Annotated in this window: 40 protein-coding genes and 3 pseudogenes; 24 read left to right on the top strand and 19 right to left on the bottom strand. The window is 69.5% G+C overall.

The genetic code is table 11. From position 1 onward, the window contains the following. The 4 genes from ABD352_RS42805 to ABD352_RS42790 form a co-directional block, all read right to left on the bottom strand. Nucleotides 1-220: helix-turn-helix domain-containing protein (locus ABD352_RS42805; RefSeq protein ID WP_344618318.1), on the bottom strand; the 220-nt coding region annotated here is incomplete at its 3' end. 148 nt (nucleotides 221-368) lie between these two features. Continuing rightward, nucleotides 369-1,817: a non-reducing end alpha-L-arabinofuranosidase family hydrolase gene (locus ABD352_RS42800; protein ID WP_344618352.1), complete on the bottom strand. Its 1,449-nt coding sequence runs from the start codon at nucleotides 1,815-1,817 to the stop codon at nucleotides 369-371. A 62-nt stretch (nucleotides 1,818-1,879) separates the two neighbouring features. Further along, nucleotides 1,880-3,946 carry a family 43 glycosylhydrolase gene (locus ABD352_RS42795; protein ID WP_344618317.1) on the bottom strand — a complete coding sequence of 689 codons (2,067 nt, stop codon included), beginning with the start codon at nucleotides 3,944-3,946 and terminating at the stop codon, nucleotides 1,880-1,882. A gap of 28 nt (nucleotides 3,947-3,974) precedes the next feature. Next, entirely contained in the window at nucleotides 3,975-5,642 is a 1,668-nt protein-coding gene (locus ABD352_RS42790; protein WP_425553900.1) for a glycoside hydrolase family 27 protein, read from the bottom strand. Nucleotides 5,643-6,347: 705 nt separating this feature from the next. Between ABD352_RS42790 and ABD352_RS42785 the strand changes: the two genes are divergently transcribed. Beyond that, nucleotides 6,348-8,162, top strand: coding sequence for a family 43 glycosylhydrolase (locus tag ABD352_RS42785; RefSeq protein ID WP_425553903.1), 1,815 nt, complete (start codon nucleotides 6,348-6,350; stop codon nucleotides 8,160-8,162). Nucleotides 8,163-8,217: 55 nt separating this feature from the next. On the opposite strand, the gene ABD352_RS42780 is transcribed toward ABD352_RS42785, so the two are convergent. Further along, nucleotides 8,218-9,546 (bottom strand): extracellular catalytic domain type 1 short-chain-length polyhydroxyalkanoate depolymerase, encoded by a 1,329-nt coding sequence (locus ABD352_RS42780; RefSeq protein ID WP_344618316.1) that lies wholly within the window; start codon nucleotides 9,544-9,546, stop codon nucleotides 8,218-8,220. Between the two features lie 130 nt (nucleotides 9,547-9,676). Between ABD352_RS42780 and ABD352_RS42775 the strand changes: the two genes are divergently transcribed. The 5 genes and pseudogenes from ABD352_RS42775 to xylB all read left to right on the top strand — a co-directional run bounded on the left by ABD352_RS42775 (nucleotide 9,677) and on the right by xylB (nucleotide 16,414). Next, nucleotides 9,677-10,636: a PaaX family transcriptional regulator gene (locus ABD352_RS42775; RefSeq protein WP_344618315.1), complete on the top strand. Its 960-nt coding sequence runs from the start codon at nucleotides 9,677-9,679 to the stop codon at nucleotides 10,634-10,636. Nucleotides 10,637-11,177: 541 nt separating this feature from the next. Beyond that, nucleotides 11,178-12,641, top strand: coding sequence for an endo-1,4-beta-xylanase (locus ABD352_RS42770; RefSeq protein WP_425553899.1), 1,464 nt, complete (start codon nucleotides 11,178-11,180; stop codon nucleotides 12,639-12,641). A 468-nt stretch (nucleotides 12,642-13,109) separates the two neighbouring features. Further along, nucleotides 13,110-14,302, top strand: a pseudogene (locus tag ABD352_RS42765) (non-reducing end alpha-L-arabinofuranosidase family hydrolase); the annotation flags it as partial. Nucleotides 14,303-14,849: 547 nt separating this feature from the next. Beyond that, on the top strand, nucleotides 14,850-15,032 hold the full coding sequence (locus tag ABD352_RS42760; RefSeq protein ID WP_344618353.1) for a hypothetical protein: 183 nt from the start codon (nucleotides 14,850-14,852) through the stop codon (nucleotides 15,030-15,032). Continuing rightward, nucleotides 15,029-16,414: a xylulokinase gene (xylB, locus tag ABD352_RS42755; protein WP_344618314.1), complete on the top strand. Its 1,386-nt coding sequence runs from the start codon at nucleotides 15,029-15,031 to the stop codon at nucleotides 16,412-16,414. Before ABD352_RS42760 ends, xylB begins: the two co-directional genes overlap by 4 nt. A 107-nt stretch (nucleotides 16,415-16,521) precedes the next feature. On the opposite strand, the pseudogene ABD352_RS57865 reads toward xylB, so the two are convergent. The 3 genes and pseudogenes from ABD352_RS57865 to ABD352_RS42745 all read right to left on the bottom strand — a co-directional run. Next, a pseudogene (locus tag ABD352_RS57865) lies at nucleotides 16,522-16,638 on the bottom strand (DUF4235 domain-containing protein); the annotation flags it as partial. 118 nt (nucleotides 16,639-16,756) lie between these two features. After that, nucleotides 16,757-17,002: a hypothetical protein gene (locus ABD352_RS42750; RefSeq protein ID WP_344618313.1), complete on the bottom strand. Its 246-nt coding sequence runs from the start codon at nucleotides 17,000-17,002 to the stop codon at nucleotides 16,757-16,759. Nucleotides 17,003-17,008: 6 nt separating this feature from the next. After that, nucleotides 17,009-17,578, bottom strand: coding sequence for a hypothetical protein (locus ABD352_RS42745; RefSeq protein ID WP_344618312.1), 570 nt, complete (start codon nucleotides 17,576-17,578; stop codon nucleotides 17,009-17,011). A 37-nt stretch (nucleotides 17,579-17,615) separates the two neighbouring features. Here ABD352_RS42745 and ABD352_RS42740 point away from each other — a divergent pair, with 37 nt between their 5' ends. From ABD352_RS42740 to ABD352_RS42720, 5 genes are all read left to right on the top strand, one after another. Then, nucleotides 17,616-18,629 carry a DUF1707 domain-containing protein gene (locus ABD352_RS42740; RefSeq protein ID WP_344618348.1) on the top strand — a complete coding sequence of 338 codons (1,014 nt, stop codon included), beginning with the start codon at nucleotides 17,616-17,618 and terminating at the stop codon, nucleotides 18,627-18,629. Nucleotides 18,630-18,731: 102 nt separating this feature from the next. After that, complete coding sequence (locus ABD352_RS42735) at nucleotides 18,732-19,256, top strand: HAD domain-containing protein (protein WP_344618311.1); 525 nt, start codon at nucleotides 18,732-18,734, stop codon at nucleotides 19,254-19,256. Between the two features lie 99 nt (nucleotides 19,257-19,355). Then, complete coding sequence (locus ABD352_RS42730; RefSeq protein ID WP_344618310.1) at nucleotides 19,356-20,849, top strand: hypothetical protein; 1,494 nt, start codon at nucleotides 19,356-19,358, stop codon at nucleotides 20,847-20,849. Nucleotides 20,850-20,917: 68 nt separating this feature from the next. Then, nucleotides 20,918-21,346, top strand: coding sequence for a VOC family protein (locus tag ABD352_RS42725; protein WP_344618309.1), 429 nt, complete (start codon nucleotides 20,918-20,920; stop codon nucleotides 21,344-21,346). A 301-nt stretch (nucleotides 21,347-21,647) separates the two neighbouring features. After that, a complete protein-coding gene (locus ABD352_RS42720; RefSeq protein WP_344618308.1) occupies nucleotides 21,648-22,391 on the top strand; it encodes a phosphotransferase enzyme family protein in 744 nt (247 codons plus the stop codon). Between the two features lie 54 nt (nucleotides 22,392-22,445). Here the strand turns inward: ABD352_RS42720 and ABD352_RS42715 are convergent, their stop codons facing one another. Beyond that, nucleotides 22,446-22,841 carry a hypothetical protein gene (locus tag ABD352_RS42715; protein WP_344618307.1) on the bottom strand — a complete coding sequence of 132 codons (396 nt, stop codon included), beginning with the start codon at nucleotides 22,839-22,841 and terminating at the stop codon, nucleotides 22,446-22,448. Between the two features lie 296 nt (nucleotides 22,842-23,137). Here ABD352_RS42715 and ABD352_RS42710 point away from each other — a divergent pair, with 296 nt between their 5' ends. Next, entirely contained in the window at nucleotides 23,138-23,530 is a 393-nt protein-coding gene (locus ABD352_RS42710; protein ID WP_344618306.1) for a hypothetical protein, read from the top strand. A gap of 5 nt (nucleotides 23,531-23,535) precedes the next feature. Here the strand turns inward: ABD352_RS42710 and ABD352_RS42705 are convergent, their stop codons facing one another. Further along, nucleotides 23,536-23,625: a hypothetical protein gene (locus ABD352_RS42705; RefSeq protein ID WP_344618347.1), complete on the bottom strand. Its 90-nt coding sequence runs from the start codon at nucleotides 23,623-23,625 to the stop codon at nucleotides 23,536-23,538. A gap of 52 nt (nucleotides 23,626-23,677) precedes the next feature. Here ABD352_RS42705 and ABD352_RS42700 point away from each other — a divergent pair, with 52 nt between their 5' ends. After that, nucleotides 23,678-24,295, top strand: coding sequence for a hypothetical protein (locus tag ABD352_RS42700; RefSeq protein ID WP_344618305.1), 618 nt, complete (start codon nucleotides 23,678-23,680; stop codon nucleotides 24,293-24,295). Between the two features lie 590 nt (nucleotides 24,296-24,885). Then, a complete protein-coding gene (locus tag ABD352_RS42695; protein WP_344618304.1) occupies nucleotides 24,886-25,116 on the top strand; it encodes a hypothetical protein in 231 nt (76 codons plus the stop codon). Nucleotides 25,117-25,177: 61 nt separating this feature from the next. On the opposite strand, the gene ABD352_RS42690 is transcribed toward ABD352_RS42695, so the two are convergent. Both ABD352_RS42690 and ABD352_RS42685 read right to left on the bottom strand, forming a co-directional pair. Beyond that, nucleotides 25,178-26,350 carry a hypothetical protein gene (locus ABD352_RS42690; RefSeq protein WP_344618303.1) on the bottom strand — a complete coding sequence of 391 codons (1,173 nt, stop codon included), beginning with the start codon at nucleotides 26,348-26,350 and terminating at the stop codon, nucleotides 25,178-25,180. A 305-nt stretch (nucleotides 26,351-26,655) separates the two neighbouring features. Beyond that, complete coding sequence (locus ABD352_RS42685; protein ID WP_344618302.1) at nucleotides 26,656-27,204, bottom strand: SMI1/KNR4 family protein; 549 nt, start codon at nucleotides 27,202-27,204, stop codon at nucleotides 26,656-26,658. 374 nt (nucleotides 27,205-27,578) lie between these two features. On the opposite strand from ABD352_RS42685, the gene ABD352_RS42680 reads away from it, so the two are divergent. Next, nucleotides 27,579-28,079, top strand: coding sequence for a SigE family RNA polymerase sigma factor (locus ABD352_RS42680; RefSeq protein WP_344618301.1), 501 nt, complete (start codon nucleotides 27,579-27,581; stop codon nucleotides 28,077-28,079). Nucleotides 28,080-28,157: 78 nt separating this feature from the next. Next, a complete protein-coding gene (locus tag ABD352_RS42675) occupies nucleotides 28,158-28,988 on the top strand; it encodes a hypothetical protein (protein ID WP_344618300.1) in 831 nt (276 codons plus the stop codon). Nucleotides 28,989-29,100: 112 nt separating this feature from the next. On the opposite strand, the gene ABD352_RS42670 is transcribed toward ABD352_RS42675, so the two are convergent. From ABD352_RS42670 to ABD352_RS42660, 3 genes are all read right to left on the bottom strand, one after another. Further along, entirely contained in the window at nucleotides 29,101-29,406 is a 306-nt protein-coding gene (locus ABD352_RS42670) for a hypothetical protein (protein WP_344618299.1), read from the bottom strand. A gap of 617 nt (nucleotides 29,407-30,023) precedes the next feature. Beyond that, nucleotides 30,024-30,788, bottom strand: coding sequence for a hypothetical protein (locus ABD352_RS42665; protein WP_344618298.1), 765 nt, complete (start codon nucleotides 30,786-30,788; stop codon nucleotides 30,024-30,026). Nucleotides 30,789-30,811: 23 nt separating this feature from the next. Then, entirely contained in the window at nucleotides 30,812-31,294 is a 483-nt protein-coding gene (locus ABD352_RS42660) for a SigE family RNA polymerase sigma factor (protein WP_344618297.1), read from the bottom strand. 238 nt (nucleotides 31,295-31,532) lie between these two features. Between ABD352_RS42660 and ABD352_RS42655 the strand changes: the two genes are divergently transcribed. Then, entirely contained in the window at nucleotides 31,533-31,853 is a 321-nt protein-coding gene (locus ABD352_RS42655; protein ID WP_344618296.1) for a hypothetical protein, read from the top strand. 228 nt (nucleotides 31,854-32,081) lie between these two features. Here the strand turns inward: ABD352_RS42655 and ABD352_RS42650 are convergent, their stop codons facing one another. Beyond that, entirely contained in the window at nucleotides 32,082-34,709 is a 2,628-nt protein-coding gene (locus tag ABD352_RS42650) for a DUF6493 family protein (RefSeq protein WP_344618295.1), read from the bottom strand. Between the two features lie 294 nt (nucleotides 34,710-35,003). Here ABD352_RS42650 and ABD352_RS42645 point away from each other — a divergent pair, with 294 nt between their 5' ends. Together ABD352_RS42645 and ABD352_RS42640 are read left to right on the top strand one after the other, a co-directional pair. Then, nucleotides 35,004-35,600, top strand: coding sequence for a hypothetical protein (locus ABD352_RS42645; protein ID WP_344618294.1), 597 nt, complete (start codon nucleotides 35,004-35,006; stop codon nucleotides 35,598-35,600). A gap of 76 nt (nucleotides 35,601-35,676) precedes the next feature. Then, nucleotides 35,677-36,042: pseudogene (locus tag ABD352_RS42640) on the top strand (tyrosine-type recombinase/integrase); the annotation flags it as partial. 35 nt (nucleotides 36,043-36,077) lie between these two features. On the opposite strand, the gene ABD352_RS42635 reads toward ABD352_RS42640, so the two are convergent. Then, nucleotides 36,078-37,022: a helix-turn-helix transcriptional regulator gene (locus tag ABD352_RS42635; protein ID WP_344618293.1), complete on the bottom strand. Its 945-nt coding sequence runs from the start codon at nucleotides 37,020-37,022 to the stop codon at nucleotides 36,078-36,080. On the opposite strand from ABD352_RS42635, the gene ABD352_RS42630 reads away from it, so the two are divergent. Together ABD352_RS42630 and ABD352_RS42625 are read left to right on the top strand one after the other, a co-directional pair. Next, entirely contained in the window at nucleotides 36,996-38,042 is a 1,047-nt protein-coding gene (locus ABD352_RS42630; RefSeq protein WP_344618292.1) for an alpha/beta fold hydrolase, read from the top strand. The genes ABD352_RS42635 and ABD352_RS42630 overlap by 27 nt on opposite strands. A gap of 95 nt (nucleotides 38,043-38,137) precedes the next feature. Next, nucleotides 38,138-38,407, top strand: coding sequence for a hypothetical protein (locus tag ABD352_RS42625; RefSeq protein WP_344618291.1), 270 nt, complete (start codon nucleotides 38,138-38,140; stop codon nucleotides 38,405-38,407). A 467-nt stretch (nucleotides 38,408-38,874) separates the two neighbouring features. On the opposite strand, the gene ABD352_RS42620 is transcribed toward ABD352_RS42625, so the two are convergent. Further along, nucleotides 38,875-39,825, bottom strand: coding sequence for an NAD(P)-dependent oxidoreductase (locus ABD352_RS42620; RefSeq protein ID WP_344618290.1), 951 nt, complete (start codon nucleotides 39,823-39,825; stop codon nucleotides 38,875-38,877). A gap of 59 nt (nucleotides 39,826-39,884) precedes the next feature. On the opposite strand from ABD352_RS42620, the gene ABD352_RS42615 reads away from it, so the two are divergent. The 3 genes from ABD352_RS42615 (at nucleotide 39,885) to ABD352_RS42605 (ending at nucleotide 42,188) form a co-directional block, all read left to right on the top strand. Next, nucleotides 39,885-40,244: a MerR family transcriptional regulator gene (locus ABD352_RS42615; protein ID WP_344618289.1), complete on the top strand. Its 360-nt coding sequence runs from the start codon at nucleotides 39,885-39,887 to the stop codon at nucleotides 40,242-40,244. A 397-nt stretch (nucleotides 40,245-40,641) separates the two neighbouring features. Further along, a complete protein-coding gene (locus tag ABD352_RS42610; RefSeq protein ID WP_344618288.1) occupies nucleotides 40,642-41,142 on the top strand; it encodes a SigE family RNA polymerase sigma factor in 501 nt (166 codons plus the stop codon). Further along, nucleotides 41,139-42,188, top strand: a complete 1,050-nt coding sequence (locus ABD352_RS42605; RefSeq protein ID WP_344618287.1) for a hypothetical protein — start codon at nucleotides 41,139-41,141, stop codon at nucleotides 42,186-42,188. Before ABD352_RS42610 ends, ABD352_RS42605 begins: the two co-directional genes overlap by 4 nt. 113 nt (nucleotides 42,189-42,301) lie before the next feature. Here the strand turns inward: ABD352_RS42605 and ABD352_RS42600 are convergent. After that, nucleotides 42,302-42,837 (bottom strand): HIT family protein (locus tag ABD352_RS42600; protein ID WP_344618286.1); only part of this gene is annotated, 536 nt, incomplete at its 5' end.

Below are 42,837 nucleotides of genomic sequence, written 5' to 3'. Positions count from 1 at the left end.
GGGTGGAGTCGCTGACGCCGGCGCGGCCGTTGAGCACCTTTGACACCGTGGGCTGAGAGACGCCGGCGAGCTGCGCGATCTGCGCCACGGACAGGTCGCCACGCCAGCGCACGCGCGTAGCCGGCGGATGCCTGTCGATCACATCGGGAGTGTACGGGACCTCGCAAAAACCGTTATGTGCGTGCCGCCGCCGAGGTCGCCTCGCGCCGCCGATGGACATCCGGAAGGTGAACGCTGACACTCCCGCTGCGGCCGCGCCTGGTACTCCAGGGTGCGCAGTACCACGTCATACGTCCAGCACGAAAGCATGAGCCCTTGGTGGGCGGTCGTAGGCATCGCCTGATCGCCTACGACCACCCACCGCCCGATCAGCGCTGCAAGGTCAGCACGCCGGGGCGGTACGGCAGGAGGCCGTAGTCGCCGCCGGAGCTCGGAGAACGACCCTGGTACAGCAGCTGCAGGTTGCAGGGGTCGACGGTCTTGGTCTGGTCGGGATTCGTGCGCACCAGGTCGCCGTGGCTGATGTCGTTGGTCCACGTCGCACCGCTGTTGGCCTTGCCGGCGAACGGGCTGCTCTCGCTGGCCGCCTGCGGGGTCCACGAACCACTCAGGCTCGAGGACGTGAAGGAGCGGAAGTACCGGCCGTTGGCGCCGATCGCCTCGACGAGCATGAGGTACTGGTTCTGGCCCTGGACCTTGTAGACCTCGACGCCCTCGAACAGGTTGTTCGTCGAGTCGCTCATGATCTGCGTGTAGCTGGAGCCGAAGCTGCCCGGGAAGTTGCCGATGGGCATGCTCGCCCGGTAGATCTTGCCATTGTCGCCGGCGAAGAACAGGTACATGTTGCTGCTGTCACCGATGATGGTCTGGTCGATCGGGCCGGTGCCGGAGCCGGAGATGCTGCCGGTGAACAGGGTCTGCGCCGACGACCACCCGTTCGGGTTCGACGGGTCGCTCGACGTGCGGTAATTGAACGCCGCCCCGCCCCACTGGTACGTCAGGACCCAGATGTTCTTCGGCGCGAAGTAGAACAGCGTCGGCGCCACGGCCCCGAACGACATGCCGTTCTGGCTCGCCGAGCCCATGTCCGACCAGTTCGTGAACAGGCCGAAGTTCATCGACCCCCACGTCGAGCCGGTGTCGTGCGTCGTGGCGTACACCAGGTGCTTGCCGTTGTACACCACATTGGTGAAGTCCTTCAACGACACCCATCCCGACCGCGGGCTCGCCAGCGCACCGGTCGACGACCAGCGGTAGGACGACGGCAGCGTGCAGCTCCCGCCGGTGTTGCCCGGCGTGGTCGGGGTGGTGCCGTCGCCGCGGACGAGCTGCCACTGCTGGTTGGTGCCGCCCCAGTCGCTGTACTGCACGACCGCTCCCCCGTCGGCGGTGGACGCACCCTGGACCTCGACGGCCTTACCGGAGTTGCGGTTGATGAGCCGGACGTAGCCGCTGTCGGAGTCGGCCAGCCGGAACTGCTGGTTGGTCCCGTTGCCGTCGGTCCACTGCACGACCTTGGCCGAGTCCGCGGTGGAGAAGTTGTAGACGTCGAGGACCTTCCCGGAGTGCCGGGTCCTGAGCCGGTAGTAGCCGCCGCCGGAGTCGACGAACTGCCACTGCTGGTTCTGCCCGCCGGAACGGCTGTACTGCTGGATGCAGGCACCGTCCTCAGTGGACGCGCCGCACACGTCCAGGGCCTTGCCGGAATTGCGATTGACGAGGGTGTACCACGCTGAGGTGTCGACGGTCGCCGCCGAGGCGGAGGTCGCATTGACGGCGACCACCATCCCGGCCACCACGACGGTCGCCGCCAGCATGGCGCCGAGCGCTTTCCTGTGCACAGAAAACTCCTAACCGGATCGGTGTGTTGCAGTGCGCCTCACGGCGTGGTCTGAGTGAAGGAGCGCACGGTCACCGCGCCCCCGAGCGAGCTGGTTGCGTAGTTGAAGACGGCGTAGCGGTAGCCCATGAAGAACTGCCAGGCGTTGTTGAGCGTGAACGCCGGGCCCAGCGCGGTGAAGTTGACGCCGTCGGTGCTGTAGGAGAACCGGGCCTGCCGCCCCGACCCGGGCCGGATGTCGGCGGTTGCCCGCAGCCAGAGCCGGCCCCCGGAGACGGTGGCCGCGGCCGCCACGGAGCCGGTGCCGGTCGTGTTCCAGCTGCCGTCCATCGTCAGGCCGTTCACCATGGTGACGCGGGTGGCGCCATTGTCGCGCTGCAGGCCGATCCAGGCCGAGGAGTCGCGGAGCATGGCCAGGCCCGAGCGGTCCCCGTCGGCCATCGCCGAGTAGTCCAGTTCCACGGTCGCCGTCGACGACGGGCCCTGGATGCGCTGGGTCAGCGTGTTGCGGGCCGAGTAGAGGTCGTTCGTCACGGTCGCGGTCTGCAGGCGAAGACCGCTGCCCGCCGACCACTTTGTGTTGTCGGGGTTGTGGTTCCACTCCCACTGCGGGCCGAGCGCGGCGGTGGTGAACGTGTCGGTGCCGATCATCGGCTTGACCGTCTTCGTGGTGGTGATGTTCGGCTTCGGGTAGTTCACGCCCCAGGCGCCGTTGACCGTCTGCAGGACCGGCCAGTCGCCGCTCCACGTGATCGGCGCGAGCGTCGGCACCCGGCCGCCCGGGTAGGCGTCGGTGAACGCCATGTAGTACCAGTCGCCGTTCTGGGTCTGCACCAGTCCGCCCTGGTGCGGCACACCGCCGCCGGAGATCGGGCCGGGCAGATTCAGCAGTACCTGACGCATCTCGTACGGGCCCCACGGACTGGTCGAGCGCAGCACGTACTGCCCGTTGGCCGGCCGGGTGACCCAGATGTAGTAGTAGCCGCCCCGCTTGTAGAACCGGGAGCCCTCGAGGGTGATCCCGGACGGGGCCGTGAACACCTGCTGCGAGCGGACCTGGCTCGACCCGTCGGCCGACAGCTGGGCGACGCTGAGCGTGCTGTTGCCGTACGCCACGTACATCGTGTCGTTGTCGTCGATGAGCAGACCGGCGTCGTAGTAGCAGGTGTTGATCCGGGCCTTCTTCGACCAGGTGCCGTCGACGGCGGAGGCGGTGTAGACGTAGGTGCGGTTGAACTCGACGCAGCCGAGCCAGTAGTAGGTGCCGGTGCTGGCCCGGTAGTTCAGCGCCGAGGCCCAGATGCCCTTGACGTAGGCCCGGCCGCCGCTGAGGTTGTAGGCGTTCGAGTCGAAGTCGAGGCTTGGCACGGAGTGCCCGGCGTACTCCCAGTTGACGAGATCGTAGGAGCGCAGGATCGGCGCACCCGGCGAGTAGTGCATGGTTGAGGCCGAGTAGTAGTAGGCGTCGCCGACCCGGATGATGTCGCCGTCGGCGAAGTCCTGCCAGACCACCGGGTTCGTGAACTGCCCGGCCGGTGACGTCGTGGTCGGCGTCGGGCTGCTGCCACCGCCGTCGGCGCGTACGAGCTGCCACTGCTGGTTGGCGCCGCCCCAGTCGCTGTACTGCACGATGTTGCCGCCGTCGGCCGTGGACGCGTTCTGCACCTCGACGGCCTTGCCGCTGTTGCGGTTGAGCAGCCGCACGTAGCCGCTGTCGGAGTCGGCCAGGCGGAACTGCTGGTTGACGCCGTTGCCGTCGGCCCACTGCACAATGCTCGCGCCGTCGGCGGTGGAGAAGTTGTAGACGTCGAGCACCTTGCCCGACGATCGGGACTTCAGCCGGTAGTAGCCGCCGCCCGAGTCGACGAACTGCCACTGCTGGTTCGCGCCGTTGTTGCGCGTCCACTGCGTGACGCGGGCGCCGTCGTTGGTGGCCGAGTTGTACACGTCGATCGCTCTGCCGCTGTTGCGGTTGACGAGGACGTACCACACGCTCGTGTCGACCGTGGCGGCCGCGGCCGGCGCGATGTGCAGCACGACAGCGGCGCTCGCGGCCAGCGCCAGAGCGGTGGCGAAGACCGTCGCGGCCCTGCGCCTGGTGGTCATGGGTAGGGTCCCTTCGTGTGGCGGGCGCTCAGGCCCGGGTCCAGCGCTGGTTCGCGGCGGCGGTACACGTCCAGAGGATGACCGTGGTGCCGTTGGCGGTGGCGTTGCCGTTCACGTCGAGGCACAGGCCCGCCGCGGCGCCGGCGACGGTACCGTCGGTGTTGAGCGTCCAGCGCTGGTTGCTTCCGCCGTTGCAGTCCCAGAGCTGGACCTTGCTGCCGGCGGTGGCGTTGAGCGGGGCGTCGAGGCACTTGCCGAGGGCCTGCAGGGTCTGGTTGTTGAAGGCCCAGCGCTGGTTCGTCCCGCCGTTGCAGTCCCAGATGATCGGCTGGGTGCCGTTGGCGGTGCTGCCGTTGGGCACGTCGAGACAGCGGCCGGAGGCGGCGCTGACCAGCGTCGTGGTACTCGACGGCGGTGTGGTGGTGCCGCCGGTGGTACCGCCGCTGACCCGGTACACGACCGTGCCGTGGGCGGGGACCGTGGCCGCGATCGCGCCGGAGGAGTTGGTGACCGCGCCGGTCCACGCGTCGAGGAGCGTGAACGCGGTGCCGGCCTTGCCGACGGCCGCCGCGGTGGTCAAGACGGTGGTCGTGGAGCCGCCCTGGTTGAACAGGGCCACCGCCACGTCACCGTTCGCCAGCCGCTTGGCCAGCACGCGGCGGGTGCCGTCGTTGGAGGCCTGGACCGCCTGCAGCCCCAGCGGGTCCTGGTTGATGGCGACGAGCGTGCGGTTGCCGAGGATCGCCTGCGTCGCGGCGTTCATCGAGCGGATGTCGTTGCCGGCCAGCAGCGGCGCGGCGAGGATCGACCACAGCGCGAAGTGGCTGCGCATCTCAGTGTCGGTCATGCCGCCCCGGCCGACCTCGAGCATGTCGGGATCGTTGAAGTGCCCGGGGCCCGCGTATCCGCTCAGCGGGACGGTGACGTTGACGATGTTCTGGATGCCCATCGGGTAGCCGTTGGTCTGGCCGGTGTCCCAGGCGTTGGTGATGTCCTCGGTGGTGCGCCACAGGTTGGCGACGTCGCCCCAGTTTCGCTGCGGCCCCGTCTTCGCGTGGATGCTGTTGGGGTTGATGCTGTACACGATCGGCCGCCCGGATGCGGCGAGCGCGTCGCGCATCCTGGCGAAGGTGTTCACCTGGTCGGTGATCGATCCGGTGGGCGAGCACCAGTCGTACTTGAGGTAGTCGACGCCCCAGGCGGCGAACTGACGGGCGTCCTGGGACTCGTGGCCCTGGCTGCCGGTGGCTCCCGGGTAGGAGCCGAAGTACTGGGCGCAGGTCTTGTCCAGCGGGACCTCGTACAGCCCGAACTTCAGGCCGAGGCCGTGCAGGTAGTCGCCGAGCGACTGCATACCGCTGGGGAACCGGGACGGGTCGCCCTGCAGGTTGCCGGAGGAGTCCCGGTTGGGGTTGAACCAGCAGTCGTCGACGACGACGTACTGGTAGCCCAGGTCCCGCAGCCCGCTGCTGACGATGGCGTCGGCCATCTGCCGGATCAGGGCTTCGTTGATGTTGCAACCGAAGGTGTTCCAGCTATTCCAGCCCATCGGCGGGGTACGGGCGACGCCGTTCTCCAGGGCCTGGGCACTTGGCGGGCGCAGCACGGCGGTGGCGGTCGCGACGAGGATCAACGCGACGGCGGCGACGGTGGCCCAGCGCCGGGACAAGCGGCGCCGACCGGAGGCGGAGAGCATGAGTCAGTCCTTCTGGCGGTAGGGACTTCACTGTTTGTTAGCGCTAACAGGCGGGCGCACGAACGAGAACGTCAGCTATCGAGGTCGATGACACTGCCAGACGATGCCTGCTGAATCAAGTCGAAGCGGCAGTTCACGCAAGCGTGCGACGTAATTTTCCATGATTGCCGCGCGGCGACCAGGGGTGCCTGCATGTCATAACGGTTTCCGCGCGAGAAATGTGTCTCCGATATTTCTGTTATGCCGATCCGCCGGCCAGAGTCGCACTGGCGGCCCACGGCGCGAGGCCGATTGACGGCATCTCGCTCCGCGGCAGGTTCTGGTCGAGAGCCGCCCAGCGAGGCTGCCGTTGGCGGCGCCGGCCCGGTCGACGTCGAGGCACAGCCCGGACTGCACGTCCGGTCCGGCCCGCAGGCTCGGCGTCCGGCGCGGGGGTGTGGACGCATCGACTGATATGAGCATCCTCGGCGTGCGGACGACGGTGCCGGAGGAATGCACATCATTCACGTGAAGACGGTGTCGAAAAGTGGTTATGCGACCTACCCACGGATGGTCGCAGCGATCCTCTGTGAACGATTCACTTGAATGCGCAGACCGATTCTGGCAACGTTCGCCTGACATCCCACTGCCGACCGCCCGGCGTGCCCGCCACGCGCGTTGTGAGCGGTAACAAGCGCACCTCAGGAGCGTCCCGTGAAAGTTTCCATCCGGCGCGCGCTCGTCGCCGCCGCCGGCCTGCTGTGCCTGGCCGGATTCACGCCGGCCGCCGCGGCCCGGGCCGACAACCCGATCGTACAGACGATCTACACCGCCGACCCCGCCCCGCTGGTCTACAACGGCCGGGTCTACCTCTACACCGGCCACGACGAGGACAACTCGACCTACTTCACCATGCGCGACTGGCGGGTCTGGTCCTCCGCAGACATGGTGAACTGGACCGACCACGGATCGCCGATGAGCCTGTCCACGTTCAGCTGGGCCAGCTCGGATGCATGGGCCGGGCAGACGGTGTACCGCAACGGCAAGTTCTACTGGTACGTGCCGGTGCGCATGGCCAACGGCAGCAACGCGATCGGGGTCGGCGTCGCCGACAGCCCCACCGGCCCGTTCCACGACGCCCTGGGCCGGCCGCTGATCCAGGGCTCCGAGATCGACCCGACGGTCTTCATCGACGACGACGGGCAGGCGTACCTGTACTACGGCAACCCGCACCTGTGGTACGTGAAGCTCAATGCCGACATGATCTCGACCGCCGGCAGCCCGGCGCAGATCCCGCTCACCACCGCCGGCTTCGGCACCCGCTCCGGCAACACGAGCCGCCCGACCCTGTTCGAGGAGGGCCCCTGGGTCTACAAGCGCAACGGCCTGTACTACAACGTCTTCGCCGCGAAGTGCTGCTCGGAGTACATCGCCTACTCGACGGCCACCGGCCCCACCGGGCCGTGGACCTTCCGCGGCACCGTCATGCCGACCCAGGGCGCAAGTTTCACGAACCACCCCGGCATCGTCGACTTCAACGGCGGGTCGTACTTCTTCTACCACAACGGGGCGCTGCCCGGCGGCAGCGGCTACACCCGCTCGGTGGCGGTGGAGAAGTTCAGCTACAACAGTGACGGGACCATCCCGACGATCAACATGACCACGACGGGTGCGCCGCAGGTGGGCACGCTGAACCCGTACGTGCGTCAGGAGGCCGAGACCATCGCCTGGGAGAACGGCGTGGAGACCGAGCCGTCCAGCGAGGGCGGCATGAACGTGGGCTTCATTGAGAACGGGGACAACATCAAGGTCAAGGGCGTCGCCTTCGGCAACGGCGCGACGTCGTTCAGCGCGCGGGGCGCCTCGGCGACCAGCGGCGGGCGCATCGAGCTGCATCTGGACAGCCTCAACGGCACCCTCGTCGGCACGTGCACCGTGGCCGGGACCGGCGGCTGGCAGACCTGGACGACGGTGACGTGCCCGGTGAGCGGCGCGACCGGCACCCACGACCTGTACTTCAAGTACACCGGAGGATCCGGCAACCTCTTCAACGTCAACTGGTGGCAGTTCACCGGCAACGGCGGCGGTGACAATGGCGGTGGCGGCACGCTGCTCGCCAACGGCACCATGGAGAGCGGCACCAGCGGCTGGTCGGTCTTTGGTGCCGGCACGCTGGCGTCGAGCTCGGTGGTGCACGGCGGCAGCCAGTCGCTGCTGCTGACCGGCCGCACGGCGTCGTGGAACGGCGCCGCCCAGGACGTGACATCGAAGCTGACCAATGGCAAGAGCTACACCACGAGCGTGTGGGTCCGTTCGCAGAGCGGCACGCCGAGCGCGAAGGTGACCCTCGCGCTGACCGCGAACGGCACGACGAACTATGTCCAGCTGACGCCGGCCGCCACGGTGAACACCGGCGGCTGGACCCAGCTGACCGGCACCGCCACCGCGTCCTGGACGGGCACGCTGACCGGCGCGACCTTCTACGTCGAGACGGCCGCCGGTACCGACGGGCTGTACCTCGACGACGCGTCCCTGCAGTAGCAGGCCCTTCCGTTCCGGCCGCGGCGGCGGATCGCCGCGGCCGGAACGTCCGGTGTCACCCGAGCGTGCAGGCGGCACCGTTGAGGGCGAACGCCGCCGGGCGGGCGGTGTTGCCGGTGTGTGTGGCCTGGAAGCCGATCGTCGTCGACGCGCCCTGTGCGAGCGCGCCGTTGTAGCTCACGTCGCGTGCGGTCACAGCCCCGGAGGCCGGGCTGTACTGGGCGTTCCAGCCCGAGGTGATGGTCTGGCCGGACGGCAGCGTGAAGGTCAGCGCCCAGCCGTTGACGGCGCTGCTACCGGTGTTCGTGATCGTGATGCTCGCGGTCAGCCCGGTGTTCCAGGCGCTGATCGTGTCCGTGACGCGGCAGGCGGCTCCACCCGGCGGTGGGCTCGAGACCGGCGGGTTGGACACGGGCGGGCTGGACACCGGCGGGCCGCTGGTGCCGCCGGTGCCGGTGAGGCCGAAGAACGCGACGGCGTACGCGGCCATGCCGGCCGAGGGCAGGCTGTGGCCGGCGCCCTGGATGCTGTACGCCTCGACCTGCACCGTGCCGGTCGAATCCGCGTAGCGGCGGCGGTTCCAGCCGGACTGTGGTGTGTCGGTGGACGTCGGCGACTGACTCAGGCCGAACACGTTCGTCCACTGCTCGATCTCCTCCTGCAGCAGCGAGTACGGCACGAGCGTGTCGCTGGTGCCGTGCCACAACTGCATCCGCGGCCGCGGCCCGGAGTACCCCGGATACGCCTGCCGGACCGCATCGCCCCACTGCTGCGGGGTGCGGTCCATGCTGCCGCCGGTGCACCGGCTGGTGCCCGGCGGATAGTCTGCGGCGTTGGCGAAGCAGGTGAACGGCACGCCCATGAACGCCGCACCGGCCTTGAACACGTCCGGATACAGGGCCAGCATCTCATTCGTCATCATGCCGCCGGATGAGCTGCCGGTCGCGAACACCCGGTTCGGGTCACCGCCGTACTGCTGCTCCGCGTACGTCACCATCGACACGATCGACACCGGGTCGCTCCCGCCGCCGCGCCGCTTGGCCGCGTCGGACCAGGTGTCGAAGCAGTTGCCGAAGCCGGCCTGCTGCGTCGCGGTCGGGTAGATGACGATGTAGCCGTACCGGTCGGCCAGGCTCGCGAACTCGCTGCCCGAGTAGAAGCCCGGGCCGGAGCCGCCGCAGCCGTGCATGGCGACCACGATCGCCGGGTGGGCCGGTCGCGCATCCGGGACGTACACATGCATACGCATGCCGCCCGGGTTCGCGCCGAAGTTGGTGACCTCGGTCAGCGTGGCCGCGTATGCGGGCCGCAACGCCACGAGGGTCAGCCCGGCGAAGGCCAGCAGCGCCACCGGGCCGAGCAGGAGTTTCCGTCTGAAGCGCATGCGCCTACTCCTCGTCTGGTCGGACGGATCACGGCGCGGCTCCCAAGCCATCGTGCGGCATTTAGTGTGTACCCGGAACATATAAGTGTCAATCGATGTGGAGATCACCCGGGGCGCTACAGTCGGAGCCGTGGCCGACCCGTTCGACATAGAGGAGATCTTTCCGGACGACGACGCCGCGTCGGTGCGGCTCCCCCGGCGGCAGTCCGGACCGGCGCCGCAGGGCCTGGCCGTGACGCTGATGGCGGACTACACGCTGCGGACCCGGGCGTGGTTGCCGTCGGCCGCCATCGTTGCGCTGTTGATCGAGTCCGGGGTGAGCGAGGCGGGCGCCCGCACCGCGATCAGCCGGCTGGCCCGCCGCGGTGTGCTGCAGGGCCGGCGGGAGGGCCGTCACAGCTCCTACCGCCTGGCTGCCGCCGCGGCCGGCCAGCTCTCGGCAGGCGGTCAGTGGCTCGTGTCGTCGGCGGCCGGGGCGGAGCCGTGGGACGAGTGGTGGACGCTGGTCGCGTTCTCGCTGCCGCAGCAGGAGCGCGCTCGCCGCCGGGAGCTGCGCAACCGGCTGCGCTGGCTGGGGTACGCGCCGCTGTACGACGGGCTGTGGATCTCGCCGCACGCGCTTACGGAGCCGGTCTCGGTCCAGCTCGCCCAGGTGGCCCCCGAGGCGATCACGGTGTTCCGGGCCCGGCACGTCGAGTTCGGCGTGGTGACCCGGCGCGATCCGTTGCGGGCATGGGACATCGCGGCGATCGCCGCACACTACGACGCGTTCATCCGGCGGTGGCGGCCCCTGCTCCGCCGGATTTCCGCCGGCCGGGTCGGCGGCGCGGAGGCGGTACGCGCCCGCACCGAGGTGATGGACACGTACCGCCGCTTCGCCGTGCTCGATCCCCGCCTGCCCGTCCGGTTGCTGCCGCCGGACTGGCCCCGGCCGGCGGCCCGGGACGTCTTCGCCGCGGTCTACGACGAGCTGGCCCGGACTGCCGAGGAGCATGTGCGCGCGGTCGCGACCCGGCATGCCGACGGGTCGATACCCGCCGTCAGCGCGCACACCGTCGCCGAGATTCTCGCGGGTGTCGGGGCGCCATAGGCTGACGATGCGCTGCTGCACCGTCCACTGGGTGCGGCACAGCCCGCGGTTGGCGCCGACGAATCAACGAGGACAGCGCGGCTCCGGCCCCTGTTCGTCAGTCAGCGACGGCTACCCGTCCGACGCGACCGAGAACGTGGTGCAGGCGAATATCCTGGCCGCCGGCTAGCGCTGACGCGCAGCGACACCCTCGTCATTCCGACATTTTCAGGTCGAAACTTCGAAACTTGCGGCTCTCTCCACGTCGATCCGCCTGGCCTCGAAGACGACTGACACGCAGTAGGAGCTGCGAAAAGCGCCCCGGAGCGGCACCGACAGGCAGTTCGACTCCGGGGCGCTCGCCCGACCGGGTTTACGAAAGTATTCCGGAAAGTGTTGCTCGCCGCAGGCGGCCATGCCAGCATGGCTTCGCATTGATGCCCACCGTTTCTCCGGTCCGGGTACCGCCGTTCACCGACACCCCTGCCACGCGCGTCGGCTCCCACTCGCCCTGCGTGCGATGGACGGCGCCCCGTACCGGAGAACCCAGAAGGAGGCCACAGTGGCAGCACGACCCCGTATCCGCGCGTTGATCGGTGGCGCCCTCGCCGCCGGCGTCGCGGTGATCGGCGCGGTGGCGATGATCCCGGACGCGAACGCAGCGGCGAGCACGCTGGGCGCGGCGGCGGCGCAGTCGGGCCGGTACTTCGGCACCGCGATCGCCGCGAGCCGGCTCGGCGACTCGACGTACGCCACGATCGCCGGGCGTGAGTTCAACATGATCACCGCCGAGAACGAAATGAAGCCCGATGCCACCGAACCGCAGCGGGGCCAGTTCAACTTCAGCTCCGGTGACCAGATCTACAACTGGGCCACCCAGCGCGGCATGAAGGTCCGTGGCCACACCCTGGCCTGGCACTCGCAGCAGCCGAGCTGGTGGGGCGGGATCAGCGGCAGCACCCTGCGGCAGGCGATGATCGATCACATCAACGGCGTCATGGCCCACTACAAGGGCAAGCTCGCGTACTGGGACGTGGTCAACGAGGCCTTCAACGAGGACGGCAGCCGACGCCAGTCCAACCTGCAGGCCACCGGCAACGACTGGATCGAGGTCGCCTTCCGCACCGCCCGCAACGCCGACCCGTCCGTCAAGCTCTGCTACAACGACTACAACATCGAGAACTGGTCCTACGGCAAGACGCAAGGCGTCTACAACATGATCCGGGACTTCAAATCACGCGGCGTCCCGATCGACTGCGTGGGCCTGCAGACCCACTTCACCGGCGGCAGCTCCCTGCCGTCCAACTTCCAGACCACCCTCGCGAACTTCGCCTCCCTCGGCGTCGACGTCGCACTCACCGAGGTCGACGTCACCAACGCCTCCACCTCGCAGTACGCCGGACTCACCCAGGCCTGCATCAACGTGCCCCGCTGCGTCGGCATCACCGTGTGGGGCGTGCGGGACAGCGACTCCTGGCGCTCCAGCGAAAGCCCGCTGCTGTTCGACGGCAGCGGCAACAAGAAGGCCGCCTACACCTCCGTCCTCAACGCCCTCAACGCCGCCAGCCCGACCACCTCACCGACGGCGACCACCTCGCCGACCGGCGGCGGCACCCAGTCCCCATCGCCCACGCCGACGACGGGGAGCGGCGGCGGGGGCCGGATCCTCGGCGCCCAGTCGGGCCGTTGCGTCGACGTACCGAACGCGTCGCACAACAACGGCACCCGGGTCCAGCTCTACGACTGCAACGGCCAGACCAACCAGCAGTGGACGTACACATCCAGCAAGCAGCTACAGGTGTACGGCAACATGTGCCTCGACGCCGCCGGATCCGGCAACGGTGCGGCGATCCAGATTTACAGCTGCAACGGCCAGACCAACCAGCAGTGGAACATCAACAGCAACGGCACCATCTCGGGCGTGCAGTCCGGGCGCTGCCTGGACGTCTGGGGCACCGGCAACGGCCAGCAGGTCCAGCTGTACGACTGCTGGGGCGGGGCGAACCAGCGCTTCAGCCTGAGCTGACCAGCCCGCACTGACGGCGGTGTGGCGGCGGATCTCCGCGGCCACACCGCCTTCGTCTCAACTCAGCGGCGGACGGACGCGGAACGTGCTGTCGGTGCGGAACGCCGCGACGTGGCAGTCCCGGCGATCCTGGAGCCGTGCTACGACGTCGGCGGTGACGCGTTCGACTATGCGGCCAACGGCACGGTCATCCTTGTGGCGATCTTCGACGCGGTCGGGCACGGGATCGGGGCGATCGCGCAGACGTCGCTGTCGATCAGCGCGTGCCGCAACGCCCGGCGGTGCGGCCTGGGCGCCGGAGTGGACCGGCTCGTCGATTTCGTCACCCGGGCCCTGGCGATGAGCTGTCGGCGCCGGAGACGATGCGACGGCTGGTTCGATAAGTGCTGGCGCACCCGCAGCACGAGCCGCTGCCGGACGACGCGACCGCGATGCCGCTGCACTGACGGCCCGGCGGCGCCGGGTTCGGGCTCCAAGTGCCTGGACGCCAACGGCAAGGGCACCGCCAACGGCACGGCCATCATCATCTACGACTGCAACGGCCAGCCCAACCAGCAGTGGAACGTCAACGCCAACGGCACGATCACCGGCGTGGAGTCCGGACGGTGCCTGGACGTGTGGGGCACCGCCAACGGGCAGCAGGTCCAGCTGTACGACTGCTGGGGCGGGGCCAACCAGCAGTTCAAGTTGGTCTCGCTCGGAGGACCTACCTCGCCGCCCCGTCCTCGCCGCCGTCGTCGTCGCCGGGTGGGTCGTGCTCGCTTCCGTCGTCGTACCGCTGGTCCTCGACGGGGCCGCTGGCGAACCCGCAGAACGGGTGGGTGTCGCTTAAGGACTTCACCAACGTCATCTACAACGGCAAGCACCTGGTCTACGGCTCGAACGTCTCGAGCGGAGGCTCATATGGCTCGATGGCGTTCAGCACCTTCACGAACTGGTCCGACATGGCCTCGGCCGGCCAGACCGGGATGAGCCAGGCCACGGTGGCGCCCACGCTGTTCTACTTCGCACCGAAGAACATCTGGGTGCTGGCCTACCAGTGGGGTCCGAACGCGTTCAACTACAAGACCTCCAGCGATCCGACCAACGCCAACGGCTGGTCCTCGCCGCAGGCGCTGTTCACCGGGAGCATCTCCAACTCCAGCACGGGCGTGATCGACCAGACCCTCATCGGTGACGGCCAGAACATGTACCTGTTCTTCGCCGGTGACAACGGCAACATCTACCGGGCCAGCATGCCGATCGGCAACTTCCCGGGCAGCTTCGGCTCGAGCTACACGACGGTCATGAGCGACTCGCAGTACAGCCTGTTCGAGGCCGTCGAGGTCTACAAGGTCCAGGGCCAGAACCAGTACCTGATGATCGTCGAGGCGATCGGGAGCCAGGGGCGCTACTTCCGCTCGTTCACGTCCAGCAGCCTGAGCGGCTCGTGGACCCCGCAGGCCGCCAGTGAGAGCAACCCCTTCGCCGGCAAGGCCAACAGCGGCGCGAGCTGGACCAACGACATCAGCCACGGTGACCTGGTCCGCAGCAATCCCGACCAGACCAAGACCATCGATCCGTGCAACCTGCAGTTCCTCTACCAGGGCAAGAACCCCAGCGCGGGAGGCGACTACAACCTGCTGCCGTGGCAGCCGGGCGTGCTGACGCTGCAGCGCTGACGACGGAGGCCGATCGCTCGGGCGCGTCCGGTGCCGGCAACACGGGACGCGCCCGAGCCCCATTCGAGGAAAAGGAAGGTGCTCGATGCCGAAGCGCAGATTCTTGACGAGGGGCGAGCGCCACGACAACGTTCGGGTTCGTCACGACCGGCAGCAGCGCCACGCCGCCGGGCAACGTCACCTGCGCCAGCCCCTGACCGAGATACACCGCCTCGCAGGCCGCCCACAGGGGCGGTCCGCGAGGCGCATCACCCGCGCCGCGAAGCGGGATGGGCACACCGCTGCAGGCGTGCCGGCCCGCCGGGTCCGCCGCGGCGGACGAGCCAGGAGCCGGTGAGGTGCGTGAACATCGCCTCGGCGGCGCCCTCGGGCCGTGGGCGGCGATGCGTTTGGAGACGCGCCGGTGGTCTCGGTTGGACGCGACGCGCAGCGCCCGTTCGGTGCGCGTCGTTCGGATCGGAGCGTCCGCACAGGTTTGGAAGGGCATTGAACTAACCGGTTGATGTGCGTAAAGTCGGCCTCAACCGCGAACTACGGAGGCACCGTCATGAGTCGCTTCACGCCTACGCCGCAGGACAAACTCTCGCTTGGATTGTGGACGGCCTGCTGGACCGCCCGCGACGACTTCGGTGACGCCACCCGCGCCCCCCTCGACCCGGTCGAAGCCGCCGGCATGGCGTTCGAGCGTCTCGATCAACTGGCCATGGAACACCTGTTGGGCGTGCGATGACACTGGTTGCCGGGGTCGACACGTCGACCCAGTCGACCAAGGTCGTGGTGTGCGACGCGGACACCGGCGAGGTGCTCCGCGAGGGCCGCGCGCCACACCCCGACGGTACCGAGGTCGATCCGCGGTTGTGGTGGGCCGCGTACGAGCAGGCCAGCGCCGGACTGCTGGACGGTGTCGCCGCGATCGGTGTCGGCGGGCAGCAGCAGGGCATGGTCTGCCTCGACGAGACCGGCGAGGTGGTGCGCCCCGCCGTGCTGTGGAACGACACCCGCTCGGCGCGTGCCGCGGTCGACCTCACCGCCGAGTTCGGCGGCCCGCAGGCGTGGGCCGACGCGGTCGGCCTGGTGCCGGTGGCCAGCTTCACGGTCACCAAGCTGCGCTGGTTCGCCCGCGCCGAGCCGGAACTCGCGGCCCGGACGACCACGGTGCTGCTGCCGCACGACTGGCTCACCCACCGGCTGCGCGCGGACGGGGGCGAGCCGACGACCGACCGCGGCGAGGCCTCCGGCACCGGGTACTGGTCGGCGGCGACCGGGGAGTACCGCCGGGACCTGGTGAAGCTCGCCTTCGGCCGGGACCTGGTGGTGCCCCGGGTCGCCGGGCCCGCGGAGACGGTCGGCGAGACCGCGTCCGGCGCGGTGCTCGCAGCTGGCACCGGTGACACCATGGGCGCGGCGCTCGGCGTCGGCCTGCGGCCCGGCGACGCGGTGGTGTCGCTGGGCACCTCGGGGTGCGCGTTCGGGGTAAGCGAGGCTCCGACCGCCGACGCGAGCGGGCTGGTGGCCGGCTACGCCGACGCGACCGGCCGGTTCCTGCCGCTGGTGTGCACGCTCAACTCGGCCCGGGTGCTGAGCACGGTCGCCGGCCTGCTCGGCCGGTCGCTGGCCGAGTTCGACGAGTTGGCGCTCTCGGCGCCGCCGGGCGCGGGAGGGTTGACGCTCCTGCCGTACCTGGACGGGGAACGTACCCCCAACCTGCCCGGCGCGCGCGGCCTGCTCGCCGGGCTGACCCGGGCGAACGCGTCTGCGGCGAACCTGGCGCGGGCCGCGGTGGAGGGCATGCTCGGCGGTCTCGCCGACGCCCTCGACGCGCTCCGCGCTCAGGGCACCCCGGTCAACCGGGTGCTGCTGATCGGCGGCGCGGCCAAATCCCGCGCGGTACGGGCGGTCGCGCCGGCGCTGTTCGACGCGCCGGTGAGCGTGCCGAGCCCCGGCGAGTACGTTGCGCGCGGCGCGGCGCGTCAGGCAGCCTGGGCGCTGTCCGGCGGTGCCGAGCCGCCGCAGTGGCCGGTCGCGGCCGAGGAGGTCGCCGCCGCCGGCACCCCGGAGGTGCACGAGCGCTACGTCGAGGTCCGCCAACGGGCGCTACGGCTGCTGACGTAAACGGGACGGAGCGCGTCGGGTCGAACGCGGCGGCGCCGGGTCACACCCAGGACCCGGCGCCGCGCCCCGCATCACCACCCGCGTAAAGAGCTTCTTCGTCCCAGCCGCTAGGCCGGCCAGTCTCCGTTCAGCCGTCGCGCACCTTCCGCGCCGCCGATGTCGATGGCCGCGCGCACGACGCCAACGACGGCGCCCTGCAACGCGGCCGCGACCGTGCAAGGACCCTTGTTGGACGCGATGATCGAGCTTGACCCGAGCATCCCGTGGGAGCCACCGGCGGCATCGCCCCGCCACGGATTCGGGCATGACGGCGGTGGATCGCACTCGTTGCGGTGCCACTGCTCACTGCGGGATGCTGGCGGCGGCGGCGCCGCGCGTCGGCATCAAGCCGGTCTTCACCTTTGCGTCGGCCAGTCCGGCGGGCGAATCGTCGCCGAGGACGTGGTCGGCACGACCCGGTGCGGCGGCGACGTTCGTCCCGCAAATCCGCGGCCACCCGCGCCATCCGCCACTCTCGTCTTCGAAGGTCCGCTCCCCCACGGCGTCACGCTGCTCGGCGAACCGGCGCGACCGGCGGCAGGCGTTCAAGGCGTCCTACTTCCGCAATCTTGAGGTGTGATCCACAATTCGCACTTGCGGGGCAAACTGGTCGATCGCGTCGGCAAGTCGGCGTTTGTCCAGCCGCCAGAAGGTGATGGGACGGCTGTCGGCGATCACGTCGTCCGGCACGATGGCCGGCACCACGGCCCTGTTGAGCCGTCGCATTGCCGGGCTCGTCGTCGACCCGGGCAGGGGCGGTGCGCCCGTGCGCCGCTGGAGGCCGACGAAGTCGACGGTGGTGCGCCCGGCCGGTTGCCGCCAGAGGATGACCGCTTCAATGTCCGTCCACGGCACGAACGCGGTTCCGCTGACCGGCCGTGGCGGAAGCTGGCCGAGAACGATCCCATCTGCTGTAACGGCGAAGGCAGCCCGGCGACTCAGCACAGCAAGGATCCACAGCACGACGTACGCCAAGCTCAGCAGGGTCGTCAACACACCCCAGACTGGATGGCCGCCTGCAGTCGCCAGAGCAATTCCGGCCACGACGAAAAGAACGCACGCCGGCAACAACAGTAAGTCCCGCCTCGTCCAGCCGAACCGGGCGACGTAGCTCTGATCGCGCACACGCCAAGGTTCTCACGCGACGCCACATACAGGACATCTGCGGATCCGCGGCGACGACCGCGAGCGCGCTGGTCGATCGCTCGCCGATGCTCACCTTGCCGGTCGGCTGACCGACCGGGAGTACGAGCAGCGCTGCCTCGCCCTCGTCGAGGTTGGCTCCTACTCCGAGCTTGACCAGGTACTGGACGGGCTCCCCGAGCAGCGCGGCATCCACGTCGAGGACCTGCTTGTCACGACCCGTGAGCGGCAGGCCGCGGTCGAGTGGCTGGACACCAGGCTCGCGGAAGGCCGGCTGACGGTCGAGGATCACGAGCGGCTGATGCCGCGGGTCCGGGCGACGCAGCGTCGCGGACCGCTGGTGCAACTGGTACGAGCGATCGACGGGCTGGTCGATCCGCTCGAGCGCGCAACGGCCACCGACCGGCTCACCGCGGCGTTGGCCGACGGTCGGCTCACCGCGGCCGAGTTCGCTGACCGATCCGAGAAGTTGGCGGACTGCTACACCGACGCGGCCGTCGAGGAACTCCTGGCAGACCTCGACAGCACACCGCTTGTCGTGACCCCCGACAACCTGCGGTCGCTGCCGTCACAACAGCGGCGGCTCTGCGACGACGACCGCCAACAGGCGCTCGTGCTGCTCAAGGGGGCGCTGGACAAGGGCCGGCTCGGGCTGACCGAGTACGACCTTCGGGTCCGACACTCGCTGGCCGCGGCGACGGTCGGCGACCTGGGCCAGATTCTCGACGATCTGGGAACTCCGGCCCAGATCTACCGTCGACCCCGCGGCCGGATCCGTCGAGCGGTCGCGTTGTTGTGCTTCACGGCCGTCAGTACGCTCATGGGCTACCTCGTGATCGCGACGTACCGGAACCCGGGCGCGTTCTGTGCGGCGTCGTTCGTCGCGGTGGTGAATCTCATCGCAATGCTCTCGATCCCGTCGAAGAACCAGCCGGACTACCTGACCGGCCTGCGCCGTAAGCGTTTGCCCGGCTTGCTCTTCGCCGCCGGCGTCGCCGCGGGCGTGTTGCTGTTCCAACTTCCACACGGATGAACCCGGCGCCCCGGCCATGACCCGCCTGGGTGAAGATCGAGATCGACAGCCCGCACGCTGCTTCCGCAAATCGGGCGGGACGAGACCAGGTACGGTCAAGAAGTGCTTCCTGGCATCGCGCGACAATTGCTGATCTTTCTCGACGTCGACGGTGTACTCATCCCGCTGCGAGAACGTTCGGCGACCATGGATGACCCTCCCATCGGAGCCGTGACGCACGCGTACGGCGACTCCGGCAATCCTCTGTTGCACCGGCTCGACCCCGATGACGGGCGGCGCCTGCTGGCCCTGAACGGCGAGCTCGTCTGGGCGACTACGTGGATGGCGGAGGCGAACAAGGTCATCTCGCCACGGCTTGGCCTGCCGGTGCTGCCCATCGTGGCCTGGCCGGACACCGATGATGAGCTAACACCTGGTCTGCACTGGAAGACGGTGTCCATCACGCGATGGGCCGCTGGGCGGCCGTTCGTCTGGCTTGACGATGAGATCACCGACGCCGATCAGCAATGGGTCGCCATGCAGTACCCGTGCCCGGCGCTGCTGCACCACGTCGACCCATACCTCGGCCTGACCGATGCGGACTTCGCGACGGTCCGGCAGTGGCTCGGGCAGCACAGAACCGTTTGATCAGCTGCGCGCGCATAAGTAGCCGCTGTCCGCTCGGTAGTGGCGCGGTGCAAGCGACCTGCGCGCCATCGCTTTCGCCGGCGCATGCATACTCATGATGTGCAGCCCCCGGCGGCCGAAGCATGCGACGTCCCCTCCGAGCGGCAACAGATCCTGCTCGCGCTCGCGGCCAATCCCGCGCTGCTCGCCGAGCACATCGAAGTCCTCATCGCGACGGCGGATCCGGATGTACTGGAAGAGCTCGCACTCGAGCAGCGCCTCTCACCTGCCCATGTCACAGCGATCGGCGCAGGCGGGCACCGCGCGGTCCAACTGGCGCTGATCAAGTCGGGAAACCTTCCGGCCGATCAGGTCTCCCGCGACGACCCGTGGGCGATGCTCGCCGGGATCGGCCGAGCCGACGCACCCGCCGAGTGGCTGCCACTGCTCGCGTCGTGGCCCGACACGGAAGTTCGACCGGCCCTCGGCGCGTCCATCATGGAGCGGGATCGGGCCGACATCGCGGAGTTGCTGGCCGGCGACGACGACTGCTCGGTCGCAGCCCGCGCAGCCGAGCTGTACGGCCTTCCGGAGGCAATGGCTCGGCGGCTGTACCGACGGACCGAAGCATGCATCCGCATCGCACTCGCCGGCACGACCCACGCGCCCGCCTGGCTCCTTGCCGAGCTGATGTCCACCGGCGGGCTGCCTGCGCTGGAGCCCTGCCCACACAGCCCCGACCTGGCCACCGCGTTGCGCGACCTACGCCTGACCGCAGCGGGCAACCACGCAACCCCCGTCGAGGCGATCCTGCCGTTCATCGCCGAGCTCGACCCGGTGATGGCCCGAGCGCTGGCCCACCGGCGTGACCTGCCCGCGGCCACCTATGCCGACCTCGTGGCGCTGGACGAGCCACAGGTCACCGGCATGGTCTCGACCAACCCGGCGACGCCGGCCGACCTGCTCCACCGACTCTACGACCAGGACGCCGGTCGCTGGCGCACGAACGTACTGGACAACGCGGCGGTCCCCGTACGGCTGGTGCTGGAGCACAACCGTGCCACCGGTACGCCACACCGGCTGAAGTTTCGAAGAGACCGCGACGAACTGCTGGCCCTGGCCGCTGACCCGGACCCGGCGGTCCGGCTACTCGCAGCCGGATGCCACCAACTGCCGCTGGACATACGGGCCACGCTGCTGGCTGACCCGGACCCGGACGTCGCGATATTGGCACTGCTCAGCAGCAGCGTCACGGCCGGCCAGATCCGGGCATTCGCCGCCCGGTACGGGCCAGGGGTGTTCACGTCGGTGGCGGGCCATCCGTGCTGCCCGCCCGACGTCCTGCTCGCCATCGCCCAGGATCCGCAGAGCTCCCCGGAGGCCGTGGCGGAGGTCGGCTGGCACGAGGCGGCCCCACCCGCAGCACTCAGGATCTGCTATCTGAGTCCGGCGAGCGCCACGCCGCTGGCGTCGAACCCGGCGACCCCGCCGGACATCCTGGCCGAGCTGGCCACCCACCCCGACCCTCACGTGGTGCTGGAGCTCTCCCGCAATCCCAGCCTCCCCCCGGACGCTGCATGGCAAATCCTGCGAGGCAACGCCCAGCACTCCTGAGGCCGTCCTTTCAAGCAGGCACCTGGCCTGTGGAGACGACGAAGGGACCCCACCTCTATGGTGGGCCGATGTCATTGGTCAAGCAGTTCCAAGTCACCTTCGACTGCGCAGAACCTGAGCGCCTCGCTCGTTTCTGGTGTGAGGTGTTGGGGTACGTCGTACCGCCACCACCGGCAGGGTTCGCTACTTGGGACGATTTCGACCACTCCCGGTCTCCTGAGGATCGGGGTTCATGGTTCGCATGCGTTGATCCCTCAGGTGTAGGCCCGCGGCTGTACTTTCAGCGCGTTCCCGAAGGCAAGGTCGTCAAGAACCGGGTGCACCTCTGCGTGCGGGTCGGCACCGGGCTCGTGGGTGAAGAGCGCCTGGCCACGCTCGAAGCCGAGTGCGCACGACTGGTCCCGCTCGGCGCGGTACGCGAGCGACTCCTGTACGACGGCAACGATTCGTGCATCGTGATGCAGGACATTGAGGGCAACGAGTTCTGTCTCGACTGAGTGGCCGCGAAGGTGGCACCTTCCGGTCTGGCGGCGCCCGGCGCAAACCGCGCCGATCAATGGATGTCGGCAAACCCCTGTTCGCACGCCCGAGGGCCATCATCGGCGTCGTCGTCCCGGTCGCCCTGCTGATGCGCTGTTCATCCTGGCGCTGACCACCAGCCCTTCAGCCACGCCGGCCGGCTGAACAAGCCGGCGAGATCCGGAATGGCTGGGCCCGGATCTGCCGCGGTCCGCGCGGCACCTCCCGGTGACGGGCGACCGGTTCTGCCGAGAACAATGAAGGCCGAAACCCCGTAAGATGTGGCCAATGGGGTGGGAGGCACTCGGGCAGTGGGGTGAAGACGCCACTCGCATCGAACCGCTCGCTGGTGGAGCCGCCAACGACGTGTGGAGCGTGCGCGTCAACGGGCACCTCGCGGTCGGCCGTCTCGGTACCAGGAGCGATGCCGATCTGGCGTGGGAGACAGATCTCATCCAACACCTCGACCGTGAAGGTCTGACCGTGCCGGTCCCGATCCCAACCACGGACGGCCGGCTGTTCGCCGGCGGTCTGGTGGTGATGACCTACCTGGAGGGCGGACCACCCGAGACGCAGGCCGACTGGCGTCGCGTGGCCGACACGCTCCGCGAGCTACATCGGCTCACGCAGGGCTGGCCGCAGCGCCCAGGCTGGCGATCGTCGACCGACCTCCTGCACGCCGAAACCGGGACCAGGATCAACCTCGGGGCGATGCCCCCTGAGGGCGTTGCTCGCTGCCGGGCAGCGTGGGCCCGGCTCGCCGGACGTCAGACCTGCGTCGTCCACGGCAACCCCAACAACCCCGGCAACGTCCGCATGACCGCGAATCACGTCGCGCTGATCGACTGGGACGAGGCGCACGTCGACGTCCCCGACCTCGACCTCGTGCTGCCCGACAACGCCGCCGACCTCGACGACCGTGCGTACGACATCGCCGCGCAAGCGTCGGCCGCATGGGAAGCCGCCGTCTGCTGGGACGACGAGTACGCAGTGAAGCGGCTCGCCGAAGTCCGAGCGGTCTGACAACGCGTTCGAGGAGTGGCCAAGTAGCGGTCGCGTGCGCACAGCTGCCGCCGATCAGGCCTGCAGGCTCCCGGAAGCCAGCCACGCCGCGTAACCATCCCTCGCCGGCGGCTGGGCGATCCGCACCCGGGTTGTTCCGTCCGGCCAGACGCAGCGGACGTCGCCGTCTGCGGCTGCGCTGTCGCGGTAGCTGCGCAACCGGTCATCCTGCGGGAAGCACAGCGACAGGTCAAAGCTCGACGCGTCCGGGCCGGCGACCACGTCGGCGAGTACCGCGGTCCGCCCAGCCGAAAGTCCGTACGTGCCGGGCAGCCTCATCAGGGTGCCGTCGGGCACGATCACCGTGGGCTGCTCGTCGCTGTTCGGGTCACACAGCGCGGCGACTGCCGTAAGCAAATCGGCAATATGGTTGCGATGGACGTACAGCTGGAAACTGTAGTCGATGCCCATGCACGGCTCCTCGCTGCTGGAAACGGGACGCCGAGCCTCACGAGAGGGTCGAGGTCGAGATGCTCACCAACACAACTACGCCGTACTACGTACGGATACTCTCTCGAAAGTTTTGCAGGTGTCGTCTTCCAAGGTGACTCCCTTTTCGCGGCGGTTCTCCTTCACCACGTGCATTCGGACGGCTCCACCCACAGGTACGCCCCTCCGCCCCGGCCTCGGTGCGGCCTACCATGGACGGCAGTGAGCCAGACCGACCGGCCCCGGGGGCCGAAAGTCGACGAACAGGGGCCAAGCGAATGGCGAAAATCAACGGCGAAAAGCTAGGCCGGTGGAGCCTCCGACTTGATGCCGCCTACTGCGCCGTACTCGGTGGCGCGGTCGCCCTCACCGCAGCGCCCATGGCGCAGGTGGTGGCCCTTCCCGAAGCCGTGCTCCTGGCAGCCGGAGCCGTGGTCGTTGGGTGGGCAGGGCTGGTTCTGTGGCTGCTCGCCCGGGTTCCGCTACGGTCGGCACTCCGCCTGGTCATGGCGGTCAATGTGCTCGCGGCTGCCGTTGTCGCGGCAGCCTCCGCCACGTCGGCCACTGTGCTCGTGGTCGCGGCGATCCTGGCGATAGCTATCGACGTCGCCCTGTTCGCCACCAGCCAAGCGGTCGCCCTTCGAGCCCTGCCAGCCCCGACCGCCGGCTGACACGCTCAGGGTTCCGGTCCCCCGACCCCGGGCCGGAGTTGGGCGCCGATGCCGATCAGCCAGTTCATCCAGGCCACCGCACCACCGGCCAGCACCGCGGCGGCAAGGGACACCAGGACACCGACGCGGCCCTTGACCGCCCGGGGCGTGCAGGTCCTCGAACCGGCTTACGAGGCCCGGGTGCTGTGCGAGATCCCGCTGGAGGACCTGTCGGCCGAGCAGCTGCGTCGGTTCGCGTGGAAGGCCGGCGGGACATGGGGCGACGATCGGGACTGGCTGCATTTCGTACCGCGGATCCTGGAGCTGTTCGCGCTCGGCGCGCTCGATGACCACTCGCTGCTGGACACGACGCTCGGCCGGCTGAAGACGGCTACGGCCGGCTGGCCGGCAGACGACCAGGCCGCCGTTCGGTCGTACCAGTTCGCACTGTGGCGCGATTTCCTGGCCGCCTGGCCCACCGCGATGGCCGCGGAGGACATGCTCGAGGCGTTGAGCGGATTTGACGAGGACCTGCAGCCGTACCTCGACATCTGGTCCGCCACGCCCACCGAAACCGCCGCGCGGCACCTGGCCTCGTTCGTCGCGTGCTACGTGATTCCTGTTCGCGACCCGCTCGGACGCGTCGAGGCGTGGATGGCCGGCGACGCACCGCTACGCCTGCTCGCCACCGCCCGTGCCGCGACCGCCGACGCTGCCGTCGTCGCCGAGTGCGATTCGGCGATCGCGCGGATCCGCGACTACCTGTCGTACCACGCACGGCAATGACCCGACCCCCCACAGACCCTCAGCCATGCGCGCGGCGTCCCGAAGACCGTTACGCTCTGCGATACGCGGCCCCGGAAGGCGCGCTCGCGCGATGAACGCGCAACTCGCTACCGTCGGCACCGGCAACCACCCTGGCGGGAAGCGCCGGCCCCGCCGGCCCGTCCTGCCAGCCCCCGAACCTTGCGCAGTACAGCGTGCGGTGACCACCGACCGCGACAGGCAAGTCGCGTCCGCAGACCCTTCGCACTCGCCTCAAATCATTGCTTTCCCCTAAATTTGGAAATGTCTGTGGCTTTCGGCTCTTGATCTTCGGCCTACGGGGACTCCGCGCCGACCTCGGCACATCACGGAACAGCCACCGGTCGACCGTGCCCATGCCATGCACCGCCGATCCCACCACGGCCAAGCTTCCGGCAGATGCGGATCCGGCACTGTTCGTCGGTGGAACTCGTCATCCAGCGGCGTCAGCTGCCGCCCCACCGCGGCGGCTGCCGGCGCCGGCAGCCTGTCCAGCGCCTCCTGCAGGACGCCGATATCGTGATCGCCCTGCGGCAATGACATCCACATCGACGCCTGACCGGAGACCCCTGATGACCGTCCCTCCGCCCGCCTGGGCCAACCTGATCGAGGGCCTGACCTTGCTAGCCGAACACCCCGCCAATCCGGGCTATCCGCTGGACATCGAACACGGCCAGCTGTTCGTCCTGGCCGACGCCAAGTCGTTCACCGACGAGGAACTGTCCCACCTGGAAACGCTCGGCTTCACCGTGAACCGCGACAGCGAGTACTACGCATTCCGCTTCGACAGCGCCGGAGCCTAGAGCTGCACGCCGCTGGTCTGGCATAGCAGGCAGCCGGGCGGGAGGCGGTGGAAGGTCACGACTAACCACGTTCTCGGTTGTTGAGTGCCGCCGCCTCGGCCCGGGCGGCTTCTGCGTCGGTCTGCAGGCCGATGGTGCTGGCGTAGTCGGCGAAGCGGCGCAGGTGCCGGCGGAGGGCGGCGGTGCCGACCGAAGGGTCGGCCTCGGCCCAGCGACGGGCGGCGGCCAGGGCTGTGCGTTGAGCCTGGAGGGCGTCGCTGCGGCGACCGCCGGACTGCCAGCGGGCCCTGGCGAGCGCGCCCCAGGCCAGGGTGAGACGGCGGGGGTCGTCGCTGCCGCCAAGGCGGCGGATTTTGGCCTCGGCGCGGGCGGCGCAGGCCTTCGCCGTGAGGCGGCTGACGTTAACGGTATCGGGAAGATGGTCCGCGACGTGCAGACGGCCGAAGGTTGCCACCGAAGCGACGGCGTTGAACAGCGTGCGGCGGACGGCGGCGCGGCGGCGCAGGATGCGGCGCTGGCGGGCGAGGCGTGCAGTGACCGGGCGGCGGCCGGTCTCGATGCCGTGGCGCGCAAGCACTTCCAGCACGCTGATGTACCTGATCCGCCACTGCAGGCTGGCGGCGGCCGCGACGCGCAGAGGGATCAGGTCCCCGGGCGGTCTGCGGCGCAGCGAGTCGGTACGGCCGGTGTGGCCGAGGGCCTCGTACAGCAGGGCGGTGGCCTTCAGCTGCCAGGTGTTCCAGGGGCCGTCGACGGCCTCGGTCAGCAGCTCCACGGCCTCCTCGTCCCGGCCCGCGTCGCGCAAGCGCATGGCCTTGGCGACGGCGGGTCCGGCCGGGCGGCGAGCGAGGGGCCGGCCGCGTTCGAGGCATTGGTCGATCAGTACCACCGCCTGCTCGTCTCGGCCCGCGACTCCCAGGTAGACCGCGGCATCGGCGAGGTCGTCGAGCTGATCTGCGCTGGCGCTGTCGCGGGACAGGGCCTCGTCGGCGTACCGGCCACAGGCGTCGGCGTCGCGGGCGGCGTCCTCGGTGCGACCGCGGACGTGCAGGCAGGCGGCGCGGACGGCGAGCGCGCGCGCCAGGGCAGCGGGATGCCGGCCGGCGGCGGGGACGAGCAGCTCGACGGCGTCTTTGGCGGCGTCGATCGCCCAGGCGTGCTCACCCGCGGCGGACATCCGCAGGGCCAGGCCGAGCCGCTGCCGTGCCCGATGCTCCACGTGAGCGCGCGCCACTGATGACCACCCCCGGCGCGCTCAGCGTAGGCGCCGCCCGCAACGGCGTCACGTTGCTCACGTCGGCTGCAGCGCAGTCGTGGGCGGCTGCTAGCGGTCGCGTGCTGTCGTAACGCGGCATCCGACGCTGCTGGCCGCATGAATACGCTTGATCACCTGCGCTGTCATACCGCCGATCGGGCCTGCAGGCTCCCGGAAGCCCGCCACGCCACCCCGCGTGACCATCCCTCGCCAGCGACTGGTGCGCGCTTCTAGCCGATGAGCGGATGCGCTGGGGTGGCACCATGCAATGCGCTGAGAGACCACTAATCGTAGTTGTACTCGCTTTCCGGCCGCAGAGCCTGCACGAAGGACACGAAGTCGGGCGCCAGCACTGTCACCCGGTAATCCTGCTCCTGGTCGACGTGGACCACTCGCGGCTCGCCGGCCGGACCGCACTCACTGTAGTCGAACGCGATCATGTCGTGACCGCCCGAAGGGCAGTCGGCGAAGTAGACCCCGATCGGCGGATAACCCCATTCGTCCAGCCACAACCGCTGGCCCGCGGCGCCCGCCAGCGAATAGCGCTTGCTCCGGCCTATCCCCATGATCCCGTGTACGCCGACGTGGTCGTCGGCCCACGTCGTTCGGCTCGGCGCCGGGCAGCACCCGTTACGAGGAATACCGCCGTTGTGCGACTTCATCAGGGTCACGTAGGACGTGGGCAACCGGTATCCGAGCTCGGCCTGCACCGAAGCCACCAACTCGGCCGAAGGCGGCTCGTCGAGGTAGGCGTCGAGCGCATACTCTCCGTCGTCCCAGAATGAATCCAGCGCAACGCCCGGAAAGGTGCGCCGAACCGCGTCGTCATACATGAGGCTCTCCTGGGGTCGGTGCACTACCGTACCGGCCGATCACCTGGACGAGAGCCGCGCCGCGGTGCGGTCCGGCAGACCCGCCATCCGGAATCGATGAACGGGCGTCCAAGCCGGCCGGTGCACAACTCTGCCGATGCCCGTGCGTGGCGGGGCGTTGAGGCTGAACAGTTCGGAGGGAAGGTCGCGAGCCAGGGTTGCCGGCACGTTGGCATGATCAAACAGTCTCGGTGCGGTGCGGTGCAAGCCTGGCCGGGCTGCGGTCGTAGGTCTGATTGCAGACGAACCGTCGGCTCGCGCCGCGCTACTGACAAAAGCAACCTGATCGCCGCGTCCTTCCGTCCCGCAATGTAGAGACATAGGAAGGGAGGGACGTGCAGCGATCCCAAGAGGCGGCGTACCGCGAGTACGTCACGCTGCGGATGGACGTCCTGCGGCGCACGGCCTATCTGTTGTGCCACGACTGGCACACGGCCGACGATCTGGTTTCGACCACGCTGGCCAAGTTGTACGACAAGTGGCGCCGGGCCCGTCAGGCCGACAACATCGACGCGTACGTGCGGGCGATGCTGGTCAACGCCTGGCTGGACGAGCGCCGGCGCCCGTGGCGGCGCGAGGTCCCCGCCGACCAGCTGCCGGAGGTGGCGGACGTCGCCGTGCCCCCGCGCGGTGAACACGGGGACCTGCTGGCCCTGCTCCGTTCGCTGCCGAAACGCCGCCGGGCGGTGCTCGTGCTGCGCTTCTACCTGGACCACTCGGTCGAGGAGACGGCGGAGGTGCTCGGCATCTCGCCCGGCACGGTGAAGAGCCAGACGGCCCGCGCCCTGGACACCCTGCGAGCGGCGCTGCCCGACCCGTCGCAGGTGGGGGGATGACGGCCGTCTGCGCCCGTTGCGACCACCCCGCGCGGGCATCGGAACTGATTTGTACACGAACGCACCGGAGGTGTGATGATGCGCGATGACTTCGACGCGGCGATCGGCGTGGTACCGCCATCGCCGATCGACGTGGACAAGGTGATCGCCCGGGGCCGCCGCCGCGCGGTCGTGCGCCGCCTGGCCACGGTGGGCTCGGGCGGCGCCGCCGCGGCCGCCGCGGTCAGCGCCGCCGTGGTGCTCGCCAGCGGCTCGACCGGCGGGAGCGGTGTCGGCGGTCCCGGCGGCAACGGCGCCGGTTCGAACGGCGCGACGGTGGCCGCCCCGTCTGTCGTCGACAGCCCAGGGCCGCCGTCCGGGGTCGGCGCGAGCGGGACCTCCCAGCCAAACGGCCCGGTGGCGCGGGACCGGGCGAACTACGTGGAGACGTACCTGGCACAGAAACTCCCGCAGGCGATCACGGCCCACGCCCCCGGCGTCATTATTCCGGCCCACGCGTTCAACCCGAAGTACATGGGGACCGACACGATCCCCAGCAACAGCTACCGCGCCGAGGCGAACCTGCAGCTTCAGGGACGGCGTGGCAGACTCGTGGTCAACCTGGGCACCCGGGGGCAGGGTTTTCACCCGCCGAACGAGTGCTTCGCGCAGGGCGAGACCGGGCCGTGCAACGTACACACCGAGGCCGACGGGACCAAGGTGCTGCAGCGCGTGACCAACGCGAACGGCATCCGCTCCAACTTCGTGATCGTCGACCACCCCGACGGCCAGTCGATCGTGCTCGCGGCGGATAACCAAGGCGGCCCGGGATCGCAGGCCGACCCGGTGCTGACCCTCGAGCAGCTCGTCGCGATCGGGCACGACAGCCGGTTGACCCCCGAACCGCACTCGGCCGTCGCGGGCGGTTGACGCGACGGCCGCCTTACGTGCAGGCACGACCGGGCGCACCGCAGGCGCCGAGTTGACGAGCTCGCTGTTCGAACCGTGACATCCAGGACAGCGAGCGCCGTCTCGGCGCCCATCAAGGCGCCGGCGGTACCCACGGGAAGCGCACGACCCGTCGGCCCTCGCGCCGGGTGACCAGCCAGCCCCTGCCGGGCGGCAGGGGCTGCGGCCTGACGCCGCCGAGCAGCGCGCCCTCCTCACCGGGACCGGACAGCAGGATGCCGGTCGAGGCCAGTTCTCGAATGCGACCGATCACCGGATCGAACAGCGCGCGGGCTGCGCCGTGCGCGTTGCGAGCCAGTGCGACGTGAAGGCCGATGTCCCGGCCCTGGGCGAACAGCTCCACCAACGGCAACAGCGGGTTGTCGACACCGGCGGCCACCCGGTCGTAGTCGTCGACCAGCAGGAACAGCTCGGGACCGCGCCACCAGCCGCGGTCGCACAGCTGCGCGCGGTCACGTCCGGGCCGGGCAGCCGCTCCTCGGTCGCCGCCGCCTGCTGCACCATCTCGTCGGCGACCTGGCGGGAGGTGGCGTGGCCGATGAGGTGGTCGGTACCGGCGCAGCCGAGCAGGCTGCGCCGGTAGTCGATCAGGATGATGCGCGCCTGGCCGGGCTGGTACGCCTGGGTGATGCCCCGGGCCAGCCCGCGCAGGAACGAGCTCTTAAGGAAGTGGTGGCCATCGGGCGTCAGGCCGCGTCCCGGCCTCCCCTGGGCCTGTGGGTCCGGTTCACGGCCGGAAGAACGCGCCGTTGCACTCCGAGCGAACCAGATCCATGGGCCGGCACCGCGAACGGATCACCGTGTGGGCCGGCGCGATCCGCGCATGGCGGATTGTTTCCTGGCAGGTGCTCGACGGCGAGATGCGCCGCGACCACAACGCGTACGTTGGCACCCTGAAGATCCGTAGTTCGGATTCCGGGGTTCCGCGACAGCATCGGCACCTTCAGGGACGAGTTGCGCGCGATGGCCGGCGCGCAACTCGTCCCCTCGCATTGATCACTTGATGCGGTCGGTCGCCTCCTGTGCGATCCGGACGAGTTGGTCGAGGGTCAGGGCGGGCGTCTTGTCGTCACCGCCGCTTGTGACGGTCATGACCCGGTTGTCTGCGAGCCCGATCCGGACCTCGAACCTTTTCACATCCTTGCTGTTCACCGTGTACGTGACTACCGGCTTGCCGGACGCCGTTTTCGCATCGACGCACGGCGGAGCCGAGGCTGGGTTGTCGCCTCGCTGCCCGTCTGCCTTCTTGCCGGGAACGGTCGCGAGCGTCGCGCAGGTCAGCGGATCGATCGTCATGGACGCGGAGAAGCCGTGCAACATGACGTTGACGCTGCCCCTCGCTCCGCCGTTCGTGACCTCGGCCGATCCGATCCATCCCAACGGCGACACGTAGTCGATGACGGTGATGTCGAAGCCCTTCGGGTCCCATTGTGCCGACGGCACCGCCGCCCGTACGGCCGCGTCGAGGGCGGCCTTGAGCGGGCCGGCACTGACTTGCGCCTCCTCACGCGTCGCCGACCGCAGTTGGAGGCGGTTGTCCGGGAGGACCGAGGCGTCGGCCGGTGGCGCGCCCACGGGTGGCGTGCCGGCAGGCCCGGTGCCCGTGACGAGTACGACCACCGCGAGCCCGGCCGCAATCGCGGTGGTGCCGAGCGCGCTCCACAGCGTGGCGCGCACCCGGCGATCGCGGCGTACGATCGCCCGCGAGTCGATGGCCGTGGGCGGCGGCGTGCCGATCACTTCGTCGAACAACTGCTGCATCAACGTTCCTTCCAGTGGGTGGGTCATCGGGGCGTTCCGATGCGGAGCTGCTGCAGGGCGCGTGCCGACTGGCTCTTGATGGTTCCGGGGGACACGCCGAGGATCTCGGCGGTCTCCTCGATCGAGTGGTCGAGGTAGAAGCGCAGGATCAGCACTGCGCGCTGGCGTGGCCCGAGCGAGCGGAGCAGGTCGGCCAGCGGCAACCGGTCGACCACCCGGTCGTCGGGCAGGTACGACCGGGGCGGCGGGTCGGAGTGCGTCTGTTCCAGGTGGCGCCAGCGGCGCCCCCGCTCGGTCAGCCAGCACCGGGTCAGCACCTTCTGCGCGTACGCGTCGACGTTGTCGGCGCTGCGCGCCTTCGACCAGCTCCGGTGCAGTTTGATCAATGCCTGCGAGACGAGGTCGTCGGCGAGGTGCCAGTCGCCGCACAACAGATAGGCGCTTCTTCGCCATCGATCGAGGCGCTCGGCGACGAACGCGTGGAACTCGTCGTCGGATCTGGACAAGCGGACCTCCAACGGCCGGGGGGTGTCAGCCGTACGACCGCGCCGCCCCGGCGCGGGGTTGCACGCCGTCACGGATTCCCTGTGTCTCGCGTTCGACCCGACCAACGCCGCCAATGTCCGGTCGCGCTTGATCGCGTGTGTCCGGACATGCGCTGGTCGCGCTGGTCGAATGTTCGGTGTTGCTTCCTTGGCGGGGTCATCCTCGATTCGCTCAAGGCAACCCTCATAGACTTCGCTGGTGCAGGACGAGGACCGTACGCTGCCGGCCCCGCTGGTTGCAGCACACGCTGAGGGTTTCTCGGCCAACCATGACAGCCACGACTTCGAGCCTTACGACGAGTTCATGTGGTCCGTCGAGACATCTCAGTGGTGGCAGTCCTGGACCGGCAACCCGGCGGCTGTCATTGCACCGTTCCGAGTCTTCGGGCAAGACAGCTCCGGTGGGCTGGCCGCATTCTGGGTACGCGAGCCTGACAAGCCGATCGAGACACACACGAGCAGGCGAGCGGCACCGTTGGTGTTGCCACCCTCGATGGCGAGACACTGCCGTTCTTGTTGACGATCTGACCCCGGCTTCTGCTGCGGCGCCGCGGCCGCCGTCTCGCCCGTGACCGCAATCGTCGCGGCGGCCGTGACGACGGCCATCATGCTGCTGATGCAGCGTCGGATCGAAGTGTTACACACGGCGAGGCTCCTGCCCGGTGCTCGAGGAGAGAGCTTCGGCGGCAGATCATGAACGATTCTTGAATCGAACGCCCGGGTTCTTGACTACGCAGATGCGATGGGGTCAGCCGGGGCCCAGGTAGCCGAGGAGTGATCGCGCGGCGGCGGTGGTTTTCGACCTGCCGCCGGTCGCGAACAGCCATTGCCTCAGGGCGGGCTCAGTCGCCGGTACGGCGGCGCGCAGATGTTCGTCGCGGAGCAGTTCCACCAGGGTGTGCAGGCCGCGGGTGGTCCGGTCGAGGGACGGCAGCAGGGCGGTGAGCAGCGCTCGGACCTGCGCGCCGAGCCCAGCCATGGACAGGTCGCCCAGCGAGTCGGCCCATCGGTTCAGTGGTACCGCTGGAGCCAGCGTCGCCATCGCGGATGCCAGCGCCTCCGGCTCCATCCGCTGGGGTAGCAGCGCCGCGGCGGCGTCGACGGCGGCGACGCGGTCGCTGATGCCGGCCGCCGCCAGTCCGGCCGCGACGATGTAGGGGCTCAGCGGCGGCAGCTCGACGACCGTGCGGCTGAGCAGTTGCAGGGCGTGGGTCCCGGCGCCGCCGTTGATGGTGCCGTCGAGGGACATGAGCTGGTGCTGGAGCGCGATGGCCAGGAGGGGCTCGAGGTTGCCGGGCCACAGCGACGCGATCCATGGGTGCCACGGCGCGCTCGGCAACCGGTCGTTCGGCGACGAATCCACGCCGGCGAGCGCCACGGTGGGCAGCGCCGGATCGGGGGGTGCCGGCGCGGCGGCCGGTCCGAGCGCGTCGACCCGGACGCGGCTGTAGCGCCGTTCGGGATCGAATGACACCCGCCACGCGGGGGCCCGTCCGGCGCCGGCCGCGTCGAAGCCGGGTCCGCGGTCGATCAGCGGCGCATCGTCGCCGCGCGGTGCGCGGGCCCGGGCGGCGGCGACCCACAGCGGACGGTCGGGACGGCTGAGGGGCGCCGCTGGTGGGCCGCCGAGAGCGTACCGGAGGGCGGTGCCGACGGCGCCGGGTACCGCGGCCGCCGCGTCGCGGATCGTCGGCGACACGCCGGCTGGGTCGGGCCCGAGCCGCAGGAGCGCGGCGACCGCGTCGAGCGGGTCCGGCGCGGCGCCGGTGGCGAGCCGCTGGACGAGCACGGCCGGCGCGATCCAGCCGCCGGCGTGCGTCGGCTCGGCGCACGGGGCGAATCGGCGCCCGGTCCGCAACGCGGATTCCACGGCGGCCGCCCGCCCGGCGAGCAGCCGCACCTGTGGCGGGAGCGGCGGCAGCCTGCGCACCGGCGGTGCGTGGGCGGCGGCGAGCACCACGCCGGCGACGACGTCGAGCAGCAGGTCCCACTCGTACGCCGGACCGTCGCGCAGCAGGCGTGCCGCCCGGCGGGCCAGGCTGGCGTACTCACCGGGTTCCGGGCCGAGCCGGGCGGCCGCGCAGAGCGCGCGTTCGAGCAGTTCCGCGTCGGTCGGGTCGGCCAGCAGGATGGCGAACGCCTCGGCCAGGTCCGCCGGGCCGGTGATCGGCGTCACCGCCTCCAGCACCGGCGCGGCGACATCCGGCGGGGCGACCAGTGCCGTGACCGTGGGGGTCTCCGCGCTGAGCCAGCCGAGCGAGCCGAGCCACTCGCGAGCCGCGGCCGCGACCGCGGGCGCCAGCGTCGGCAACGCGGACAGGACGGGGCCGGGCTCACTGCGAACCCGCGACAGCTCGACGGCGGCGGCCTGAACGTCGGCATGCGGATGGCCGAGCGCGGCGACGATGACGGCCGGCTGTCCGCCGCCGATCCGCGCCGCGAGGGTGAGGGCCTTCGTCGCGGTGGATTTCGCCGGTACGAACACCGCGGCGGCGAGCCCGTGGGCGAGCGCGACGGCGTCGTGGTCGAGCCGGCCCGCCTTCTGCACCGCGGTGAGGGCGTCGACGGCGAGCGCGACGGTGGGCCGCACGGAGCTGTGCAGCAGCGTCGCGTACCCGGCCTGACGAGCGGCGCGTTCGTCGACGGACGGCGCCAACGCGGCATGCAGCCGCGAGTACCAGCCAGCGCGGTACTGCGGGAAGCCGAGCCCGAGCGCGGCGACGGTCGCGTCCAGGACCCGCGCGCGGTCGATCGTGGCATCAGACAGCAGATCGAGGACCGCGTCGTGCCAGGTCTGCACGGCCGCGCCACTGTACTTGTCGACGTTGGTGAGGCTCACCTGCCGGTTGCCCTCGATCTCGAAGATCCGCCAGAACGCCCGGGCCAGCAGGTCCGGGTCGGCCCGCAGCAGATCCGCCCGGCGCCCGCCGTCGCTGAACCGTCCACCGAGCCCACCGATCATCGCCAGTACGTAGTCGTCGTCGGCGTCCAACGTGACGAGGCCGTCGCGTTCCGCCCGGCGGACAACGCCGAAGTCCGGGCCGGAATCCTCGGTCGCCATCCCGTGCACCACGTGCCGGGCGAGCGCGTGCACGAACCGGCTGCCCCGCGAGCGGGCCACCCGCAACTGCCGGCCGTCCGCCGGCCAGTGCAGCCGGTCAACTGGCGCCGTGGCCATGAGGATCAGCTCCAGTCGGCGGCCCTCCTCGGGGGTGAACCGGTCCTTGCGACCGTCGATGGCGTCCCGCCACGCGTACCGCTCCCAGGCATGCTGCGCCGGCCGGTGCAGCGCCGCCCGATCGTCGGCGTTGAACACGCACACCCGGTCGAGCAGCGCCTCGACGTCAAGGGTCAGGAGTTCGGTCAGCGTCGCCACGGTCGCAGGGTATACGTGCCGCCACTTCCGCGGTCTCGATTCGTGCCACATCGTCGTGGGTGCACGGATCTGCCGCGATCCGGTCGCTAGGCAGGGACGCTCACGGGCCGTCCTGCCCTGGGCCCGACAAATGACCACTGCCGCCCGCGGTCGGTTCAGCCGCGTTCATGTTGTCAGTCAGCCCGCGGAACGAGCAACCACGTCGACGGTGGGTCAGGGCGTTGGGTACTGGAGGGGTGTCGGACCTGCACCCAACGTCCCTCCAAGAGTTAGGGACGGCGGTACCCTCGGCCGGTGCCCGACGATGCGGTAGTGCTGCAGCTGCTGGCGGAGACGCCGGACCTCTCCGGCATCCTCCGGGAGCTGATCGATTTCGACGTCGAGGAACTGGCCTACGCCGGTGCCTTCGCGGCCCGGTTGTCGTCGGGCGAGAGCCTGCAGGCGATCGCCGTGGACGGGACCGGGGGACGGTACTTTCTCGTGGGCGCGCCGGCGCCGGCGCGGCGCGTGCTGTTCGCGACGTCGGAAGGCAGCGCCGGGCTGGTCGGACCGAGCCTGGCGGGTGCGCTAGCGACGATGGTGGCCGTACCGAACTGGCGTGACCTGCTCGGGTTCTCCGGCGGCGGTCGGCTGGACGAGATGCGCCGGGCGCAGGCCTGGCTGGCCGACGGCGAGCAGCGGCGGCATCCCGACCTCGGCGAGCTCCAGGTCGCGCTGGCCACCGGGCTGGGCCTGGTGCTGCCGGACGATCCGGTGTTCGCGTTGTGGGAGGCGGTCAGCGCGGCCGATCCGGACGTCGACTTCATCGACGACGACGATGACGAGGCGGCGCCCTGGGGCTCGCTGTTCGGTGCCTGGACGATCGAACGGCTGATGCCCCGGTCAGGGTGAGCGGGTGGCGGCGAGGTAGGCCAGGACGGCACGTACGCGACGGTGTTCGTCGGGGGCGGCGTGCAGCGGCAAAGGCGGCAAGGTCGTGCTAATTCCGCTGCCGCCCGCGGTGGCCCGGGCGATCGAGCGCGCTATCGGCGAGCGTATCGACGGACCGATCCTGCGGAACATGCTCGGCGGGCGGATGGATCACCATGCCGCCTCCCGTCGGCTCAGATACTTGGCCGCGGCGGCCGGCGTACGGATGCCGAGGATGCACCCGCACATGCTGCGACACACGTTCGTCACGACCATGCTCGACGCCGGGGTCAGCCTCCGCGACGTCCAGATCGCCGCCCGCCACGCCGACCCCCGCACGACGATGCACTACGACCGGGCCCGCAACAACCTCGACCGCCACCCCAACTACATCCTCGCCGCCTACATGGCCTCCGGAACCTGACGCCGCGGCTCGCGACCATGCCGATGAGCGTGCGTCTACTCATGCCCTTCCGAGCCGTATCGCTTGACGAGCGCGTTGCCGATCGAGGCCAGGTGGTCCCGCACACCCGGAGGGCCGGTCACCTCGACCCATGCGACCAGCCCGGCAAGCTCGCCGGCGAGGATGTATTCGTCGTTGCCGCGGATCACGACCTCGATGCGGCCGTCGGTCGTGGAACCTCCCACCTCGAGCCGACCGCCGAACCCCATCCGGAGCACGCCTATCCCGTGAGGCGCGCACATCGCCCGGGCCTCGAGGGGTGTTCGCTTGCGTTCGACCTCGTCCGCGATCGCGCGCCAGCTCTCGGCAAGGTCGAAGTCATCGGGCCGGTGCACGGGATCGCCGGTCGGGTCGACGGACGACACGCGGTCGATCCGGAAGGTCCGCCGACCGGCCTCGGTGCTGGAGACGAGGTACCACGACGGGCCTTTGGCGACGATGCCCAGCGGGTGGACGGTTCGCTCGGTTTCGGTGCCTTCGCGGTCGACATAGCCGAGCCGGACCTGGACGCCGCGGATCACCGCGTCCTGGAGCTCGTCGAGGAAGCGAGGCGGTCGGGACTCGGCCCGGCTCGACCCCCATCGTTGCGGGTCCGTGACGAGCGACGACGCCGCCGCCTCGGCCTGCACCCGGAACGGCTCCGGCAGGGCATGGACGAGCTTGCGCAGCGCCGCTTTCACGGCTGGCGTGACAGCCGAGGCCGGGCCGGCGACCAGGAACAGGGCGCGGGCCTCACCCGCGGTCAACCCGGACAGGTCGGTGCGGGCGCCGCCCACGAGGCGCCAGCCGCCGCCTCGGCCCTGCACGGAGTACACCGGCACGCCGGCCATGCCCAGGGCGTCGAGGTCGCGGCGGGCGGTGCGCTCGGAGATCTCCAACTCCCGGGCGACCTCTGCTGCGGTCACCTGCTCGCGGTGTTGCAGCAGGAGGAGGATGGCCATCAACCGGTCAGCTCGCACCCGGACAACACTGCCACGGAAACCGGTCAGGAGGTGACCGGTATCGGTCGGCATGATGCCGGCATGACAATCGATTTTCCCGAGCCCACCCGCATTTCGGTCAACGGTGTGGAACTCGAAGTCTTCGAAGCCGGCCGGCAGAACGTGGGGAACCCCATCGTGCTCTGTCACGGCTGGCCGGAGCACGCCTTTTCCTGGCGCTATCAGGTGCCGGCCCTGGCGACGGCGGGCTACCACGTCATCGTCCCGAACCAGCGGGGTTACGGCAACTCGTCCCGTCCCGCCGAAGTGACGGACTACGACATCGAGCACCTGTCGGGTGACCTCGTCGCCCTCCTCGATCACTACGGCTACGAGGATGCCACCTTCGTCGGCCATGACTGGGGCGCATTCGTCGTCTGGGGCCTGACCCTGCTGCACCCGAACCGGGTCAACGGCGTGGTAGCGCTGAGCGTGCCCTACCAAGAGCGCGGAGAGATGCCCTGGATCGAGGTCATGGAGGCCGTGCTCGGCGCCGACTTCTACTTCGTCCACTTCAACCGGCAGCCGGGCGTCGCCGACGCCGTGTTCGAGGAGAACACGTTGCAGTTCCTTCGGAACCTGTACCGGAAGAACGTGCCCCTCGCAGAGCCTCAGCCGGGTAATGCGTTGATGAACCTCGCCAGAGCGGAAACCCCACTCGGTGACCCCGTCATGAGTGACAGCGAACTGGCCGTCTTCGTCTCCGCCTTCGAATCAACAGGGTTCACGGGCGGAATCAACTGGTACCGAAACCTGGACCGCAACTGGCGCCTACTGGCGGACGTGGACCCGATCATCCGACAGCCCACCCTCATGATCTACGGCGACCGCGACACGGTCGCGAGGGCTGAACGACTGACGGAATTCGTGCCGAATGTGGAAGTGGTCAGTCTGGACTGCGGTCATTGGATCCAGCAGGAGAAGCCGCGGGAAACGACCGAGGCGATTCTGAAGTGGCTGGACCAGCGGGAGGCCGCCTAGCGACTCAGGGGCAGGCTCACGCAGCCGGCAGTCTCGGCATCGAGCAGGACATCGATGTCTGAACTCGGCGCGGCGCAGGTCGGTACCGTGTCGGCATGGGCGGCGATGACCGGGTGTCCGGTGACGATCAGCTGGTCGACGGCATGAGCCTGTCGCTGTTCGTCGTCCTCGAACACGCCGGATTGCTCGGTGAGGACGCCGACAGCCGGCTTGAAGGGTACGCCCGTGACGGATTGAAGGTCGGTGGATGGCGAGCTCAGGTCGTACCGAACGAACCCTGGCCGCTGTCACCGCCGCCTCAACAGGACTGCCTGCGTGGCGACACCTTCGCACTGCCGCCCGATCAAGGCGAACCTGAATCCTGATCAGACGCGCACATCTGCCGCGACTGGAGATCTGGCGTTCATCGTGGCTGGCGACGCACCGTGATACATGGCTGCGTTTTCCTGTCTCCAGCGCCCGCCTCGAGTCGTCGGGTGAGCTTGTCCTGCGGGCCGCGGTGGCGGCCTACCTCGGTCGCTACCGCGGCCAGACCCGGCAGCACAGCGAGTCGGACTTGCGCGTCTTCTTGCGCTGGTGCACTGAACACGACCTCGATCCGCTCGCCGCGGTCCGAATCGACATCGAACGCTACGTGCGATGGATGCAGGACGTCCGCTGCTACCAGCCGTCCACCGTTTCGCGCCGGCTGTCGATCGTAGTCGGCTTCTACCGGGTCTGCGTCATCGACGGCATCCTTCCGCCTTCCGCATTCACCCGCCGACTACGTCCGCCGGCCCACCGTCCCCGCCGAGTCACCGACTCTCGGGCTCGGGCACCTGCAGTTCGCGGTTCAGTGCGACAGCTGGGGCAGCGACGGCTTTGGCGTGGCCAGCTCGGCCGAGGCGTCCGCGTGGTCGGCTTCGGCGAGAAACTGGGCGAGCCGGGCGTAGCTGTCGCCGCCATAGCCCGCCGCGGCGGCCCGGCCGATGATCCGTTGTACGGCTTGTAGTGTTGTGGTGTCGATGCCGCGAGCGGCGGCGGCGGCACTGACGTGAGCCACGGCGGAGCCTGCCGAAGCGATACTGGAGACCTCGGCGGGAAAACGGCCGACAGCAAGCTGATCGGCAAAACGGTCGGCCATGTCGGGCAGCAGGCCGCCGATTCCCTTGGCGAAGCGGGCGAACGCGGCGGGCTCAATTCCCTCGGCGATGGCCAAGGCGAAGGCGTGCGCGAGTCCGCCGACGGACATGGCGAACAGATCGAGCAAGGCCATCTCGTACGCCGACCCGATACCAATGTCGTCGCCGAGGTAGACGCTGGTGCCAAAGGCCTCAAGCAGGGCGCGGCTGCGATCGAACAGGGAGCGCGGGCCACTGTAGAGAATCGTTGCGGCGCGGGTGCCGACCGTGGGCGCCGGCGTCAGGATGGCGCCGTCCAGGTAGCTGATGCCGCGCTGTGCGGCCCAGCCCGCCATGGCGCGCGCTTCTCCGGCGTGGCCACTGCTGAGGTTGACGAGCGTGCCCGTGGGCCAGTCGGCGATGTCGGCCACACTCGCGCGGACAGCACCATAGTTGATCATGCACACGACGGCGATCGAAGCTCCACGCACCGCATCGGCCGCCGTGGGCGCGAGCACAGCACCTTGGGCCACGAACGCTTGCGCCTTCTCTGGCGTGCGGTTCCAGACCACCGTGGGATGACCGCCAGTGAGCGCCGCGGCGGCGAGCGCCCGGCCCATCGGGCCAAGCCCCAGCACCGCAATAGTGGAGCGCAGTTCGGGCTCAACGTTGTTTTCTGTCACGGCAGTGACGCTAAACCCTCACGTTGACGTGAAGGTCAAGTCCTGATGTGCTTGGGGACGTGCGGATCAGCGAACTGGCTCGACAGACCGGCGCCACCCCCCGCGCCTTGCGCTACTACGAGGAGCAGGGTCTGTTGAAACCCGCCCGTCGCGCGAGCGGCTACCGCGACTACGACGAGCAAGCCGTGTATGCGGTGGGGCACATCCAACTGCTGCTCTCCGCCGGCATAGGCACCACCGCGATCGCCGAGATCCTGCCCTGTGTCCCCGACGACACGACGGTGCTCGCACCCACCTGCCCCGAACTCCTCGACGCGCTGGCCGAAGAGCGCACCCGAATCACCACGTCTATCGAGAAGCTCGCCGCGGCCCGCGGCATCCTGGACCGCCTTATCCAAGGCACCCCTAACCCTTGCTGACCGAACCCGGGCGACATGATCCCTTCCGCGCTCATGCCCTGATTCGACGTTGACCCAGTGCTGTTCCAGTACTCGCGAGCGGCGAAGGAGCTTTGGAAGAACTGCCACTACGGTCAGGTGGAGATCGTCGCGGAGGTCATCAGAGCGCAGCGGCCCCACGACTGGTGGGAGCGGGGCGCTCCGCGACAGCGGTCCTGACCGAGGCCGCGCAACACTGTCAGGCATCCGGATCTGCCGCCGTTGGTGCGCGGCGGCTGGCCAGTGCTCGTCACAGACGGTGACTGGCACGACGAGGCAGAGGCTTCCCGGTCTGCCGATGTGCGAGCACCGGAACCACGCCTCGGCCCGCGGCGTAATTGGTCAACGGTTGCGGCCACTGGATGCGTCTGTTCGGAAGATGGACTTCCACGAGTACGTGTATGCCCGCGGGCCTGCGCTGATGCGCCTTGCCTGCCTGCTGACCGGCGACCCGCACCGGGCTGAAGACCTTGTGCAGGAGGTGCTGGTCAGCGCATATACGAAGTGGCACCGGATCAGTACCGCCGACCGCCCCGACGTCTACGTACGCCGCATGCTCGTCAACGCGAACATCTCGTGGTGGCGGCGGCTGACCAACCGAGAACTGACGATCGATGCCGTCCCCGATCGTCACGGCGACGGCGACCACGAGGAGGCCGTGGCCGACCGGGACGCGATGTGGCGCCTCATCAGCGCCCTGCCGCCGAAGCAGCGCGCGGTCCTGGTCCTTCGGTACTACGAGGATCTCGGCGACGCGGCGATCGCCGAGATCCTTTCCTGCTCCACGGCGACCGTCCGGACCCATGCCGCGCGCGGACTGGCGACCTTGCGGGGACATTTCCCGGCACCGAGCACCTCGACCTCTGGGAGCGCGACATGATCGACGAGCTGCTGACCGAGACACTCCGTGAGCGGGCCGAAAGCCGGGCGGACTTCACCGTCCTGGCGGAGCGGGCCGTCAAACGAGGTCGGCGCCGAATCGCGACGCGCCGACTGGTCACCGGAAGTACCGCGGTGGTGGTGACGGGTGCCCTGGTCATCGGTATTGCGCTGTACCGGACCGGCGGCGAGCCGTCGATGCCGGTGGGTGTTTCTCCGCTCGTTGTCGTGCCCGGCGTTCCCGGGCTGCCCACGACCGACGCAGCTCGCTTGCCGACCCGCGCCGAGGTGACCGCCGGCGACCCCGGCGTGCTGCTCTTCGCCCTCGATGCGATTCCTGCCGTGTACGACCTGTACGACGTGCGGTTCGGGCCGGGGCAGGACCTCCTGCTCCGAGACGGTGGGGCGGCCAGCGCCCAGCTACAACTGCTGGACAAGCCAGAACCGATCGAAGCCGCGGAGTCGACGCAGGCGCTCACGGTGGGGCAGCGAGCGGCGACGCTGTACCGTTCCGGCGACTTCCACCGGCTGGTGTGGGAGATCGCCGACGGTGCCGGGGTGTGGATGCACGTGACCGCCGGCAGCGATGCACTCGCCATTGAGTTGGCCGAGCACGTCCGCCTCGACCGTCGCACGCACTGCGCCGCGCCGGCCGCGCCCGTCACCTTGCCGGCCGGCTACATCGTGGAGGACTGCGACGTTTCGCTGCAGTTGCTGGCCCGACAGGAGCGGGCATCCCTGGTCGGCACGACCATCGGATACGGCCAAGCCGGCACCGCGCACCGCATCACGATCATCGTCACCGAAAGGGAGCCGCGCACGAACGCCGCGGCTCCGCTGGACCGCAAGGTTGCCGGCTGGCCGGCGGCGTTGGTGCCGACCGAGGACGGTGTGCAGCTGCAACTGCCCGAGTTCGGCGAGCTGAGCCTGAGCGTGACGACCTCCCGCGGCGCGACCGAAGCCGAGGCGCTGACGGTGGCCAAGGCCGTCCGGTTCGCCTCGGACATCTCGATGCCGGAGCACTGGCTTCCGGCGACGCCGGGCTGAGACCGTTCAACGACCAGATGGGCGAGCCAACGCGTGCGGGTCGCTGGCGTCGGGAGCGTAGCGCTTAGGGCGAGCCGCAGCGCTCGACCAGCGGCATGAACGGACGTGACCAGTCAGTCCGTCGACGCGATAGCGTCTTTGATCGCTTGCGCGTCGCGGTTGAGGAGCGACCTCTTGCGTTCCGGCGAGTCGGCCTTGAGGGTCCAGCCGTCTCCTGCGTAGCGAGGGATGACATGAAGGTGGAAGTGGAAGACCGTCTGGAAGGCTACTTCGCCATCACAGAGGAGGACATTGATTCCCTCGCAGCGCATGGTTGAGCGTCGCAAGGCTCGTGCCATGTGATGACCGACCGACCAAGCGTGAGCGCTCGTGGCTCCGTCGAGGTCTTCGAGGCCCACCACGTGCTCGCGTGGCACGACGAGTAGATGGCCGGGTGTGACGGGGTTCAGGTCCATGAAGACCACGACGGTCTCGTCCTCGTACACCACACTGGCCTCGGCCTGTCGGGCCACAATGGCGCAGAAGATGCACCCCTGCGCCGCCGATGTCGCGTCCTGTGTCATACCGGTTTCAACCGGTCGTTGCAACACCACTGTCCTGAGTGGACGATAACAGCTCGTTGAAGGCTTCGCCAGGCGTCTTCCACTCG

Source organism: Dactylosporangium salmoneum, from assembly GCF_039532525.1.
GTDB lineage: Bacteria > Actinomycetota > Actinomycetes > Mycobacteriales > Micromonosporaceae > Dactylosporangium > Dactylosporangium salmoneum.
This window is presented reverse-complemented; position numbering and strand designations above follow the sequence as displayed.

Excerpts from the sequence above, each read along its gene's own strand:
- ABD352_RS42605 (WP_344618287.1), top strand. The coding sequence starts at position 41,139 with ATGATCGACGAGCTGCTGACCGAGACACTCCGTGAGCGGGCCGAAAGC.
- ABD352_RS42720 (WP_344618308.1), top strand. The coding sequence starts at position 21,648 with ATGTGGCCAATGGGGTGGGAGGCACTCGGGCAGTGGGGTGAAGACGCC.
- xylB (WP_344618314.1), top strand. The coding sequence starts at position 15,029 with ATGACACTGGTTGCCGGGGTCGACACGTCGACCCAGTCGACCAAGGTC.
- ABD352_RS42665 (WP_344618298.1), bottom strand. The coding sequence starts at position 30,788 with ATGCAGCAGTTGTTCGACGAAGTGATCGGCACGCCGCCGCCCACGGCC.
- ABD352_RS42675 (WP_344618300.1), top strand. The coding sequence starts at position 28,158 with ATGCGCGATGACTTCGACGCGGCGATCGGCGTGGTACCGCCATCGCCG.
- ABD352_RS42800 (WP_344618352.1), bottom strand. The coding sequence starts at position 1,817 with ATGCTGGCGGCGACCGTCGTGGTGGCCGGGATGGTGGTCGCCGTCAAT.
- ABD352_RS42635 (WP_344618293.1), bottom strand. The coding sequence starts at position 37,022 with ATGGCCATCCTCCTCCTGCTGCAACACCGCGAGCAGGTGACCGCAGCA.
- ABD352_RS42795 (WP_344618317.1), bottom strand. The coding sequence starts at position 3,946 with ATGACCACCAGGCGCAGGGCCGCGACGGTCTTCGCCACCGCTCTGGCG.
- ABD352_RS42790 (WP_425553900.1), bottom strand. The coding sequence starts at position 5,642 with ATGCTCTCCGCCTCCGGTCGGCGCCGCTTGTCCCGGCGCTGGGCCACC.
- ABD352_RS42685 (WP_344618302.1), bottom strand. The coding sequence starts at position 27,204 with ATGTATGACGACGCGGTTCGGCGCACCTTTCCGGGCGTTGCGCTGGAT.
- ABD352_RS42695 (WP_344618304.1), top strand. The coding sequence starts at position 24,886 with ATGACCGTCCCTCCGCCCGCCTGGGCCAACCTGATCGAGGGCCTGACC.
- ABD352_RS42610 (WP_344618288.1), top strand. The coding sequence starts at position 40,642 with ATGGACTTCCACGAGTACGTGTATGCCCGCGGGCCTGCGCTGATGCGC.
- ABD352_RS42760 (WP_344618353.1), top strand. The coding sequence starts at position 14,850 with ATGAGTCGCTTCACGCCTACGCCGCAGGACAAACTCTCGCTTGGATTG.
- ABD352_RS42780 (WP_344618316.1), bottom strand. The coding sequence starts at position 9,546 with ATGCGCTTCAGACGGAAACTCCTGCTCGGCCCGGTGGCGCTGCTGGCC.
- ABD352_RS42725 (WP_344618309.1), top strand. The coding sequence starts at position 20,918 with ATGTCATTGGTCAAGCAGTTCCAAGTCACCTTCGACTGCGCAGAACCT.
- ABD352_RS42625 (WP_344618291.1), top strand. The coding sequence starts at position 38,138 with ATGGGCGGCGATGACCGGGTGTCCGGTGACGATCAGCTGGTCGACGGC.
- ABD352_RS42715 (WP_344618307.1), bottom strand. The coding sequence starts at position 22,841 with ATGGGCATCGACTACAGTTTCCAGCTGTACGTCCATCGCAACCATATT.
- ABD352_RS42710 (WP_344618306.1), top strand. The coding sequence starts at position 23,138 with ATGGCGAAAATCAACGGCGAAAAGCTAGGCCGGTGGAGCCTCCGACTT.